We start from the raw sequence: 56,722 nt of genomic DNA on the forward strand, positions 1-56,722 counted from the left end.
GCTCGCGCCCGAGGGTGCCAGGCGCTAGACCGTCTCTTTCCTCCCCCGGCGCCGGAGGGGTTTAGAGCTTGCCTCTCCTGCCCGCCTCCGCTAAGGGCGCCCCTTCGTTCAGGTGGGGACGCGATTCCCACTCGCGCGAACCATTGAATATGAGACGACAGCCGGAGGGGCGCCGCACGGGGTGGTGTCAGCGATCGGCCAACATGGAAGAGAATACATGGCTCTTTACGAGCACGTGTTCCTTGCGCGCCAGGATCTGGCCCAGGCGCAAGTGGACGCTCTGGCGGAAGCCGCCACCAAGATCGTCGAGGACAATGAAGGCAAGGTCGTCAAGACCGAGACCTGGGGTCTTCGTTCGCTCGCCTATCGCATCGCCAAGAACCGCAAGGCGCATTACGTGATGCTCGAGATCGACGCGCCGGCCGGCGTGGTCGCCGAGCTGGAGCGCCAGACGCAGATCAACGAAGACGTGATCCGCTACATGACCGTCAAGGTCGACGAGCTGGAGCAGGGTCCCTCGGTGATGATGCGCAAGGGCGATCGTGAGCGCGGCCGTGGCCGTCGTGATCGTGACGAAGCCGGCGGCAACACCGGTTTCGGCGGCGAATAAGGGAGATATAGACCATGGCACGCCCGTTTTTCCGCCGCCGCAAGAGCTGCCCCTTCTCCGCGAAGGACGCTCCCCGGATCGATTACAAGGACGTCCGTCTGCTCCAGGGCTTCGTCTCTGAGCGCGGCAAGATCGTCCCGTCGCGCATCACTTCGGTGAGCGCCAAGAAGCAGCGCGAGCTGGCCCAGGCCATCAAGCGCGCCCGTCACCTGGGCCTGCTGCCCTACATCGTTAAGTAAGGGAGGCTCAACCCATGGAAGTCATTCTGCTTGAGCGCGTCGAGAAGCTCGGCGCTATCGGCGACGTGGTGAAGGTCAAGGACGGGTTCGCCCGCAACTACCTGCTCCCGAACAAGAAGGCGCTCCGCTCGAACGCCGCGAACCGCAAGGTCTTCGAGGCCAACCGCGCCCGCATCGAGGCCGAGAACGCCACGCGCCGCACGGACGCCGAGAAGGAAGCCGGCACGTTCAACGACGTGTCCGTCACCCTGATCCGCCAGGCGTCGAATACCGGGCAGCTCTACGGCTCGGTCGCGGTGCGCGACCTGGTCGAGGCGCTCGTCGCCGACGGCCACAAGATCACCAAGGCGCAGGTCGTGCTCGACAAGCCGATCAAGGCGATCGGCGTGTACGAAGTGCGCGTCGCGCTGCACCCCGAGGTGTCGGTGACCGTCAAGGTCAACGTCGCCCGCTCGCCGGAAGAGGCCGACATGCAGGCCCAGGGCGTCGACGTGATGGCCCAGATGTTCGAGGAAGGCCGCGACACCACCGGCTTCGTCGAAGATTATGATCCGAACGCCGAGCCGGGCGCAACTGCCGAGGTCCGCGAGGAAGCTCCGGCCGCCGACGAAGGCGAGACCGCCGAGGGCTGATCGCCCCCGTCACGGGAAAATGAAAGGGCCGCTCCGGAATGCCGGGGCGGCCCTTTTCTTATGCGATCCATTGAAAACTTCGGAATTCCGGATAACTCTCAAGTAAACCCTTAGCATAAACCAGAAATCGTGAATGAATTCACGGCCTCACGGACAAGAAACGCAGGCGCCAATCACCGCCGCCAACGGAATCAAGGCCAGTACCACGGGAAGAACCTTGTTCATCTTGATCCGAACCTTGCCTGTTGTTCACCGCATAGAACGAGCCGGGCCGGGCAAGGTTGCAGCCTGCGTTAATCTTTTGTTCGGGAGGCATTCACCCCGATACCGTCTATAGGGAGCGGGATGCCGCCTTTCCTCCCCCTTGCCCTCGCGATCGCCGCGCCGCCCCAGGCCGACTTGGAGGCCGCGATACGCACCGAGATCAATTTCGCCCGCACTCGGCCACGCGCCTATGCCGAACGTCTCCGCGTGTATCGCCAGCGCTTCAAGGGCAGGATCGTCCGCTATCCCGGCAATCCGGACGGGCTGCGCACCAACGAGGGCACACGGGCAGTGGACGAAGCGATCCATTTCCTCGAGCGTCAGGCTCCCCTGGAGCCGATCGAACCGTCCGCCCTGCTCGCCCGCGCCGCGCGCGACCATGTCCGCGAGCAGGGTCCCAGCGGGCGCACCGGGCATATCTCGGCCGATGGCGGCAATCCGCGCGTCCGCGTGCAGCGCCGGGGCGGCGGCGACTATGTCGCCGAAGTGATCACCTATGGTCCGCCCAGCGCCGTCGAGGTGGTCCGCCAGTTGATCGTCGACGACGGCGTGCCCGGTCGTGGGCACCGACGGACGCTGTTCGCGGCCGAGATGCGCCATGCCGGCATCGCCTGCGGGCCGCACAAGGCGTATCGCGTGATGTGCGTCGCCGATCTCGGCCGCCGGCCCGACGGCCGCCCCTAAGGTTAACTCCCGAATATCCGCTTGCCTTCTCAGGCGGTTAAGCGGATGCCACTATCCGTGATGCAACGGACGGGCGCGGGGCCCGGCCGGCTCCGGGGGGAGCCCGATCGTGATTGCCAAGAGCCGTTGGATCGCCGCGCTCGGCGCGGGCGCCCTGCTGCTGGCCGGCGGCGCCGCCGCCTCGGCCGGCGAGCGCGCCACCAATGCCTCGCGCCTCGAGCGTGACGTACTCGCCGAGATCAATCGCGCGCGCGCGAATCCCCGCGAATATGCCGACACGCTGCGGGAGTATCGCGACTTTTTCGACGGCCGCGTACTGTTCCTGCCGGGCGACCAGAACGGCGTGATCACCAACGAAGGGGTCGACGCGGTCGACGAGGCGATCGACTTCCTCGAACGCCAGGAACCGCTGCCGCCGCTCGGCCGGGCCGAGCTGCTGGCACTGGCGGCGCAGGATCATGCCGACGAACAAGGTGCCACCGGCGGCAACGGCCATGTCTCGCGCGATGGGCTGAGCCCCGGCGAGCGCGTGCGGCGGCATGGCGGCGACATCTATGTCGGCGAAGGCATCTGGTATGGCAGCGGCGATGCCGGCGCGGTCGTCCGCAGCCTGATCATCGATGACGGCGTGCGCGGCCGGGGGCATCGCGCGCTGCTGTTCCAGTCGGACTTCCGCTTCGCCGGCGTCGGCTGCGGCGCGCATCGCCGCTTCGGCAGCATCTGCGTAGTCGATTTCAGCGGCACCGCCGACGGCTCGCCGGTGGTGCCGGAATGGGCCCGGGCACGCGGCGGCCAGGTTTTTCGGATGCCGGCCACGACGAAGCGCTGAGGCGCATTGCCAGGCGCTCTCTTATCGGTGAGGATCATGCCCTAATGGCTTATCTGGTGCTGTTCCTCGCGGGGGCGCTGCTCTGCAACGCGATCCCTCACCTCGCCGCCGGTCTGCGCGGCGAGCCCTTCCCCACGCCTTTTTCCCGCCCGCGCGGCGTGGGGCTCTCGACGCCGCTGATGAACTTCTACTGGGGTTCGGCGAACCTGCTAATCGGGATCTCGGCACTGCTCAGCTATTCGCTGCGGACCTATGGCATATGGCCGGTGATCGCGGGATGGCTGGTGCTGGGAAGCTATTGCGCCTGGCATTTCGGAAAGGTGCGGCGATAGGCCGATGCATGCGCCGTGGTTCGGGCGCTGGGCAGGCTTTGGCTATATTGCCGCCTCGTGGCAGGGCTGGCTCGCTACCATTTCCTGCCTGGCAGCCGGAGGCGTCGTCGCGGGCGGCTTCCACATTCTCGCATTGTGGAAGATGGCACCGGCGCAGGATCCCTGACCGAGCGCAGTCCCCGGACGACAAGCCTATCTGAAGAAAATGATCGGCTCTTCGAGGAAAATCCGCTTCGACGGGCCGCCGGCCGAGAAGCGGACGACCGCTGGCGCAACGCTGCCGCCCGGGGCAGGCGACAATATCAGCTTGCCGCCGCGGATCGTCGCGCGCGCCCGGTAATCAAGACCGCCATATTGCCCGATGTAACGGCCATGCGTCATGACGATTATTCGCTGGCCTCCATGGCTGGCGCACTCCGCGCAAACGGGCCGCAGCTTGTAACGATACTCGTAAATGGCGAAGCTGCGCCCGCCGGCCCGGATATCCCCAACCTTACGGACGGAGATCTGGTCTCGCCGGCAATCGGTCGAGCCCGAAAATGCGCCGGCGATCAGCGCGGGAGCAAGCCCCTTCAGGCATTTCACGCCGGTTCGAGCATCCGCCGCCGGGTCATGGATCGACCAAAGGGACAGGATCATCGCGGCGAATGTGCTGAGCGTCATCTCACTTCCGCCCGAACAGCTTCTCGATATCGCCATGCGCCAGCTTCACCCAGGTCGGGCGGCCATGGTTGCACTGGCCGGAGTGCGGCGTGACTTCCATCTCGCGGAGCAGCGCGTTCATCTCGGCCACCGACAGCACGCGCCCTGCTCGCACCGAACCATGGCAGGCCATGGTCGCGGCGACATGGTCGAGCTTTTCCTTGAGGCTGAGCGCCTCGTCGAAGCTGGCGAGCTCGTCGGCGAGATCGGTGACGAGCGCGTGCACGTCGCCCTTGCCGAGCGCGGCCGGCACCGCGCGGACCAGCATGGCGCGGGGCCCGAAACGCTCGAGATCCAGGCCGAATTCGGAAAGCTCGGCGGCGCGGGCCTCCAGCCGGTCGCAGCCGGGCTCGTCCAGCTCCACGACTTCGGGGACGAGCAGCCCCTGCGACGCCACGCCGCCCTCGGACATGGCGCGGCGCATCCGCTCGAGCACGAGCCGCTCGTGCGCGGCATGCTGGTCGACCAGGACCAGGCCATCCTCGGCCTCGGCGACGATATAGGTCCTGGCGACCTGGCCACGCGCCACGCCGAGCGGGTGCTGGACGCTCTGCGGCACAGGCTCGACCGCCGGCTCGGCGCGCGCCAGCGGCGGTGGGGCCGAGAAGCTCGAGCGGCGATCCTGGACGCTCGCGTAACTATAGGCCGGTGCCGGGTTGTGCCGCGGCGCCGGCGCGAAGCCGGGCCCGGCATCCCATAGCTGCGGCGCAGGTGCCACCGGCACGCTCGCCTCGCTCGTCCACATCCCCAGGGCCGCCTCGCTCGGGCGCTGGGCGCTGCGATGCCCCGCCTCGTCGAGCGCGCGACGCAGGCCCGAGACGATCATCCCGCGCACCAGCGCGGGATCGCGGAAGCGAACCTCGGTCTTGGCCGGATGGACGTTCACATCGACCTGGTCGGGCGGCACGTCGAGGAACAGGGCGACCACCGGATGGCGGTCGCGCGCCAGCATCTCGGCATAGGCGCCGCGGAGCGCGCCGATGAGGAGGCGGTCCTTCACCGGGCGACCGTTGACGAACAGATATTGGTGATCGGCCACGCCGCGATTGAAGGTCGGCAGGCCGGCGACGCCGCCCAGCATGATCCCCTCGCGCTCGAAATCCACCGCGACGCTGTTCTCGGCCAGCGCGCGATCGGTGAGCCCGGCCACGCGCTCCGGCCCGGTCTCCCCGCCCTGCACCTGCAGCGCCCGGCGGCCGTCATGCTCGACCGAGAAGGCGATATCGGGCCGCGCCATGGCGAGGCGCTTCATCACGTCGAGGCTGGCGGCATATTCGGCACGCGGCGAGCGCAGGAACTTGCGGCGCGCCGGCACGCGGCCGAACAGCGCCTCGACTCGCACGCGCGTGCCCGGGGGGAGTGCGGCCGGGCCCTCGGAGACGAGCGCGCCATTGTCGACCACCCGGCTCCAGCCCTCGGCGCCGCGCACCCGGCTCTCCAGCGTCATCCGTGCCACGCTGGCGATCGAGGGCAAGGCCTCGCCGCGAAAGCCCAGAGTCGTGACCTGGTCGATCTCGTCGTCGGGGAGCTTGGACGTGGCGTGGCGCTCCAGCGCGAGCGCCATTTCGGGCGGAGACATGCCACAACCATCGTCAGTGACCTCGATCAGGTCGGTGCCGCCGCCCGCCAGTTTGACGGCGATCCGGGTGGCTCCGGCGTCGATTGCGTTTTCGACCAGTTCTTTCAGCGCGCTGGCGGGGCGTTCGACCACTTCTCCCGCTGCAATTCGGTTGACAAGGTGTTCGGGCAGACGGCGTATTGACATGGTCGTTGCTCTAGCCCAAGCGGCGGCATCCCGCGACCCCAACCGCATGGCAACCAGGCCGGATTCTCCAGTCCGTCCCGGAAAGGTCCCGGACTAGATATTTTGTGCGATTAGCCGGCGGCGGGCGCCCGCCCGGCAGGACGGAAACATAGATGGCATTTCCCCGCTTGTTCAATTTCATGTCCCACGACATGGCGATCGACCTCGGCACCGCGAACACGGTGGTGTACCTCCGCGGCCGCGGCGTTGTCCTCAACGAACCGTCGGTGGTGGCGGTCGAGACGCTCAACGGCGTCAAGCGCGTCAAGGCGGTCGGCGACGACGCCAAGCTGATGATGGGCAAGACCCCGGGCAGCATCGAGGCGATCCGCCCGCTGCGCGACGGCGTGATCGCCGACATCGACATCGCCGAGGAGATGATCAAGCACTTCATCCGCAAGGTGCACGGCCAGCGGCGCTTCATGCGCTGGCCGCAGATCGTGATCTGCGTCCCCTCGGGTTCCACTTCGGTCGAGCGCCGCGCGATCCGCGACGCCGCGTCGAACGCGGGTGCATCGCAGGTGTGGCTGATCGAGGAGCCGATGGCGGCCGCGATCGGCGCCGACATGCCGGTGACCGAGCCGATCGGCTCGATGGTGGTCGATATCGGTGGCGGCACCACCGAAGTCGCGGTGCTCTCGCTGCGCGGCCTCGCTTATTCCACCTCGGTTCGCGTCGGCGGCGACAAGATGGACGAATCCATCGTCAGCTATGTGCGTCGCAACCATAACCTGCTGATCGGCGAAGCCACCGCCGAGCGCATCAAGCAGGAAGTCGGCGTCGCCAAGCCGCCGGCGGACGGCATCGGCCAGACGATCCACATCAAGGGCCGCGACCTGGTCAACGGCGTTCCCAAGGAAATCCAGATCAACCAGGGCCAAATCGCCGAGGCGCTGTCGGAGCCGGTCGGCACGATCGTCGAGGGCGTGCGCATCGCGCTGGAGAACACCGCGCCGGAGCTGGCGGCGGACATCGTCGACCAGGGCATCGTGCTCACCGGCGGCGGCGCGCTGCTCCAGGGGATCGACGAAGTGCTGCGCGACGAGACCGGCCTGCCGGTCACGATCGCCGAGGATCCGCTGACCTGCGTGGCGCTCGGCACCGGGCGTGCGCTGGAAGATCCGGTGTTCCGCGGCGTCCTCATCTCGGTCTAATCGGAGCAAAGGGGTATGGCGCCGCCACGCAACCGGCGCCCGGGGTTTTCGCGGCGGGCGCAATACGGGCTCTTCCTCGGCTATGTTGGGCTGGTCGGCGGAATGCTGATCGCGGCGGGCCTCTTGCTGCTTTCGATATTCAATCCGCCGGCCTTTGGCGCGGTCCGTGGCTTCTTCTCCGAGATCACCACGCCTGTCGCCTCCGCCTTCACCTGGGTGCGCACCAGCGTCGCGGGCGTGCCCGAGGGCGTCTCCAGCTATGTGAACGTGCGCGGCGAGAATGCGCGGCTCAAGAAGCAGATCGCCGATAACGATTTGCTGGTCGAGCGCGCGCGCACGCTCAACCAGGAGAACCGGCACCTGCGCGAGATGCTCAAGCTGCACGACGTCTCCACCGATGCCGTGGTGGTGGCGCGGCTGGTGGCGAGCTCGATGGGCAGTACCCGGCGCTATGCCACGCTCAACGCGGGCGGCTGGCAGGGCGTGAAGGCGGGGCAGCCCGTGCGCCAACCCGACGGGCTGATCGGCCAGGTGGTGGAGACCAGCCCCAATACGGCGCGCGTGCTCCTGATCGTCGATCCGGAAAGCATCGTCCCGGTGCGCCGCACGCGCGACGGCCTGCCCGCGATCGCCACCGGGCGCGGCGACGGGCTGCTCGACGTGCGCTCGGCGAGCGTGGCGACGATGATCTTCCAGCCGGGCGACACGTTCGTCACCTCGGGCACGGGCGGCATCTTCTCGCCGAACATTCCCGTCGCGCGGGTGATCCGCACCTCGCGCGACATTGCCGTGGCCCAGCCCTCGGCCAATCCCGACGCGCTCGATTTCGCGCTCGTCCAGGCGACGTTCCTGCCCGATCCCACGCCGACGCCGTCCCCCCGCCCCTCGGCCAGCGCAAAGCCCAAGGCCGAGAAGAAATAGCGGTGACCGACTATATCCCCCTCGGTCGCAGCGAGAAGATGCCGCGCAGCATCTGGCTGGCGCCGCTCTCGGTGATGCTGGGATCGATGACGACCCTGTTGCCGGTGGTGGCCACCGTGCCGTTCCTGCCGCCCTTCGGGCTGCTGCTGCTGCTCGCCTGGCGGCTGATGCGGGCCGATGCCATGAAGGTGTGGATGCCCGTGCCGCTGGGTTTCTTCGACGACATGCTGAGCGGCCAGCCCCTGGGCAGCGCGATGCTGCTCTGGTCGGCGGCGGTGCTGATGGTGGACGTGCTCGATACGCGGCTGGTATGGCGCGACTTCTGGCAGGACTGGCTGATCGCCAGCGGCGCGATCGCCTTCGTGCTGATCGGCGGGCGGCTGGTGGCGGTCCCCTTCACGGCGCATGTCGACACGGCGCTGCTCATCCAGATTCTCGTCTCCGCGGCGCTGTTTCCCGTGGTTGCCCGGTTCTGCGCATGGCTCGATCGGGATAAGAAGCGACAATAATGGCCCGGATCACCGAAGCAGCGCAGGCTTACAGTTTCTCCCGCCGCGCGCTGGTGCTCGGCGGGATCCAGGGCGCGGCTGCGCTGGTGCTGGCCGGGCGGATGACCTGGCTCGCCGTGTTCGAGAACGAGCGCTACCGGCTGACCGCCGAGAGCAACCGGGTGCGCCTCACGCTCACTCCGCCGCGGCGGGGCTGGATCGTCGACCGCAGCGGCATCCCGATCGCCAACAACCGCACCGCGTTCCGCGTCGACATGATCCCCGACCGGATGGAGGACAAGGAAAAGACGCTGGGCATGCTCCAGCAGATCCTGAGCCTCTCCGAGGAGGAGATGTCGCGCATCCGCACCGACCTGAAGCGGGCGGCGGGTTTCCAGCCGGTGCAGGTCTCGGACAATCTCGACTGGGAGCGTTTCGCCGCGGTGAGCGTGCGCGTGCCGGAGATGCCCGGCGTGCAGCCGACCCGCGGCTTTTCGCGCAACTATCCGCTCGCAGCCGGTGTCGCGCATCTCGTCGGCTATGTCGGCACCGCTTCGGCTGAGCAGTACCAGAAGGAAAAGGACCCGCTGCTCGTCGCTCCAGGCTTCAAGCTGGGCAAGGACGGGCTGGAGAAGACGCTGGAGGATCGCCTGCGCGGCACGCCGGGCGCCAAGCGCGTCGAGGTCACGGCGCATGGCCGGCTGGTCAAGGAGCTCGCCACCCGGCCCGACCAGCCGGGCGAGACGGTGAAGCTCACCATCGACGCGCTGCTCCAGGAATATGTCGCGCGCCGGCTGGGCACCAATTCGGGCTCGGCCGTGGTGATCGACGTGAGCAATGGCGACATCCTCGCCATGGTCTCGATGCCCGCCTATGATCCCAACAGCTTCTCCGACGGCATCAGCCGCAACGAATGGAAGATGCTGAGCGAGGACGACCATGTGCCCTTGATGAACAAGGTGCTGCAGGGCCTCTATCCGCCGGGCTCCACGGTGAAGCCGATGAACGGGCTGGCGCTGTTGCATGCAGGCGTCGATCCCAATGCCCGGGTGGTCTGCTCGGGCGCGCTGCGCGTGGGCAACGGCGTGTTCCACTGCCACAAGCGCGGGGGGCATGGCGCGCTCGACCTCAAGCATGCGATCATGCAGAGCTGCGACATCTATTTCTACGAGATGGTGCGCCGCGTCGGCTATGACGCGGTGGCTCCGATGGCGCGCGCGCTCGGCCTTGGGCAGAAGTTCGACCTGCCCTTCACCACCCAGCGCTTCGGCACCGTGCCCGACAGCGCCTGGAAGCTGAAGCGCTACAAGCAGCAATGGACCGTCGCGGATTCGCTCAACGCCTCGATCGGCCAGGGCTATGTGCTCGCCAATCCGCTGCAGCTGGCGGTGATGGCGAGCCGGCTGGCTTCCGGGCGCCAGCTCATTCCGCGGCTGCTCGCGGACGCTCCGCACCAGGATGCCCCGCCCCTCGCCTCCACACCCGAGCAGCTGGCGATCATCCGCGACGCGATGTTCGGCGTGATCAATTCAGGCGGCACCGGCGGCGCCGCGCGGATCCAGGTTCCCGGCGTCACCCTGGCAGGCAAGACCGGCACCGCCCAGGTCCGCCGCATCACCATGGCGGAGCGCGCATCCGGGGTGCTCAAGAACGCCTCGCTGCCGTTCAAGCTGCGCGACCACGCGCTGCTCGTCTGCTTCGCCCCGGCGGACAATCCGAAATATGCCGCCGGCATCGTGCTCGAGCATAACGGCCACACTGTCCGCAATCTCGACACGCCGATGATCGGCCGCGACATCATGACCTTCCTGTTCGACCGGAAGCTCGCGATGGAATCGCTGCACCGCGAGGAGCCGACCTGGGGCGGCGACTATCGCGCCCGGATGGCCGAGCAGGCCCGGGCCTTCAAGGCAGCGCAGAGCGCGCCGCCGCCGGAAGCGCCCGAGGATGCGGCCGAGGCGGCGAGCACCGTCGCTTCCGAAGCCGCCAACGCCACGACCAGCAACACGATCGACAGCAGCGCGGCCGAACGCGGCAGCGTGGAGGCAGACTGATGGCCACGCTCCAATCCTCGGGCCTCGGCCCCTCCGGCATCGTTCCCGGGCCGCTGGCGCAATTGCCCTGGCGGATCATCGGGCTGGTGGTGGCGATCGGCATGTTCGGGCTGGTCGTGCTCTATTCGGCCGCGAGCGGCAGCATGACGCCCTGGGCGTTCAACCAGGGACTGCGCTTCTTCGTCTTCCTCGCCATGGCCATCGGCCTGTCGCGTGTGCCGGAGAGCTTCTGGGCGCTGGGCGCTTTCCCCATGTACATCGTCATCGTGGTGATGCTGGTCGGCGTGGAGTTGCTGGGCGCGGTGGCGGGCGGCAGCCAGCGATGGCTCGACCTGGGCTTTATCCGGCTGCAGCCTTCCGAGCTGATGAAGCCGGTGATCGTGATGGCGATGGCGCGTTTCTACGAGATATTGCCCGCGGGCGAGATCCGGAAGTTCGGGGCGATCTGGCCCGCCGGCGTGCTGATCGGCATTCCGGCCGGCTTGGTCATGCTCCAGCCCGATCTCGGCACCGCGCTGATGATCACGGCGGGCGGCGTGACGGTGATGTTCCTGGCCGGCATCCCGCTGCGCCTGTTCATCGGCGGCGCGCTGGCGTTGGCGGTGGCGGCGCCGCTGGCGGTGAACTTCGTCCTGCACGACTATCAGCGCAACCGCGTGCTGATCTTCCTCGATCCCGAGAGCGATCCGCTGGGCACCGGCTATCACATCAGCCAGTCCAAGGTGGCGATCGGATCGGGCGGCGTGTTCGGCAAGGGCTTCCTGCAGGGCACCCAGAGCCATCTCGACTATCTGCCCGAGGGCCATACCGATTTCGCGCTGGCGACGATGATGGAGGAATGGGGCCTGATGGGCGGCTTCTTCCTGATCGTCGGCTTCGGCATCCTGATCCGCTGGGGGATCGGCGTGAGCATGCGTGCGCAGAGCCGCTTCGCGCGGCTGACGGCGGCGGGCCTCTCCGCCACGATCTTCTTCTACTGTGCGATCAACATGGCGATGGTGATGGGCCTGGCGCCGGTGGTGGGCGTGCCGCTGCCGCTGATCAGCTTCGGCGGCACGGCCGTGATGACTTTCATGATCTGCTTCGGAATCCTGCTCTCGATCGACCGGCAGAGCCGCCGCGTGCAGCGCTGGTGATTTTTTTGTGATTGGGGGTTTACAAGCCGCGAAGCGCGCCGCTAAAGGCGCTCCTCCACTGCGGAGGCGCACCCACCAAGGGCGCTGAAACAACCCGGAATGGACGCATAGCTCAGTTGGTAGAGCAGCTGACTCTTAATCAGCGGGTCCTAGGTTCGAGCCCTAGTGCGTCCACCATATTTTCAAAGTCTTAGCATACCTCAAGCGCGGCGAAGCTCGCCAGCGCGGGCGCTCGGGCAACATCCTGGGCAACATGATTTGCTCTTCTGTGGCTCCCCACATTCCCCCAGATTTTTTGCTGGAGGAGCTGTGTTTGCCACCGCTTCCAAAGCGATTGATCGCGAAGCCGCCGAGGCCACGCCACACGACTCGTGCGACCAGCTGGAAGCCCGCCAAGTTCCGCCACTCGGGCACGAGCGTTACCGCGCGATCATATCCGAACAAGCTTCCAACGCTCTGAGTGCCCCGACCTCGTGAAGATGGTTCCGACTTCGATGGACTACGCCAACCCGCCTCGTTACGACGTTAGCGAGGGGGATCTGATGGCTGAAGACGCAGGACTGCTATTCGATAACCGGTTCATGGAGCGGCACGCAGGGTCGATTATCGTAGATCCCGCAGTTGCGATCGTGGAACTTGTTGCCAATGCTTGGGACGCTTGGGCAACCAAGGTGGATATTGTTTGGCCGGAACGCGGGAGCAGCGCGGCGTTCGCGATCGAAGACAATGGCAAGGGCATGACTGAGCCCCAGTTCCAGACCCGCTGGAAGACACTCGACTACAATCGCCTACATGACGAAGGAACTGAATCCGCGCCGCCTTCGGAACTATCTGACTTGCGCCCACGCGCCGCCTATGGCCGCAATGGCAAGGGCCGACATGCAGCATTTCGCTTCGGCGAAGCCTACCGTGTGCGGACCTGGCGCGATGGAATGTCAGCGACCTTCGAAGTTCGTCGTGGCGTAACCCAGCCATTCACTATCGAACGAATAACGGTCGAATCGGACATCGAAGGTCACGGAACCGAAATCAACGCCATCAATCCTCTGCCGATCATGATGACGGCCGAGGAGGCCCGCGAGGTGGTCGGCACCCGCTTCCTGGCCGACCCCAATTTCACCGTGACAGTGAATGGCACCAAGGTAACTTTCGAGGATATTCCCGAAGCGCAGCGCCGCGAGGTTGATGTCGAGGTACCCGGCTACGGGGTAGCGCATCTCATCGTCATCGACACACAGAAAGCCGACAAGACCACACGGCAGCATGGCATCGCCTGGCGGGTTAACAACCGTATCATTGGCTCGCCCGGATGGGTTGGGTTTGACCAAGAGCGGCTGGTCGATGGACGCAGTAGCGAGGCCAAGCGATTCATCTTCATCGTGCGCGCCGATTTCCTCGCCGATGATGTGCTGCCCGACTGGTCGGGTTTCTGGCCGAATCGCGATGCCTGGCCAGCGACGCGCACAGCGGTGCATGCGAAGATCCGCGAATATCTTGGCGCATTCAGCGCCGATAGGCGACGTGAGACCAAGGAAACTGTCCGGGAGAATCTTGGTCGGACCGTCGCGCAGCTCACGCCGGTTAGCCGCGATCGCTGGAACGAGTTTGTCGATCAGGTGGTGGATGCTTGCCCTTCGATGAATCTCGACACCGTACAACAGGTCGCAGGCGTGCTCGCCAATCTGGAACTCACCACGAGCAAATACGAGTTGATCGCCAAGCTACACGATATGCCGCCGGGCGATCTCGATGAATTGAACGCGCTGCTGGTCGATTGGACCGTCCGGACGGCTAAGCTTGCACTCGACGAGATCGCACAGCGGCTAAAGCTGATTGAAGAACTAGATCAAAAGCTGCGCGACGAGACGATGGAGGAAGTGGGCGACCTCCAGCCGTTGTTCGATCGCAGCCTGTGGGTTTTCGGCCCCGAGTTCGAAAGCCTTGAGTTTACGAGCAATCGCGGCATGACCGAGGTGATCCACAAGGTCTTTGGGCGAACCGATCAGGGAAGCCGCTTGCGCCCAGACTTTGTCATGCTGCCCGACGGCAGTGTCGGCTTTTATAGTCGAGATTCGCATGACCTTGGCCACGAAGTCGACGGCGTGTCGCGCCTCGTCATTGCCGAGATCAAGAAGCCGGGTGTGCTGATCGGCTCGAAGGAGAAGCAGCAGCCATGGCAATACGTGCGGGAGCTGATGAATAAGGGGCTCGTGACCGATGCCACTATCGTCACCTGCTATGTGCTCGGCTCCCGCATCGACCCCACGGAGACTGGTGACGAGACCAAGAACAATGGCCAAGTGACGATCCGTGCAATGACTTATTCAACTTTCGTGAAGCGCGCGGAGAAGCGACTGCTCGGGCTGCGCGACAAGCTACGCGATGCGCCATTCCTCAAGGAACAGGGCATCGATCCAGAAACCTATATGCAACCTCAACAACCACGGCAGGGCCATCTAGAGCTAGACGCCACGGTTCGTGCGGGTTGATTACCTCCAGGCCAGCAGACCTCACCGGCCCCGGCTTCAAAGACGCCGCGAGATCGCCCGGAACTCTCGACTGCGCTCACGCCGTTAGAGCTGTCTGCAATCAATGGTTCAGGCGTTAGGCCGCCTCTCCACCCGAACCGGTGACAGCAAAGGCAAAACGACCGACAGCTTGACAGCAGCCGGCCACTGCGCTCATTTTCAGGTCATGGGGAATGCGATCTCCCCATGAGGCGTCAGCCAAAGCATCGCGTCCTGTTTTTCGATGAAGGACGCATCATGCCTGCACTCAACAGCATATCCGCTGACAAATTGTCCCGCCTGATCGGCACTGCTGCCGCTCCGGCGCTCATCGACATTCGAGAAGATCGCGGAGCCGGCCTGGTGCCGGCCTCGCTGCCTCTGCCAGCCGACGACTTCGCGCGATGGTCTGCCGACTTCGCCGGCCGGCCGGTCGTGGTCATCGACCAGGACGGCGCGGGTGCGGCTCCCGGCCTCGCCGCATGGCTGCGCAGCGAGTCGGTGGAGGCCGAAGTGCTCGAAGGCGGGTTCGCCGCCTGGGCGGATGCCGGCCAGCCTCTCCTCTCAACGGCTCGCCTGCCCAGGCGCGATGCCGAGGGACGCACGGTCTGGGTGACCCGTGCCCGGCCCAAGGTCGACCGCATCGCCTGCCCATGGCTGATCCGCCGCTTCGTCGATCCGCGCGCCCGCTTCCTGTTCGTACCGCCGGCCGATGTGCTGGAGGCTGCCCGCCGGTTCGATGCCGCCCCCTTCGACGTGGCGCATGACGAGGTATTCTGGAGCCATCGCGGCGACCATTGCACCTTCGACCTCATGGTCGAGGCCTTCGGCCTGGGCGGCATGCCCGCGCTCGACTATCTGGCGATGATCGTGCGCGGCGCCGACACGGCGCATCCGGAGATCGTACCGGAAGCGGCAGGGCTGCTGGCCATCTCGCTGGGGCTCTCCCGCGTCCATGCCGACGATCTGGAGCAGTTAGAGGCTGGCATGGCGATCTACGACGCGCTCTACCGCTGGTGCCGCGACGCGCGATCCGAAACGCACGACTGGACCTCGCACAAGCCGCGACAGGTGCAGGCGTGAGCGCCGCGGTCCTCGCGGGGGCCGCGGCCCCCGCCCGCCCCGCTCCCGTGTCGCTTGGCGAAGCCTTCTGGGTATGGCTGCGGATCGCCGCGCTCTCTTTTGGCGGACCCGCCGGGCAGATCGCGGTGATGCACCGCATCCTGGTCGAGGAGAAACGCTGGATCGGCGAGCATCGCTTCCTGCACGCCCTCAACTATTGCATGCTGCTGCCCGGCCCCGAGGCGCAGCAGCTCGCCACCTATATCGGCTGGCTGCTCCACAAGACGAAAGGCGGCGTGATCGCCGGCACGCTGTTCGTGCTGCCCGGCATGCTTTCGATCATGGCGCTGAGCTGGGTCTATGTCCTGTACGGCAAGCTCGGCTTCGTCTCGGCGCTGTTCTTCGGCTTGAAGGCCGCGGTGCTGGCGGTGGTGCTCCAGGCGGTGGCGCGGATCGGTGGCCGGGCGCTGCGCAGCACCGCCTCGCGCCTGCTCGCGGCTGCCGCCTTCGTGCTGATCTTCTTCCTGGGCGTGCCCTTCCCGCTGATCATCCTCGCCGCCGGACTGATCGGCTGGTGGTCCGGGCGCAGCGGATCGAGCGCGTTCAAGGGCGGCGGGCATGGCGGGCGGAAGGGCGGTGCCGTGGTCGCCGATGCCGACACGCTGCTCGGCGAGGAACTGCCCGCCCACGCCCATGCCTCCTGGCGGCAAACCTCGCGCGCGGTACTGACCTGCCTGGCACTATGGCTGGTGCCGGTTGCCGCGCTGGTGCTGCTGCTCGGGCCGACCAACGTCTTCTCCAGCATCGCGATCTTCTTCTCGAAGATGGCGGTGGCGACGTTCGGCGGTGCCTATGCGGTGCTCGCCTATGTCGCGCAGCAGGCAGTCGAGGAATATCGCTGGCTCACGCCCGGCGAGATGCTCGACGGGCTCGGCATGGCCGAGACCACGCCGGGGCCGCTGATCATGGTGCTGCAGTTCGTCGGCTTTCTCGGCGCCTATCGCGAGCCGGGTATGCTCGCGCCGTTGTTGGCGGGAACCCTCGGCGGTCTGCTGGCAACCTGGGTGACGTTCGTGCCCTGCTTCCTGTGGATCTTCCTCGGTGCGCCGTACATCGAGCGTCTGCGCGGAAATGCGGCAATCTCAGGCGCGCTCTCGGCGATCACCGCGGCGGTGGTCGGCGTGGTGCTCAACCTCGCCATCTGGTTCGCGATCCACACGCTGTTCCGCCAGGCCCTGCCGGTCGATCTCGGACCGATCCGCTTCGCTGCCCCGGTGCCGGCCAGCCTCGATCCCTGGGCGCTGGGGCTTTCGGCGGGTGCGATCCTCGCAATCTTCGTGCTGCGCACCGGCGTGATCGTCACGCTGGCCACCACAGCATGCCTGGGCGTGGCGCTGCACTTCGCTGGATTTCTAGGCTGAGGAGCTGGACATGACGGAACTCAATCGACGTACCCTGGTGACGGGCAGCATCGGCGCGGGCATTGCGGCCAGCCTGCCAGGCTCCGCACTGGCGCAGGCGGCGCCGGCCTTCGCGCCGAAGCCGCTGCCGTTCGCCGCCGATGCGATCCCCGGCCTGTCCGCCCGGCTGCTGACCAGCCATCATGACAACAACTATGCCGGCGCCGTGAAGCGGCTGGGAGCGATCAGGGCCGAGTTCGCCAAGCTCGATCCGGCATCGGCTCCCGGCTTCATGCTGAACGGGCTCAAGCGCGAGGAACTGATCGCGTGGAACTCGATGATCCTGCACGAGATCTACTTCGCCAGCCTGGGCACACCCACCAGGCCCGGCGCGGCGCTGGCCGGAGCGATCGAGCGCGATTTCGGTAGCCATGCGAGATGGTCGGTCGAGTTCGCTGCAATGGGCAAGGCGCTGGGCGGCGGCTCCGGCTGGGTGCTGCTGGTCTGGAGCCCGCATGATGGCCGCCTGACCAACCAATGGGCGGCGGATCACATGATGACGCTGGCCGGCGGCACGCCGCTGCTCGCCCTCGACATGTACGAGCATGCTTATGCGATCGACTATGGCGCAAAGGCCGCCGATTATGTCGAGGCGTATATGCGCGCGCTGAACTGGACGGCTGCGGATCGCAGGTTTGAGGCGGCGCACGGTGCGGGCTGGTGAACCGCAGCGCCAGTCTCCCAGTAAAGCGCGCTTTCCTCAACGGCGTGGCGCCAGGATCAGGACTCGTGGATCACAGCCAGAAGATGACGGTGGCTGCGAGCGCGATGGCGGCGAAGAAGGCGGTTGGGCACCGATCATAGCGCGTGGCAACCCGGCACCAGTCCTTCGGGCGGCCCATAGTCCTTTGGCGCATCCCGCCAGCCCAGTCCGTTGCGATTGACGAAGATGATCCCGCTCAACACCCGCCGATCGTCCACTCGCGGCTTGCCATGACTCCTTGGAAAATATGGTTCGAGCCGCGCCATCTGCTCGTCCGTCAGCCAATACAGGTGGCTCACATCCGGTCTCCTCGCGAAGCCTGAATCAGATCGCGCCTCTCGCATCAATGGGCCCTGACCCTAGAGAGATGCTTGAATTTCCTGCGGAGCCAAGTCTTCTATCGTGTCCGCAACGTTCTTCATATTCAGGATGAAAGAAGAGGCGGCAAGGTTCCGGGCGGCTGGCACGGAATAGGCGCCGTTCCTGTTCGCAGCCCGGGGATGTCGGCTGACGCCCCATTCCCGGCTACCCTGACCGAAGCAGTGCAAGGCGGTTCCGCCCGCGGGCCCGTCAAGGCTGCCGCACGAACCATATATTGCGAGCCCCGTTCACCCATGCCGAGAATCCGTCGATTTTGCCGTCGGGCGCGCGCGCGAAGACGAAGCTGCTCGTGCCACGCAGGCGCGTCGTGAAACCATCGGCGAAGCGCGGCGTCAGTGGCCATTCCACTGCGAAGGGCTGGCGCATGACCAGGCGGTTGCCGTTCCGAACCACCGAAATGCGCCTGTCCAGCTCGGCACTGTAATAGGTTCCGACATAGGCATCGAGAGCGGCGGGGCCGGCTATGGCAGGTGCAACCGCCACGAAGCGCTGGCCGCGCCTGTCGTTGCCCAAGACTAGTTCGACAGGTTTCCCATTCTCCCGGACAAACTGCGCCACGCCTCCGTCCGCCCGCCGGAAACGCTCCTTGCCCATGGGGCTCAGCCGCTGTGTCGATCCTCGCTGGAGCGCGAGCTCCCCATCGACGACTGTTGTCGCCGCGAGCTCGCCAGTCACGGGATCGCGGAACAGCCCCTGGTATCGAGCAGGGTCCAGGCCGGCGGGGCCGATCGGCGAAGTCGTTGGCAGCGAGGCCGAAACCACGGGCCTTCTCTCGACATAACCGGCAGCGCGAAGTGCCTGCTCGGCAATGCCCTCGCCAAGCGCCACGGAATCGACATCGCCATTGTTGCACAGCAGCGCGACCGAGACATGCTTCTCGGGATAACGGCCCAGCCAGGCCTTGTAGCCGGCGGTCGAGCCGCTGTGGGCGATCAGGCGCAATCCGTGCGCACGGGTAATCTCAAGGCCCAGGCCATATTCGAGCGGCGTGCCGTTCCGCAATTTGCCCGGTGTCTGCAGGGCCGCCACCAGCGCCTCGCCGCCGGGCAGATCGGAAGGGCGGTCGAGGAACGCGTTCCAGCGCAGCAGGTCCGCGATGGTGGTGAGGAGCCCGCCATTTCCATAGACGTTGGTGAAGGGCATGTTGGCGATGAACCCCTCGCTACCCGAAGCATAGGCCATGGCGCGCCCCGGCACGACCGTGCGGAAGTCCTCCCGCCATCGGCTGTGGCGCATGCCCAGCGGCCGGAACAGGCGCTCCTCGGTGAAGCGTTGCAGGCTCATGCCGCTCGCGCGTTCGACGATGATCGCTGCGAGGGCGTAATTTGTATTGGTGTAGAGATATTCGGCGCCGGGCGCGAAGTTCAGGCCCTTCTGCCGCGAGGCCAGATCCAGGATCGTGCTCAAATCATGGACCTGGGTGCCCGGGCCGTTGCCGGTCAGCGCCAGCAGGCTCCATTGCTCGCGCAGCCCGCTGCTATGGGTAAGCAGGTGGCGGATCGTGATCGGCACGCCATAGTCCGGCATCTCCGGCAAATAGCGCCTGATATCATCGTCGAGCGTGAGTTTGCCGTCCTGAACCAGCAGCAGCATGGCGGCGGCGGTGAACTGCTTGGCGAGCGAGCCGGTCTCAAAGACCGTGTCCGCTGCGATCGGCACCGGGTGCTCGAGATCGGCCAGGCCATAGCCGCGAATCACAGGCGCCGCGCCGTCGATCGCCACGCCTGCTGCGCAGCCGGGCATCGTCGGCGCGATCGATGCGAATGCCGCGTCAAGATCGAGCATTGGCCGACCCTGGCGACCAGCGGCAGATGGGCGATTGCCGTCCTGTCCAGGCGCAGCCCATGCCGTACGCACCGGAGCGCAGGACAGGGCGACGATGGCGACGAGACACATTGGGCGCATTGGACTCTCCGACAAGTTACGCCTGCTCAAGCGCAGGCCGGGCGGTTGCCCAACAGCGGATCGGTGAGTGCCCCGTGCGAGCGGTGAATGTCCCCCGGCTACGGTGAACGACCGGCATGGCTGGTACCACGGAGACCGAAGCAGCTCACTCCGAGCTCAGGCCGCCGCCGCGGCGGGAGGCGCCTCCAAAGCCTCGCGCAGGGCAGGCAGGCGGGAGCGGCTGACCGGTAGCGGCGCTCCTTCGTTCAAGTGCAACCGCCAGCGGTCGCCGTCGCGTTCCAGCCGTTGCACCTGGGACAGGTTTGCGATCACCGACCGATGGATGCGCAGGAAGCTTGCCGGCAATTGGCTCGCAAGCCCGTCGAGGCGCGCCGCGTGCAGCAGGCTGCGGCCGCCAACCAGTCGCAGTTCGACATAGTCGTCGGCCCCCAGCACGGCGAGGATCTCCGCGATCGGCACCAATTCGACACCGCGCGCCGAGGCCACCGTCAGGCGGTCTGGTTGGCTGGCCGCACGCGTCAGGGCGGCTTCGCGGCTGCGATCGTCACGGCTCAGGCGCACGACCTCGGCCATCAGCAACGGCAGGACGAGTCCGGCAGCGAGCAGGAAGTAGGAAAGATCGGTGAACCATTCGGGAAGGCCAAGAGCCAGCGCAAGGAACAATATGAGATAGGCAAGGGTCGGCCGCGCGCCGGGAAGCCGCCGCCGCACCCCTGCAGCAGCCGGCAGGGCGGCAAGTGCGACCCCCAGGATGAGTGCCCATATCGTCTTCACGTCGAAGCCCGGCAGCAGGATGGTGGCACCGACCAGGCCAAGGGTGAGGCCGGTCATGATGCCGCGCGTTCCGGGCAGGAACCTGGTGGAGACGTAGCGCACCAGCAGGATCGCGAAGACCGCAGCCAGAGCCCAGATGGCGCTCATCCGCCAGGCGTGCAGAGGATAGGGATAGTCGAACAGCGTCCGCAGGCTCTCCACAATGGCCTGCAGCGTCGCGACGGCTGCCATGGCAGCCAGGATCAGGCTGGTCCCGGTACGGCGCATGGCGTGAATGACCCCGAAGCCGAATGCCGCGGCCAGCAATGTGCCGGCAGCAAGGAAGGTGACAGCCAGGGGCGCGATGCGCGGCGGATAGGGATAGGGCAAGACGGCAACGGCACTCATCGGCCGCGCGAAACGCAGGCCGCCGTGGAAGGACGACAGGCGCAGCACCAGCACGTTTTCACCGGGCCGCCAAACGGTCTCGCGAATGGGGAAGATCGCCTGGTAGCGCCCCGGCGTCTCTTCCCGTGCCGTGGCGCCGGGGCGGCCGTTCGCGCCAAGGCGCCGACCGTTCAGCCACGCTTCCGATGAAGCAGCACCCGCCACGTAGAGGACGCGCGGCTGGGCGTCCGCCGGGGCCCGGACGATGGACCGGATCCAGATTTCCCGCCCTTGCGGATCGATGCGATCGGCAATCGGGTGACAGTCGCTGAGCACCGGATCGGCCTGACCGACCACATCATGACAGGCTTGCCATGCGGCATCCTGAGCATGGGCCAGGGAGGTGAATCCCGTCAGGAGGAAGAGGAGGATCAGGATTCGCCACATGCGCTTCCTCTAGGCTGCAGTTCGCCGAGATGCACCGCCATTCGCCGATCCGCGGGTGCCGTTGGCCGAGCCGGCGTAGCCGGGCGTGCCTCGAACGGCTCAGCCGGTGTCATGACCAACACATCGCTCAATCGCCGTGCCCTGCTCGCCGCAGCCGTTCTTGCCTATCCCGCCCTGGCGATCGCCCGGGCCTCGGCGCAGGTGGCGACGCCGTCACAGGACGGCCCCTTCCGCTTCAAGGGTTGGCGCGGCGCGGAGACCGACGCGGAGCGCGGCTTCTTCGAGGTTCCGGAAGACCGCCGCGATCCGGGTTCGCGAAAAATCCGGCTGGGCTATGTCCGCTTTCCTTCAACGGCAGCCAGACCCGGCCCGCCGATCGTCTACTTGGCGGGTGGCCCCGGCGGAGCAGGGTCCGCAGCGGCGGCGGGGCCGCGCTTTCCGATCTTCCTGGCCCTGCGCGAAGTCGCTGATGTGATCGCCTTCGACCAGCGCGGCACGGGCATGTCCGCCGCCATCCCTGCCAGGCCTGATCCCGTGGCCCCCCTTCCCGTGTTCACACGGGAAGGGCTCACTGCCTATTTCCGCAACGACCTCCAGCGGGCCTGGGCTGACTGGACGAAAGCCGGGATCGCAATCCGCGGCTACAATACCGAACAGAATGCGGACGATATCGACGACCTGCGGAAGCATCTGGGCGCGGAGAAGGTCGACCTCTGGGGAATCAGCTATGGCTCGCACCTGGCGCTCAGCGTGCTCAAGCGGCATGGCGAACGCGTGAACCGCGTCGCCCTGGCCAGCCTTGAGGGGCAGGATCAGACGGTAAAGCGGCCAGCCCGGATCGACGCCTTTCTCGATCAGGTCGACGCCCTGATGGCCAGCGACCCGGCGGTCCGCGCGAAGATACCCAACCTGCCGGCCCTGATGCGCCGGGTGCATGCCAGGCTCGAGACGACACCCGCCCGGATGACCGCCAAGCTGGGAAATACGCCGGTCGAACTGCAGCTGGGCGGCTTCGGCATCCAGCTCATGTCGGGAGGACTGATCGCCAATCCGCGCACGCTGGTGATGATCCCGGGAATATATCAGGCGCTCGACGCGGGCAGAACGGATGTGCTCGCGCCGTTCCTGACCGAGTTCACGGGCCTTCTGGGCATCAGCGGCATGCCGGAGGCGATGGACCTGGCGTCGGGGATTTCCCCTGCCCGGCTGGCCATGGTGCAGCGCGAGGCCCGAACGGCCATATTGGGGGACGCGCTGAACTTCCCGATGCCGCACCTGCTGGGCGCCGTCCCGGCGGTTGACCTCGGCGAGGCCTTCCGGGCGCCGATCCGCATCGATCACCCTGCCTTGCTGCTGGCCGGATCGCTGGACGGCCGCACACCGCTGGCCGAACAGGAGGAAGTGGCGGCCCAATTCCGGCGCAAGTCCCGCGTGATCGTTGAGAATGCCGGCCACAATGTCTTCGAGGCCCATCCCGATGTGCAGGCCCTGCTAGTGCGGTTCTTCCGCGGCGAGGTTCTGGCCGACGCGAAACTGACCTTGCCGCCGCCAAAGTTTCAGCTGGGATGATCGACCGGAAACGCCCTGCGGCGAACGACTGCCGATACCGGGACCTCCGCCAAAGGCGGATCGGCGGTAACGTTTCCAATATCGGTCATTCCGGACGCCGCTCAGGCATTCAATTGAAGAAGACCCGCTGCTTTGAAATGCGATGAAACCGGCTGAACGCCCCGGCTCGATTACTCTTGATCAGCGGCTCCGAGGTTCGAGCCCGGTGCGTCCACCATTTCTTCAGTGACTTGGCGTCCATCGCGAGCGGCGGTCATTCTCCAGACCGATGTCGAAGGCGGCGGCCGGCATGCGATACTGCCAGCCCGCTCAGGCTGGCAGCATCAGGCACGCGCGCCCGACCGGTGCCGCTCGCCCGGCCCAACCGCCCGGCCCCTCCCAGGCGCTCCCGATCACATGTCGCGAACCGCATCATCCGACACGCGCCGTACCAGATGGCAGCCGTCCGGCTGCTGCTCGAACGCCCAGCGCTGCCCGGTGAAGCGCGCGATCACATCGGCCGCGGTCCGCGCGTGCTGGCTCGGCTTGACCGTCGTGAAGCTTCCTCCCCCCGCAATCGCGAAAGGCAGCAATAGCTGATCGGCCAGATACGGCCCGGCGAACGCCCGCGATTCCAGGAACCCGGCCATGCGATGCGCCGCGGTCTTGGCAAGCGCCTCCGCCGATACGCCCAGCCGGCCGAAGCCGGTGACGATCTCCGTCGCATGCTCGAAGACCGCCTCGAGCAGCAGCGCATTGCCCGGGCCCTGCGTCTCCGGAAGCTCGTGAACCGCGAAGGACTGTTCGGGCCAGTCCGGCAGCAGCTTGCGCGCCGTGGCGAGCTCGCGCTCCGCGATGCCGTGCGGCAACGCCGCGAACAATGCCGTACCGGACACCGACAGCAGCGTCCCGCGATCGAGGCAATGGATCGGAACCAGCGCGCCCGGCATGAGATCGACCTCGATCCGGCCGCCGCCGCGCGGATAGAAACCGTGGCGCACCAGCCGCATCTCGATCCCCGCGCCCATCCGCCGCACCACGGGCGCGAACGCCTGCGCCACGAAGTCGAACGGCGGCGCCAGCATATTGTGGGTGCCCCCCTCGAGGACGAGCCGCGAGGGGCCGCCGGCGAGGAGCAGCGGCACCAGCACCGTCTGCAGGACCAGCCCCGTGCTGCCCGCGGTACCCACCGCGAAATGATATTCGCCCGGCGTGACGCGGCCCGGCGTGAAGCTGAAGTCGGAGGCACCGACCGCCACGCCCTCGCACGTCGCGCCACCGATCGCGCACGCCGCCTCGATCGCAGTGACGTGCTGGCGCATCAACCCGGGCTTCTCGCGCTTGCCGCGCGCATTGATGATGCGGAAGGGCCGTCCGGTGACGAGCGACAGCGCGCAGGAATTGCGCACGATCTGGCCGCCGCCTTCGCCTTCCGATCCGTCGATGATGATCATGTATTCACCAGTTCGAGAAAGAGTTGATTGGCGCGATCGACGAAGCGGTCGCGCAGCTTGCGCGCCGGCAGTTCGCCCGCCCGATCGAGCTCGTCGCGGATCAGCGCGTCGATCTCGGGCAGGCGGGTGCCGTTGGCACGCTCGTTGGTGCGCGCCTTGGCGGTGACCAGCGCCTCGATCTGCTCGACCAGTATGGCCGGCAGATCGCCGGCGGCGACCAGCGCCTGCAGGTTCATCGGCGGCCGCGCATCCGGGTTCAGCCGGATCGCGCGGATCGCCAGCGCGGGACGCAGGGCGTAGAAATACCTCTTCACCGGCACGTCCCCCTCCCCGTCCAGCCAGCGGTCCGCCGCCAGCTTGCCCGAGCGCGCATAATGATAGGCGATCGCCCGCGGATCGAGCAGATCGTCGGCCAGCTCGGCCAGCCGGGCGATGAAGGGATCGTCGGTCCGGTAGCGGATCGGCGAGAGCATCCACTCGCTCACCACGGCGTTCGACTTGAGCAGCAGGCCGAGCGCCTTGCGCACGTCCCAGCCGTTCAGGTCGATCTCGTCCTCGATCACCGTCTCGATCACGTCGCGCCCGGGCGCCAGCGACAGATACCAGTCGCGCGGGCGCACATAGAGGAAGCGCACATCGTAATCGCTGTCGGGCGAGGGAAAGCCCCAGGCGCGCGAACCCGATTCGATCGCGAGCAGCAGGCGCACGCCGTTGTTCGCCTCGATCGCGTCGAGCCGGGTCTCGATCTCGCGCCGAACGGCGGGAGGGATGGCTGCATGGGAATGGTTGGTCACAGACATTGTTCGGTCCAGCTATTTGTTTCCTTCCCGCGTCCAGCGGGGACTGGCGCGTAACTGCGCCTCCAATGCCGCATGTTTGGCGAAGCGACGCCGAGCCTCGGCGAGGCTCAGATTGCCGTTCGGGCCGCCACGCATGACATCGGCATCGGCATCTCCCTGGCCGTCGTCCTCCCAGCCACAAATCTGGCAGATCTCGAAGCCACCAGGATCGGTCAGGGCAGGTGAGCGACAACAAGGGCATGGCGCCAGGGTCATGAGCACAGCTCCACGAAAAGGGATGGTGGTGCGCGATCAACGCGGGCGACGAGAGCTTTGCCCGCGGCTGCTTGCGCAGCCGGTGAAACGGGACGGCATGCCCCCGGCATGCCGCTTGATCCCGTTTCACCCCTTCACGCACACCACCTGCTTGAGCGTATGGACGATCTCGACCAGGTCGGCCTGCGCCGCCATCACGGCCTCGATCGGCTTGTACGCCTTCGGCGTTTCATCGATCACGCCTTCGTCCTTGCGGCACTCAACGCCCGCGGTGTCGCGGATATGCTCGTCGAGCGTCACCAGCTTCTTGGCCGCGGTACGGGACATGATGCGGCCCGCGCCGTGGCTGCAGCTGTCGAACGATTCCGCATTGCCCAGGCCGCGCACGATGAACGACTTGGCGCCCATCGAGCCGGGGATGATCCCCAGCACGCCCTTGGCCGCGCGGACCGCGCCCTTGCGGGTGACCAGCACATTCTCACCGAAGTGATTCTCGCGCTGGACGTAATTGCGGTGGCAATTGACTGCCTCCATCTCCGCATCGAACGGCTTGGCGATCTGCCCGCGCAACGCGCGGACGACGTTCGCCATCATCATCCGCCGGTTCAGCGCCGCGAAGTCCTGCGCCCAGCCGACCGCCTCGACATAATCGTCGAAATGATCGGTCCCTTCCGGGAAATAGGCCAGGTCCTGATCGGGCAGGTTGATGTGCCACTTGCGCATGTCCTGCTTGGCCAGTTCGATGAAGAACGTGCCGATCGCGTTGCCCACGCCGCGCGATCCCGAATGGAGCATCACCCATACGCGCTGCTCCTGGTCCAGGCACAGCTCGATGAAGTGGTTGCCCGTGCCCAGCGTCCCCAGATGCACCAGGTGATTGGTGTTCTTGAGCCGCGGATACTTCTCGGTGATCCGCTCGAAGCGCTGCGCCAGCGTGGCCCAGGCCTCGACGATCGCCGCGGGCGGATCGCCCCAGCTGCCCTGGTCGCGCTTGCCGCGGCCGACCGAACGGCCATGCGGCACCGCCTGCTCGATCGCGCTGCGTATGCCCTCCAGATTGTCGGGCAGATCGCTCGCCACCAGCGAGGTGCGTGCCGCCATCATGCCGCAGCCGATGTCGACGCCCACCGCGGCGGGGATCACCGCGCCCTTGGTCGGGATCACCGAACCCACAGTCGCGCCGATGCCGACATGGACGTCGGGCATCACCGCCACATGCTTGAACACGAACGGCATCTGCGCCGCCCGCGCCAGCTGCGCGCGCGCGCCGTCCTCCACGGGCACGCCGCGGGTCCACATCTTGATCGGCACGCCGCCCTCGACGTGCTGGAAATCGTACAAAGTCTCGGTCATGGCGACCTCCTGCAAATGCGATCATGGTGCCGGCGACGAACAGTGGCGAGACATTTCCCTGAGCTATCCGGTTGCCCGGAGGCGGAGTCGGACCGCCGACCTCCCGCATCGCTGCGGGCGCTCTGACCATGTAGTCCCACCGGCATTCGCCAGCGAAAATCGGTCACGGCGACGAGATTTGGGAAAGACTGCCCCGAAGGGCCGGTGCTCTAACCGCTGAGCTACTGCCCCGAAGGACAAGCGGGATTCGAACCCGCGACACCCTGTGTAGTCCTTGCCCGGCATTCGCCGTGATGTTTCGGGTCGTGGCGACGAGAGGCGGTGAGACGCGGCCCTTAAGCTACGTGTCGGCGGCGGGATTCGAACCCGCATCTCTTCAGTCCCTCATGGGCACTGAAGCGCTTTACTCGTCGGGCCTTGCTCTGGTGACATGTAGTCCCACCAGCATTCGCCACGACCCTGTTCTCTCAAACCTCCGTCTGCTTGACGATGCCCACCCAGTCGCGCGTGTCGCCCGAGACGAAGCGCGCGATGGTATCGAACACCGCGTCGGAGAAGCCCCCGACATTGAGAATGTCCGCCCGCCCCTGCGGCGCCTGGCTGGAGCCATAGGGCTGGATGTCGATGCAGACGAGCTTGGCGGCCGGGTTGCGGCGCTTCAGCTCGTTCCACGCGCGCAGCGTCGCGGTCGCCCCGCCCCGGCCGGAATCGACCCAGGACTGGTTGTCCGAGACGATCACCACCAGGTCGACATGCTCCCGCATCGCGTTGAGTGCCGCGAGCGGTGCCGAGACATTGGTCCCGCCGCCCCCGATCGCTGCCAGCTTGGCGGCATTCACGGCGACACGGGCACGCGGATCGAGCTGCACCTGCACGACACGCTCCTCGAACGGCACCACCCGGGTGTCGCGATTGGTCCGCAGCATCGCCGCCGCGACCAGCGCCGCGACATCGATGCAGCGCACCGCCGACGCGGCGCCCTTGCGATAGCCCGTAGCCGGCGAGGACATCGACCCCGACACATCGGGGCAGACGACCACCCGGCCCGGCACCTTCGGCACGCGGCCGAGCGACTGCTCGAGCGCGTCCTCCAGCGCCGCCTGGACCTTGAGCGGCACGGCATTGCGGGCCTGGTCCAGCGCCACCATCAGCTGGTACGGCATCGGCCGGACCTTCGCGATCGCATCCGCATCCGCCAGCCTTGCGGCAACTGCCTCGGTGACTCCCGCCACGTCGAACGCGCCGTTGCGCGCCAGCGTGTTCAGATTCATCCGCAGCGCCTGCCACCCGATCCGGGTCGACAGCACCGCCCAGTCTTCCGCGGTCAGCGGAAAGGCGGTCAGCCATTCGAACGGCACCGGCGGCAGCGGAAGCGACCGATCGGCCTTCCACGCCTCGAACGCCGCGATCTCGGCGGGCAGCGCGGCAACGTCGTGGGGACGCCCGATCAGCCAGCCATAGAAAGCGCGCCGCGCCGCATCGGCGGGCTTGGGGTGCACCATGCGCACCACGTCCGCCAGGCTCGGATCCCTGCCCGTCGCCGCCGCCATCAGCTGCGGCATCGACGCCTGCTCCAGCCAGCGCTGGACCAGCCGCTTCGGCCGCGAGCCGAGCGACGTGCGCCCCACCTGCCCCGAGCGCAGGATCTGCACGAAGTTGCGCAGCATCCGCCCATTGTCGATCACCCGGTCGAACACCGGGATCGCGAGATCGGGATCGGCCACCGTCAGATACGCCGCCAGCAGCGCCGGCATGTCCTTCATCGCGCCGGACCGGCGGGCATAGACCGCAGCCTGCGCCACGAACCAGGGGTCGCAGGCCCGGGCCGCCGCCAGCACGTCCGCCAGCTGCGTCTCGGCCGCGCCGTAGAAGCCGTCGGCCAGCGTGCCGGTCGCGGCGAGCTGGGCGAGCTTGTGCTCGGGCCCATAGGCATAGGCCGGCGCGGCCTCGCGGTTCACCGTGTCCGCCACGGGCATCAGCCTTGCGATCGCCGAAGCGAACAGTCCCTTGTTGGCCATCGTCCAACTCCTCAACATGGTCAGGGCGGCAGGACTCGAACCTGCGACCTCCCGCTCCCAAGGCGGGCGCTCTGCGCAGCCTGAGCTACGCCCTGTGAAATTTCCCGGGGGCGGCCAGCCCATTCCGGCCGCCCCGCGTTGCCGCTGCCGGGCTGGGAGGTTCGACAACTCCCTGTCCGGCACCGACTATATTGCAGCGGGCGTGCCAATTTTGCCGAGGAGCAAAGAGAATACTCATAATATGTTGATATTAAACATATTTATTTCTGGAATCGCCGAAGCGAAGATTCCGGCGCAGATACATGCATCACGATTATCCTATCGCAATGGATCGAACTTTATCCTATTGGATAATCATGAAACCCGTTACCGTGATCGGATTCCTCGGCTCCACGCTCGATGCGAGCAAGTTCGGCCCGTCGCGCTGGAACAAATGGCGCCCCTCGGTCGCGCTCGCCATGCACGAGGACCTGCGCGTCGATCGTTTCATCCTGCTGCACGGCTCGCTGCACCGCCGGCTGGCCGAATATGTCGCGGAAGACATCGCGTCGGTCTCCCCCGAGACCCGCGTCGAGATGCGCCTGCTCGATTTCGGCGATCCGTGGGATTTCGAGCAGGTGTACGGCAAGTTGCTCGACTTCGCCCGGGCCGAGCCTCTCGATCCCGATGCCGAGGACTATCTGATCCACATCACCACCGGCACCCATGTCGCGCAGATCTGCCTCTTCCTGCTGACGGAGGCGCGCTACCTGCCCGGCCGCCTCATCCAGACCCAGCCGCGACGCGGCACGTCGGGAGACGCGGCGGGGCAGTGGAACGTGATCGACCTCGACCTGTCGCGCTATGACAGCATCGCCACGCGCTTCGCCGCCGCCGCCGAGGAAGGCACGTCGTTCCTCAAGTCCGGCATCGAGACCCGCAACGCCGCCTTCAACCAGATGATCGACGAGATCGAGCGCGTGGCACTGCGCTCCAAGGCGCCGATCCTGCTGATGGGCCCCACCGGGGCGGGCAAGAGCCAGCTCGCGCGGCGCATCTACGAGCTGAAGCGGCTCAAGCACCAGATCGCCGGCACCTTCGTGGAAGTGAATTGCGCGACACTGAAGGGCGACGGGGCGATGTCGGCCTTGTTCGGCCACCGCAAGGGCGCCTTCACCGGGGCGGTCGCCGATCGGCCCGGGCTGCTGCGCGCCGCCGACAAGGGCATGCTGTTCCTCGACGAGATCGGCGAGCTCGGGCTGGACGAGCAGGCGATGATCCTGCGCGCGATCGAGGACAAGCGCTTCCTGCCCGTCGGCTCGGACAAGGAAGCGGCATCGGAGTTCCAGCTGATCGCCGGCACCAATCGCAGCCTGGGCGAGGCCGTGGCCACGGGCGGGTTTCGCGACGATCTCTATGCGCGCCTGAACCTGTGGACCTTCCAATTGCCCGGCCTGGCCGAGCGGCGCGAGGATATCGAGCCCAATCTCGACTATGAGCTGGATCGCTTCGCCGAGCGCGAGGGCAACCGCGCCAGCTTCAACAAGGAGGCGCGACAGCGCTATGTCGCGTTCGCGACCGGCCCGGATGCCCATTGGCCCGGCAATTTCCGCGACCTCGCGGCCAGCGTCACCCGGATGGCGACGCTCAGTCCCAAGGGCCGGATCGACATGGAGTGCGTCGAAGCGGAGATTCAGCGCCTGAAGCGGCTCTGGGCCGGCCAGCGCGACGAAGGCGCGGACCTGCTGGCGGAAATTCTCGCGCCCGACATTCTGGCCGGCATCGACCTCTTCGATCGGGTGCAGCTTGCCGAAGCTGTCCGGATCTGCCGGAAGAGCCGGTCCCTCTCCGAAGCCGGGCGCACGCTCTTCGCGGCATCGCGCGCGCGCAGGACATCGGCGAACGATGCCGATCGGCTGCGCAAATATCTCGCGCGCTTCGGGCTGGACTGGGCGAGCGCTTCGTCCGGGTGACCAGGAGCGCGCCGCTCAAGCCGCGCGGCTGACCCTCGACCGCAGCGTGGCATAGGCCTGGAACAGCTCGGCGAAATGCATGTCCATCGTTCGCGGCGCCTCGTCCAGCGCGCGGGGCACGATGGCGGAGCGATCCGCGACGAAGCCGAGAATGGCGTCGCGGAGCGACTGGACGTCCCCCGCGCGGTATCGCCGGCTCGGCGCGCGATCGGCATGGTCGGCCGCGCCTCCGCGATCGGGCACGATCACCGGCAGCCCGCTCGCCCGCGCCTCGGCCGCGGCCATGCAGAAGGTCTCTGCCTCGCAACCATGGACCAGCGCATCGGCGCTCGCCATCAGGCGCGCGAGCGCCGCCCGATCGGCGACCGGCCCTGGAATCCGGATATGGGGGGAGCCCCCCGCACGCGCCACCAGCCGGCCCCGCAACCGCCCCTCGCCCACCAGCAGCAGCGCGATCGGGTGCAGCGTACCCGCGGAAAGCGCCGCGTCGATCACCATGCCCCAGCGCTTCTCCGCCGCGTGGCGGCCGACTCCCAGCAACAGAGTCGCGGAAGGATCGAGGTCGCATTCGGCGAGCAGCGCGGCACGATATTGGGCATCCCGATGCCAGGGCGCGAAGATCCCGGGCTCGACGCCCATCGGGATGGTGACCACGCCGGGCATCCCGCCCGCGCTCAGCCGCGCCGCGAATTCCCCGCTGGCGCTGACCACCAGGTCATAGGCCTCGCCCAGCCGGCGGAGGTGCCGCCAGAAGAAGTCGAACCCGCGATCGATCGTCTCGATGCTCGCGACCGGTCCGAACCAGCGATAGGCATAGGCGGACAGCGGATCGGCGTGCATGACCAGCGCGCGCGGCGCCGCGCCGTCCCAGCGCGCCACCATCGACGCGCTGCTCCATGGCGACGAGGCCTCGACGAAATCGGGACGCCAGCGATCCAGCGCGCGGTGCAGGGTCTTCTCGTTGTCGAAATAGCGATAGCGACGATCGAGCGGAAATGGCGGGGACGCCAGCGTCTCCAATACCGCGCCGGCGCCGCGCCGGATCACGGCATCGTGCTTGCCGGGGGCCAGCACGATGACCTCATGGTCCAGCGCCGCCGCGGCTGCGAGCTTCCGATCGACATAAGACCGCACGCCTCCGCCCAGGGGCGTGTAGAAGGCGCTGACATCGACGATCCTCATCTCGCACCGGCTCCGTCACCGACGCGATCAGAGCCTGATTGCCGCAGAACAGGCATGAATTCCGCTCGTTTCTCCATTACTGGAGCAAGGACGCCGCCGGTTACGCTGCACCGCAGTAGACCGTGAAATTTTTTGTCTTCCATCCCCGCTTGCCCGGCAGGAGGACATCGGGCAAATGCCGCGATCGGAAGGAGTCGACCGATCCATTCTCCTGCTTCCGGGCTCACGCAGCTTTACGAGGAACTGCGCGGCGAACTGCTGCGCTTCCTCGTCGCGCGTACCGGCAATCCGGTCGAGGCCGAGGATCTGCTCCAGGAGCTGTGGCTGCGCACGCGCGACACCCTGCCCGGCCCGATCGCGAACGGCCGGGCCTATCTCTACCGCGCCGCCCAGAATCTCGTGCTCGACCGCATCCGCGAGGCGCGCCGCCGCGAGACGCGCGACAAGGACTGGAGCGATAGCCAGGCCGAGACGATCGGCGGCGACCGCGTCGATCCGCAGCCCCGGGTGCTCGATGCCCTGATCGCCCGGGAGGACAGCGCGGCGCTGCACGCGGCGATCGCGAACCTGCCGGAGGGCGCGGGCCGCGCGTTTCGCCTCCACAAGCTCGAAGGGCTGCCCCATGCCGAAGTGGCGGCGCGGCTGGGTATCAGCCGCAGCGGCGTCGAAAAGCACATCGCCGTCGCGATGGCGCATCTGCGCCGCGCGCTGGAGAACTGAGGTGCCACCGTAATGGTGGCGTCTTATGCGACAACAGGGAGGCATCGGCTCGAACCGGTGCCGGGAATCGGGCGATGAACGAGGATATCCACGAGGCGGCAGCGCGCTGGCATTGCGCGCAACAGCATGACGACATGAAGTGGCGGGGCTTCACGACCTGGCTGGAGGCTGATCCGCGCCACCGCCTCGCCTATGACGAGATCGCGCTGCTCGACGCGCGGATCGATGCGACGCTTCCGATCCCCTCCGCCGGCATGGGAGCGCCGGAGATGCCCATGCGCCGCTTCCCGCGCTGGGCAATCGGCTCGGGCATCGCCGTCGCGGCCGCGGTCACCCTTGCCGTCGGCATCGGCATCCAGGACGTGCAGCCAGAGGCGCCGGTCGCGCGGGCATTCGCCAGCGCGCCCAAGGCGACGCGCACCGTGCGGCTCGCCCATGACGTCACCGCCACCCTCGGCGCCGGCTCGCGACTCTCGGAGCCCGAAGCGGGCGGGCCGATGCGGTTGAGCGGCAGTGCCTTCTTCAACATCCGCCATGATCCCACGCGCAGCGTCGTCGTCGAGGTGGACGGCTATCGCATCCGCGACGTGGGCACCCGCTTCGCGATCAACTCCGCCGATGGCGTGCTGAGTCTCTCCGTCGAGGAGGGCAAGGTCGCGCTCCAATTGCCCGGGCAGACCTCGGAAACGCTGGTCTCGGCGGGGCAGGAGGCGATCGCCCAGGCCGGCAGGGTAACGCTGCGCCCGGCACGCATGACGGGCATCGCTTCGTGGCGGAGCGGACGTTTCGTCTATGATCAGACGCCGCTCGCACTGGTCGCCGCCGATATCGCCCGCTACACGGGGCAGCCCGTTTCGGTATCCGGCTCCGCTGCCCAGCGCTCCTTCTCGGGCGTGCTCGCGCCCGGCGACCGACAGGCAATGGTTTCCACCCTCACCCAATTGACGGGGCTGCATGCGGACAGCGATGGTCAGACGGTTCGGCTGGTCGATCGTACTGGCAGCTAGCGTCCTGGTGCCGCCGCCCGCCCAGGCGCGGGACGAACGTTTCGCAATCTCCCTGCCCGCCGGCAACCTTGCCGATATCCTCGAGGCGCTTTCGGCCCAGACCGGCGTGTCGTTCGTCTATGACGTCCGCCTGCCCGCCGGACCCACGCGCGCGACGCGCGGGCGCATGTCCGCGCGCGAGGCGCTCGACCGCATATTGCAGGGCACGCCGGTCCACGCGGTGCGGATCGGCCCCAGGGCCTTCCGGATCGCCGTCCGCCCCCGCCCCCCGCGCCGCGCCGCGCCGCCGGCCCCGTTGGAGCCCATGGGCGCCGCCACGCTCGATGAGGAGATCGTGGTCACCGCGCGAAAGCTGCCCGAGGCGCTGTCCTCGATCGCCGGGGCGATAGCAGTCTATGTACCACGCGATCCCACGCGGCGGGACCGCGCGACCCGCGCCAGCGACGTCGCCCGCACCATCGAGGGGCTGAACGTGGCCAATGGCGGGCTCGGCCGCGAAAGGCCCTTCATCCGTGGCCTCGCGGACAGCCCCTTCAACGGCTTCAGCCAGTCCACGGTGAGCGTTCAGATCGACGAGGGCCGGGTCACCTATGACGCGGCCGAGCCCGGCCTCTATCTCACCGACATCGCTCGGGTCGAAGTCCTGAAGGGCCCGCAGGGGCCGCTCTACGGCACCGGCGCGCTCGGCGGCGTCTATCGCATCGTGACCAACCGGCCGGTGATCGGCTCCACATCGGCTGCGGCAACCATCGGTACGCAGAAGGTAGGATCGGGCGGCGTGGGCGCAAGCGCCGAGGCGATGCTCAACCTGCCGCTCGTCAGCGACCGCGCGGCGCTGCGCCTGGTGGGCTATGCGCGCAGCGACGCCGGCTGGGTCGACGACGCCAACGGCCCGTCGGACGTGAATCGCACTCGCATCGCCGGCGGACGCGCCGCGCTCCGGGTCGCGCCGGCGACCGGATGGACCGCCGACCTGATCGGCGCCTATCAGCTCAGCCGGACGGCCGACAGCCAATATGTCGATCGCGACTATGAGGACCTGACGCGCAATATCTCGCAGCGAGAGCCACGCCAGGGGGCCTTCGGGCTGGCGCAGGGAATCATCGCCGGTCCGATCGGCGCATTGCGGCTCACCGCGGTCACCAGCCATGCCTGGCAGGACCAGCATGACGTGTTCGATGCCAGCACCGCGGCCGTGCAGCTGGGCGTGCCCGGCGCGCTGCGCTATCGCGACGGCCGCACCTATCGCGTCCTGGACCAGGAAGTACGGCTGGCCTCGGCGCCCGGCAGCGCCTTCACCTGGACGGCGGGCGTCTCCTATATCTCGGCGGTGACGCGCGCGACGGGCACGGTGGAAACGGCGACCAGCACTGTACCCGATTACTTCGTCCTGCATCGCCGCGTTACCGAGACGTCGCTGTTCGCCGACGGCGCCTATCCGCTCACCGGGCGCTTGAAGCTGGCGATCGGCATGCGCCTGTTCCGCGCCACGACCGAGGACGAGCGCCAGGAAGAACTCGACGCGCGCAGGGTGAACCACGCGGTGATCGGCTTCACCCCCAGCGCCTCGCTTTCCTATCAGCTCGCGGACGATCGCCTTCTCTATGTCCGGCTCGGCACCGCATACCGCCCGGGCGGCATCGATCCCAGCAACAGCCGGACCGGCCGCTATGTCGGGGATTCCGTCCGCAGCATCGAAGCCGGCGGACGGGCGAGCTTCGACGGCGGCCGGCTGGACCTTGCCTTTGCCGGTTTTCATGTCGGCTGGCACAATATCCAGTCGGACTATCTCGAGACCGCGGGCCTGGTCGCCACGCACAATGCCGGCGACGCGGTGATATTCGGAGTGGAGGGAAGCGCGACCTGGCGGCCGGGCGGCGGCTGGCAATTGCGCGGCGGCTTCACCATCCAGCGCCCGCGGCTGATCAATGCGGCGGACGGTACGCGCCTGCCCAGGGATCGCCGCCTGCCCGTCGTCCCCGACCTTGCCGGCGACTTCACCATAGCGCGCGCCCTCCGCCTGTTCGGGCATGAGGTCACGCCCTATGCCGCGCTCAACTATGTCGGTGCTTCGCGGCTGAGCTTCGACGACGGCCTGGATCGCGGCATGGGCGACTATGCGCTGGCCCGCATCGGCGTGACGACGATGATCGGCCCCTTCACCCTGGCGCTCGACCTCGACAATGCGCTCGACGCGCGCGCGGACAGCTTCGCCTATGGCAACCCGTTCTCGATCCGCAGCGAACGCCAGTACACGCCGCTTCGACCACGCACTTTCTCGCTTTCCCTCTCGCGCAGCTTCTGACGAAAAAAATCACGGCATGGCTGCGGCATTGGCCAGCGGCGGCGTCTTGCCCATGTGACCCGACCCGGAACAGCATCGCCCCGCAGGCTCCTGGCCTCGATCCACGACGTGTCGCCGCGGCACGAGCCGGCGATCGATCGGCTCTTCGGCGAGCTCGCATCGGCGGGCGTGCAGCGCCCGGCCCTGCTCGTGGTGCCGGACTTCTGGCGCGAAGCGGAGATCCGGCCGGGCTCCCCCTTCGCCGCTCGCCTGCGCGGCTGGGCCGAAGACGGGGTGGAGATGTTCCTCCATGGCTATAGCCATCGGGACGAGGCCGAGCATGCCTCCTGGCAGGATCGCGTGAAGGCCAGCCGGATGACGGCGGGCGAAGGGGAGTTCCTCGGCCTCGACGCCGCGGAGGCCGAGCGCCGCATCCGGGCCGGCCGGTCGCTGATCGAGGATATCACCGGCCGCCCCATCGCCGGCTTCATCGCCCCGGCCTGGCTCTATGGCGATGGCGCACACAGCGCCATGAAGGCGCTCGGCATCCCGCTCGCCGAAGACCATATGCGCGTCTGGGCGCCGGACACCGGGCGCATATTCCTCAAGTCCCCCGTGATCACCTGGGCGACGCGGACTCGCGCGCGCATGCTGTCGTCGCTCGCCGTCGCGAGCGTCGCCCGGACGATCCCGCTGCCCCGAGTCGTGCGCATCGGCGTGCATCCGGGCGACGTGACCGTGCCCGCGACGCTCTCGAGCATCCGCCGGACCGTCGCGAAGATCGCACGGACCCATGTCCCCAGCCAGTATCGCGACTTGGTCGGAGACCATGCGTGCGTGTCCTGACCTTTCTGCACAGCTTCGAACCGGGCGGTGTGGAGCGGGTCGCACTGCGGCTCGTCCGGCACTGGCGCGCGATGGGCGTGGAGGCACCGCTCTTCCTGGGCCGTGAGGAAGGCGCGCTGCGCGCCGAACTGGCCGATGCCCTGGCCTATACCGCTCCGTCCCAGCCACCGATCGGCACTGCCTGGTGGGAGACGCCCTGGATGATCGCGCGGCTGCCCGCGGAGATCCGCCGGACCCGCCCCGACGTGCTGTTCGTCTCCGGGAGCACCTACACCATCGTCGCCGCCGCAATGAAACTGCGCTTCGGCAAGCGCTGCCCGGCGATCGTCGTCAAGATCAGCAACGACCTGGTCCGCCGCGACCTGCCGCCGACGGCGCGCTTCCTCTGGCGGTTCTGGCTGGGCGTGCAGGCGCGTTTCGCTTGGACCTGGGTGATCATGGACGAAGCGATCGCCAAGGACCTGCCCACCGGCATGCGGACATCGTTCCGGGTGGTGCACGACCCCGCGATCGAGGAAGCCCGGATCCGCGCGCCGGATCCGCGCCGCGCGGACGTGCCCCGCCGTTTCGTGGCGGTCGGCCGCCTGGCTCCGCAAAAGGACTATCCGTTGATGCTGCGCGCCTTTGCGCGCGGCGCGCGCGAAGGCGAGACGCTGACGATCTATGGGGACGGCCCCGACCGTCCGGCGCTGGAGGCGCTCGCCGCCGCGCTCGACATCACGGAACGCGTCGATTTCGTCGGCCATGTATCCGACGCCGCGTCGCGGCTGTCGGGCTTCGACACCCTGCTGCTCTCTTCCCGCTACGAAGGAGTCCCCGCTGTCCTGATCGAGGCGCTCGCCACCGGGCTCTCGGTGATCTCGACCGACAGCGGCGCCGGCGTGCGCAGCGTGCTCGGCGACGGCCGTTATGGGATGATCGTGGCCCGCGACGAAGCCGCGCTTGCGGCGGCGATCGCGAACGCGGATGCGGCGTCGGCACCGGCGCCGCATGCCAGCCGGCAGGAGCATGTCCGCCGCTTCACGATCGAACAATCCGCCGGAATCTATCTCGACACCTTCGTCGCCGCGGCACGCGGCGAGGCGCACACGACCTCCGCACCATCCCAAATCGACGAGTTCGCATGGCCAGTTCCGCCAGCCCGATGAACGCGCGCGCCGATCAGGCGGCGCTGCTGTTTCCTCCCACACAGCCGATCCGCGAGTGGTTGCTGACGCTTGCAGGGCTGGGCCTTTCCACGGCCATCCTGCTCGCCGTCCTGGTGCAGCTCGGCGGCATCGATACCTCGCGCTTCGCCTCGGCGCCGGCCAACCCGTGGTTCTGGCTGTGCTTCGCGCTCTTCTATGCGCTGGGGCCCGCGATGGAGTGGCTGATCCTCCGCCGGCTATGGAAGCTGCGCGCGGATGCCCTGCCGGCCCTGTTCCGCAAGCAGGTCGCGAACGAGATCGTCTTCGGCTATTCGGGCGACGCGCAATTCTATCTCTGGGCGCGGCAGCATCAGCCGCTCAAGGGCTCCGCCTTCGGCACGCTGCGCGACGTCGCCGTCCTTTCCGCGCTGGCCGGCAATCTCGCCACGCTGGCGATGATGGCGATCAATGCCCCGCTGCTCTACGCGGTTGCCGGCGGCACGCTGCTCAACAGCTTCGCCGCATCCGTGGCCGTCATCATTCTCTCTTCGCTCGGGATATTGGTGATGCGGCGCTTCGTCTCGCTGCTCACGCTTTCACGGCGCGATCTGATCGTCACGTTCGGCCTGCACAGCCTTCGGATCGTGCTGGGCCTGATATTCACGGCCTTGCTCTGGAAGCTGCTGCTCCCCGGCCTTTCGCCGATGATCCTCATCGCGGTGGCGACGCTGCGCATGATGGTCCATCGCCTGCCGCTGGTGCCGGCCCGCGACGCGCTGCTGGCGCCGCTGGTCCTCGCGCTGCTCGGGCCGGGATCCGGCCTCGCGGCCGCCACCATGCTGGTCGCGGCGCTGACGCTGGTCACTCATCTCGCCGTGGGGGCGATCACGTCGATCGCGACGTTCCTGCCCGCTGCCCGGACTTCGGCCTGAAGCCCGTTCGATCGCCCGGCCGGAGCAATGCTCCGCGCCCGTGACAACCTTCGCATCTCGTATAGTTCCGGCGGAAATCCGCGAAGCTGCCGCCCGCTAGACCGCGCCCACGGATTCCATGTGGAGGGTTGCGGATGCTTCTCGAACTCGCGCTCCAGGCGCCGGCCGGTGGGCGGAGATGCCTTGCGCGATTCCGCCATTTCCGGCGGCGCGGCGGCATGCTGCGGATCACCCTGCACGGCTTCGCGTCGTGCCCGGCCCTGCTGGCCCTCTCCGCCTGTGGTGGCCCCGGCGCTCCCCAGGGTGCCATCAAGCCGGCGAAGGTCGACCCTGTAGCGCATGAATCCGAGCTCATGCGGATAACGCTCACGCCCGAGGCGGAGCGCCGGCTGGGCATTGCCGTTGCAGCCGCCTCCCCCGACCAGGCGCAGGACCGGGTGACGACGCACGGCGAGGTGGTCGTTCCCCCCGCTGCGAGCGGAGGCGTCCCGATAACCGCCACGACCGATCTGATGACGCTCGCCGCCAATCAGGCGCGCGCCGATGGCGATATCGCCCGCGCCGCGGCACAGGCGCGCGTGGCGCAGGTCAATGCGCAACGTGCCGAAGCCCTGGTCCGGGAAGAGGCCGGAAGCATCAAGGCGCGCGACGATGCACTCGCCGCCGCCGCGGTCGCCCGGGCCGACCTGGGGGCCGCCCGCGCCCAGCGCCACCTGCTCGGCGCGCCGGTCGCCTCGCTCGGGCGCCAGAACATCCTGTGGGTGCGCGTGCCGGTGCTCGCGGCCGACCTGACCCGCGTCGATCGCGGCGCGCCCGCCATGATCCGGCCGCTGGGTGGAATGGCCGGAACCCTGTCGGGGCGTCCGGTGGCCGCGCCGCCCTCTTCCAACGTCACCGCAGGCAGCATCGATCTCTATTACGCGATCCCGAACACCCGCGCGCTCGGCGTCGGCCAGCGCGTCGCCGTCGAGCTGCCCGCGGCGGGCGATGCCGTGCCCGGCCTCAGCATCGCCGCATCCGCGATCCTGCACGATGCCTATGGCGGCGAATGGGTCTATGTTCGAACCGCCCCGCGCACCTTCGAGCGCCGGCGCGTCCAGCTTGCCGGAATCCGCGGCGGCAGGGCCATGCTCGCCATGGGCCTCAAGCCCGGCGACCAGGCCGTGACCGCCGGTGCCGCCGAGCTGTTCGGCACCGAATTCGGCGCGAAGTGAGGGCCCGGCCATGCTGAACTGGCTCATCACCGCCGCGCTCCGGCAGCGCGTGCTCGTCATCGCGCTGGCGCTCGTCCTGGTCTTTTTCGGCATCCGCGCCGGCCGGGACGTGCCGCTCGACGTGTTCCCCGAATTCGCGCCGCCCATGGTCGAAGTGCAGACCGAGGCCCCGGGGCTGTCGACCGAGGAGGTCGAGGCGCTCGTCACCACCCCGCTCGAGTTCGCGGTGAACGGCACGCCGGGCCTGGGGACGCTGCGCTCGAAATCGGTGCTCGGCCTGTCCTCGGTGCAACTGATCTTCCAGGAGGGCACCGACATCGTCCGCGCCCGCCAGCTCGTGCAGGAACGTATCGCGGTCGCCGCCCCGCGCCTTCCCGCGAACGTCCGCCCCCCGGTGATGCTGCCGCCGCTTTCGGCCACGAGCCGCGCGATGAAGATCGGCATCACGTCCTCCCGGCTCAGCCAGATCCAGCTTTCGGAACTGGTGCGCTGGACGATCCGGCCCAAGCTGATGGGTGTTCCGGGCGTCGCCAATGTCGCGGTCTGGGGGCAGCGGGACCGCCAGCTTCAGGTGCTGGTCGATTCGAACCGCCTGCAGCAGATGGGCGTGACGATGGCCGAAGTGCAGAAGGCCGCGGGCGATGCCGCGGTGACGCTCGGCGGCGGGTTCGTCGACACGCCCAATCAGCGCCTTGCCGTGCGCCACCTCTCGCCAATCGCCAATGCCGAGGATCTCGGCAACACGGTGGTCCGGCTCGCCGGCACCGCCCCGGTCCGGCTGCGTGACATCGCGACCGTGATCGAGGGCCATGCCGCGCCGATCGGCAGCGCGATCGTCAACGACGGCTCCGGCATCCTGCTGATCGTCGAGAAGCAGCAAGGCGGCAACACGCTTGCGGTGACGCGGGGCGTCGAGGCGGCGCTGAAGGAGCTGCGGCCCGGGCTCAAGGACGTCGAGATCGACTCGACGATCTTCCGCCCGGCCACCTTCATCGAGCGCTCGATCGGAAACCTCACCGAAGCGCTGTGGATCGGCTGCATCCTCGTCGCGGCGGTGCTTGTGCTATTCACGCGCGACTGGCGCTCGGCGGCCATCAGCCTGACCGCGATCCCCCTCTCGCTGCTCGGCGCCGCGCTCGTCCTCGCCAAATCGGGGATGAGCATCAATACCATGGTAATCGCCGGCCTGGTGATCGCGCTGGGCGAGATCGTCGACGACGCGATCATCGATGTCGAGAATATCGGACGAAGGCTGCGCCTCAATCGCGAGGCCGGATCGCCCCGCTCGCCGTTCGCGGTGGTACTCGCCGCCTCGCTCGAGGTGCGGACCGCGGTGGTGTTCGCCAGCCTGATCGTCATGCTGGTGTTCCTGCCGATCTTCTTCCTCGACGGCGTGTCGGGAACCTTCTTCCGCCCGCTGGCCACCGCCTATGTCCTCGCGATCGGCTGCTCGCTGCTGGTCGCGCTCACCGTCACCCCGGCGCTCTGCCTGATGCTGCTGCCAAACGGCACCCAGGTCCACAAGGAGACACGCCTGGTCGCTCGCCTGAAGTCCGCCTATCGCCGCTTCCTGCCTGTCATCATCGCGCGGCCAGGCGGAGCCATCGGCGTCGTCGCGGGCGGGCTGCTGCTCGCGGGGATCGGCTATGCCGGCCTCAAGGACCAGTTCCTCCCCAATTTCCGCGAGACCGACTTCCTGATGCACTTCGTCGAGAAGCCCGGCACTTCGGTGGAAGCGATGGAGCGGATCACCGTCCGCGCCTCGAAGGAACTGCGCGCGATCCCCGGCGTGCGCAATTTCGGCGCGCATATCGGCCGCGCCGAGGCCGGCGACGAAGTCTATGGCCCCAATTTCACCGAGCTGTGGATCAGCCTGGACGAGAAGGCCGATTATGACGGCTCGGTCCGCAAGATCCAGGAAGTGATCGACGGCTATCCCGGCCTGTATCGCGACGTGCTCACCTATCTGCGCGAACGCATCAAGGAAGTGCTGAGCGGCGCCGGCGCCAGCATCGTCGTCCGCGTCTACGGACCCGACATCGCGACGCTCCGCCAGACCGCCGACCGGCTCAAGCAGGAGTTGGAGGGCATTCCGGGCACCAGCGAGCTGAAGGTGGAGATGCAGACCGCGATCCCGCAGATCCAGGTGCGGCCGCGCCCCGCCGACCTGGCCACCTATGGCCTGACCACCGGCGATGTCCGGCGCACCGCCGCGACCCTGATCCAGGGCAGCAAGGCGGGCGAGCTCTACGAAGGCAATCGCTCGACCGACGTAGTGGTATGGGGCGTTCCCACGGCGCGGGCGGACGTGCAATCGATCCGCGATGCGCTGATTCAGCTGCCCGGCGGCACCGCGGTGCGGCTGTCGCAGGTCGCCGACGTGATGGTCATGCCCGCGGCGAACGAGATCAAGCGCGAGAACGGCTCGCGCCGCATCGACGTTACCATGAACGTGTCGGGATCGGACCTGGGCGCGGTCGCCCGGGCAGTGCAGGCGAAAGTGAACGGCTTCGCCTTCGGCACCGGCTATCATCCCGAAGTGATCGGCGAGTTCGAAGCGCTGCAGAAATCGCGGCGGCAGCTGGCGACGTTGGGGGCGCTCTGCCTGCTCGGCATCCTCTTGCTCGTCTGGCTCGAATTTCGCTCGCTGCGAGTGACGGCGCTGGTGGGCATCAGCCTGCCCTTTGCCCTGGTGGGCGGCGTGGTCGCGGTGCTGCTGTCGGGCGGCGTCCTCTCGCTCGGCTCGCTGGTCGGGTTCGTCACGGTGCTCGGAATCTCCGCGCGCAACGGCATCATGCTGGTCAGCCATTATCGCCATCTCCAGCATGAGGAAGGCGAGGCCTGGGGTCCCGAACTGCTGCTGCGCGGCGCGGAGGAGCGGCTGGTGCCGATCCTGATGACCGCTACCTGCGCGGCGCTGGCGCTGCTGCCGCTGGTCGTGCGCGGAGACGCCCCGGGGCACGAGATCGAGCATCCGATGGCGCTCGTCATCCTGGGCGGCCTGGTCAGCTCGACCGCGCTCAACCTGCTGCTGATGCCTTCGCTCTACGGCCGCTTCGGCCGCGAGGACCGCAAGCCTCGCGAGGAACAGGGCATGGCGGCCGAAGGAAAGGTCGTACCGGCATGAACATCCGTTTCCCGCAGGTCGCCCTGGCCGGCGCGCTCGCACTGACGGCGGGCTGCGCGGTCGGGCCCCGGCACGTCGCTCCCGCCGCGCCGCCTTCCGCGCAGGGGCCGTTCCTCGGCGCTTCGGAGGCGGGAATCGCTGCGGCCCCGGTGCCCGACGACTGGTGGCGGCTGTTCGACGATCCGGCGCTCGACGCGCATGTCGGGCGCGCGCTGGCTGCCAATGCCGATATCCGCGTGGCGCTCGCCAATCTCGAAGCGGCCCGTGCCGCGACACGCGGCGCCCAGGCAGCCCAGCTTCCGAACGCCATGCTCGAAAGCGGCGCGGGCCCGAGCCCGGCGCAACGGCAACCGAGCACCAGCGCCGTTCCGAAATCCAGCTACGACCTGGCTGCGACCATTGCCTATGAAGTCGATCTGTTCGGCCGGCTGCGCGCAACCACCCAAGCCGCCCGCGCCGACCTTGAGGCAAGCGAGGCCGCACGCGACACGGTGCGCGTCGCCGTCGCCGCCGATACCGCAGCGGCCTATGCGGCCGCCTGTGGCGCCGCCGCCGGCAAGCGGGTCGCCGAGGCGCAGCTCACGGCGCAGCAGCGGAGCTACGACCTGATCGCCCGTCAGCTTGACGCGGGCGAAGTCTCCCCCCTCGAGCTCGCCCAGTCCAGGACCCTGCTCGACCGCGCCCGCGCCGCGTTGCCGGCATTCGACGCGGACCGAGCACGCGCGCTGTTCCAGCTCGCCACGCTCCAGGGCCTGCCCCCAAGGGAGGCGCTCCGCCTTGCGCTGCCTTGCATGGCTGCGCCGATCGCGCGCCACGCCCTGCCGGTGGGCGACGGCAACGCCCTGCTGGTTCGGCGCCCGGACATTCGCGAGGCCGAGCGCAAGCTCGCCGCCGCGACCGCGCGGATCGGCGTCGCCACCGCCGATCTCTATCCGCGTTTCCAGCTTGGCGGGTCAGCCGGCCTGCTCGGCGGCGATTTCACCGGCTTCCTGACCCCGCTGATCAGCTGGGCCTTTCCCAACCAGAGCGCCGCGCGCGCCAGGATCGCCGCGGCCCGGGGAATCCAGGCGGCGGCCCTGGCCGGCTGGGACGTCGCGGTGCTGCGCGCCCTGCGGGAGGTCGAGACCGCGCTTGCGGACTATCAGGCGGAGAAGCTGCGCAACGCCGAGTTGCGCGGCGCGCTCGCGGCATCCGAGAAGGTCGTGGCTCGCGCCGGAGCGCGCTTCCGCCTGGGCGCCGACAGCTATCTGCAGGTCGTCGATGCCGAGCGCACGCGCAACGATACCGGGGCGCTGCTGGTCGCGTCGGACCTCAGGATCGCGCTCACCCAGGTCGCCCTGTTCCGGGCGCTGGGCGGCGGCTGGGGTTCACAGCCGGGCGCGGCATCCACTAGGGGGGAAGCGCTTCCCGTCGGCAGCAGATAGAGTCGCACGTCGCCATGAAGATCCTGATCGCCGAAGACGACCGCGAAACCGCCGATTACCTCGCCAAGGGACTGGCGGAATCCGGGATGAACGTCACTGTCGTCGCAAACGGCCCGGATGCGCTGTTCCATGCGACGCAGCAGCAGTTCGACGCGATCATACTCGACCGGATGCTCCCGGGGATCGACGGCCTGGCGATCCTCAGGATGATCCGGGCCGGCGGGATCGCGACGCCGGTCCTGCTCCTTACCGCAATGGCCAAGATCGCGGAGCGGGTCGAGGGGCTGGAGAGCGGCGCCGACGACTATCTCGTCAAGCCCTTCGCCTTTTCGGAGCTGCGCGCCCGGCTCAACGTGCTGATCCGCCGCCCCGCGGCCTCCGCCGCACCTGCCGAAACCATGCTGCGGGTCCGCGATCTCGAGCTCGATCTGCGGCGGCGGCGCGTGACGCGCGGCGGAATTCCGATCGATCTCCAGCCGCGCGAAGTGCTGATGCTCGAGGAGCTGATGCGCAATTCCGACCGGATCATGACGAAGACGATGCTGCTTGAACGGGTCTGGGAGTTCGATTTCGATCCCCGCACCAACATCGTCGAGACCCATATCAGCCGGTTGCGCGCGAAGCTCAACGCCGGGTTCGACACCGACGCGATCCTGACCGTGCGGGGCGCCGGCTACACGATCCGCACCGAATGAAGCTGCATTTGCCCCGCTCCACCTTCGGGCTCGCCGCGCTCGCCAGCCTCACGCTCTGCATCGCCACCATCCTGCTTGGCGGGATCGTCTATTTCGTGTCGCACGAGGCGCTGGAGCAACAGCTCGACCACCGCATCGCCGCCGAGACCAGCAGCCTGAAGACCGTCGCCGAACAGGACGGGATCCATGCGCTCCGGACCGCCATCGCACGGCGCGAGGACGGCCACAACACGAACGGGCTGGGCTATATGCTCTTCACCGGTTCCGGCACCAAGATCGCGGGCAAGTTCGACGCGGCGCTGCCGCGTCCCGGCTGGCACGAGCTGCTGCCCTTCCATGACGCCCGCGAGCGCGCGAACATTGCCCAGGCCCTCGCGACGCCGCTGCGCGACGGCTATGTGCTGGTGGTGGCGGCGGACCGCACGCCGATCGACGAGATCGACCGCTCGATCCTCATGATCTTCTCCGCGGCGTTCGGCGCGATGCTGCTGATCGGCGCCACCTGCGCCTGGGGCCTCGGTTTCGTGGTCCGACGCCGCCTCGGGCGCATCCATGCGACGGCGGAGGCGATCATCGACGGCGATCTGAGCCGCCGCGTCGACCGCGACGAGGTTCCGAACGAATTCGACAGGCTGGCCGAAACGCTCAACCGCATGCTCGATCGCATCGGCGCGCTGCTCGAGAATCTGCAACAGGTCACCACCGACATCGCGCATGACCTGCGGACGCCGCTCGCGCGCCAGCAGCAGATCCTCGAAGCCGCGCTCGACGCCGATCTCGACGCGGACGCATGCCGTGACGCCATCCGCCGCGCCGCGGATTCCAGCGAGGAGATACTGAACATCTTCACGGCCATGCTGCGGATTTCCGAAGTAGAGACCTATCAGGTTCGCGAGGGGTTCCGGCCGGTCGACCTGTCGGAAGTGGCCGAGCGGGTTGCCGACGCCTTTCGCGCGAGCGCAGAGGCGACCGGGCACGAAATCGCACTGGATATCGAGGGAGAGGCAATCGTCGAGGGCGACCGGCACCTGCTCGCGCAGATGTGCGCGAACCTGGTCGAGAACGCGCTCCGGCACACGCCTGCCGGCACGCGGATCGCGATTGGCGTGCAGCGACGGGCGGATGCCGTGCGCCTCGTCGTCGCCGACACCGGGCCGGGCGTTCCGCCCGCGGAGCGCGCGCGCGTCCTCCAGCGCTTCGTCCGGCTGGAGCACAGCCGCTCGACCCCGGGGCACGGCCTCGGGCTGAGCCTGGCGGCAGCCATTGCCCGCGCGCATTTCGCGACGATGGAATTGTCCGACGCGGCCCCCGGCCTGCGGATCGTCATCCGCTTCGGCGGCTGAGCCGGCCCGATCGGGAGAAGGCGGCGGCCCTGCGCGGCGCCGCCGCCTCTCGCCTCAGGCGAAGATCGCCTCGAGATCGGAAGGCGCGATGCCCTCCTTGAGCTGACGCAGCTCGACATAGATGCTCGCCTGCACCGCCACCATGACCATGCTGGCGAGCGCGCTTGTCGCAGCACCGACCAAAGCGGTCAGGAAGGCATTGCCGATCGCCTCCATCGCCGCGGTGAGGAAGCTCACCGGGATGCTGAGCACCCAGAGCAGGACGAGGACGATGAGCATCGTCAGAAAGATGCGCCAGCGCGCGCCGCTGGTCAGCGCCGCGCTGCGGCTGAACGCATCGAGGATCCCGATCTTCTCCTGGACATAGGCCGGCGTGACCACCGCCCATACCAGCCACAGGATGACCCCGGTACGATCAGCAGCATGAAGCCGATAATCACGCCGACGCCGGCGAGCAGGCCGATCGCGATCATCGGCAGGATCATGCTGATCCCGACGGCGAGCAGCTGGCCGAACTGCGGCGTCTCGCCCGACAGGTGCATCACCGTCGCGCGGGTGAGCCCGGCCTGGAGGATCGCCCCGGTGACGATCGAGACCAGCCAGGTGAGGCCCATCATGCCCCAATAAGGCCCATCATGCCCCAATAGGAGCCGCTGTAGAACATGCTGGAGCTCGCCGAGGCGCCCTGCAGGGTGAAATTGCTCGCCTGCCAATATCCCAGCACGAACTGGGGCGTCCCCGCCAGTACCAGCGCAAGCCCGCAGAATAGCAGGAAATTAGACCCGATGGTTTCGAATGCGCGCGAAATGACCGCGCCGATTTCGTAGCGCGCTCCGCCAATATCCGCTTCAGCCATGATTCCCCTCTTTCATAGAAGTGCAATCGACGCTGAAGAAAGACTGAACAAAAAACGGTCGCAAAGTCCAGTCTTACCGGGGTTTCCCGCGGCAGGCTGTTCCGGTAGCAAAGGGCGCGTGGGGGATTCGACGTGACCGTACAGGGATCGACTGCGCAGTCCGTCGCCAGGGCGCACGAGGCCCTGCGCGCGCGTTCCGACATCCAGTTCGAGATGAGCGCCGCCAAGCCGCCCGAGATTCCGCCATGGATGCGCTGGCTGGCCAGGCAGCTCGGAGAAGTCGCGCCCTATATGGGCTGGATTCTCCTGGCCTGCGTGGTCATCGGCGCGGCCATCATCCTCTATCTCGTCATCAGCTCGCTGATCCGTGCCCGCCCCTCGGGCGATGCCGAGGCGGCGGCGACCCAGGACGTCGCCGCCTGGCGCCCCACCGAGAAGGCCGCGCGCGCGCTGCTCGCCGATGCGGAGGCGCTGGCCGCCCAGGGGCGCTACGAGGAGGCGGTTCATCTGCTGCTGTGGCGCAGCCTGGAGGACATTCAGCGCCATCGCCCGCGCCTGCTCCGCCCCGCGCTCACCAGCCGCGAGATCGCCGGATCCGACTGGATGCCCGGCGTCGTCCGCCGGGCTTTCGCCGCCATGGCCGCGCCGGTGGAGCGCAGCCTGTTCGGCGGCCGCAGCCTGGCCCGGACGGACTGGGAGGAAGCCCGCGCCGCCTATGGCGAGTTCGCGCTGCCGGGGGCATGGCGATGAGCGACGAATCCGCGGCCACGCCCTTCACGCTGCGCACCGTGCTGGTCCTCGCGCTGCTCGGCGTGGTCGGCTTCGTCGCCTTTCTGCTGCTCACCGCCTATGCCGACGATCTGCAACCCGCGCAGCGCCCGGGCAACCATGCGCTCGCCACTTCGGCGGTGGGCTTTGCCGGAGCGGCGGATCTGGTGCGGCGGGTGCACGGCGCGGTGAAGATGGTGCGCCGCGACGGCGACCTCGACACCGGCGACATATTGGTGGTGACGCTGGAACCGACGACCAGCCCCGATATGATCAAGCGGATCATCGATCGCCGGGCCTCGCAGCCGACGATCCTGGTATTGTCCAAATGGCTGACCATGCCGCGCCCGGACAAGCCGGCCTGGGTAAGTTCGTTCGGCAGCCTTCCGCCAGGCGCGGCCTCGCGACAGATCGCCCAGGTCACCGAAGCCCGGGTGCAGGAGAATGCCCAGGGCCTGCGGACCATCTCCGGCGACGGGCTCGAGCCCGTGATCGACGACGGGCAGGGCGGCGCCCTGGTCGCCACGCTGAAGAACCAGCCGACGCTGATCGTCGCCGATCCCGATCTGCTCGACAATCAGGGCCTCAAGACGCTTGCGGGCGCCGAGCGGGCGATGGAATTGCTCGACTGGTTCGACGACGGCGAGCGCGGCATCGCCTTCGACCTCACTCTCCACGGCTTCGGGAGCAATCCCAACCTGCTCAAGCTGGCGTTCGAGCCGCCCTTCCTGCCGCTCACCTTGTGCCTGCTGATCGCGGCGCTGCTCGCCGGCTGGCACGCGATGCTGCGCTTCGGCCCCGCCCTGCCCGAGGCCCGCGGCGTCGCCTTCGGCAAGCGCGCGATCGCGGAGAATGGCGCGGCGCTGCTGCGCCTGGCCGGGCGGCGGCATCGCACCGGCGATCGCTATGCCGCGCTGATCCGCGAGGCGGCGGCGAACGCCACCGGCGCACCGGCCAATCTGCAGCCGGACGCCCTCGACAGCTATCTCGACCGGCTCGACAAGAATGGCGAGCCCTTCACCGCCCTCGCTTCCCGCGCGGGCCATGCCCAGGACACGCGCGCGCTGCTCGATGCCGCCCGCGCCCTCTACCAATGGAAAAGGACCGTCACGCGTGAACATTGAGGAAGTGAAGGCGCTGGGCGACGCGATCCGCGCCGAAGTGGGCAAGGCCGTGGTGGGGCTGGACGAAGCGGTGGAGCTGATGCTCGTCGCGCTGTTCGCCTCGGGGCATATTCTGCTCGAAGGCCCGCCGGGGACGGCGAAGACCTTCCTCGCCCAGTGCTTCGCGCGCGCGGCCGGGCTCGACTATGGCCGCATCCAGTTCACGCCCGACCTGCTGCCGGGCGACATATTGGGCTCCAACCTGTTCAACTTCCAGACGAGCCAGTTCACCCTGACGCACGGGCCGATCTTCACCGAGCTGCTGCTCGCCGACGAGATCAACCGCACCCCGCCCAAGACGCAGGCGGCACTGCTGGAGGCGATGCAGGAGCGCACCGTCACGATCGACGGGATCGACCACAAGCTCTCCGACCGGTTCATGGTCGTCGCGACGCAGAACCCGATCGAGAGCCAGGGCGTCTATCCGCTGCCTGAGGCGCAGCTCGACCGTTTCCTGTTCAAGTTCGAGGTCGGCTATCCGAGCCTGGAACAGGAGCGCGCGATCGTGGCCCAGCAGGGCAGCCGCTTCGGCATGCCCCGGCCCGAGCAATGGGGTGTGGCGCGGGTCGCCGATCACGCCACGATCAGCGCGGCCGCCGACGCGGTCGCCGGCGCCCGGCTGGCCGAGGAAGTGGTGGACTATGTCGTCCGCCTCGTCCGCGCGACCCGCGCCACCGGCGACCTGCAGATCGGCGCGAGCCCCCGCGCGGCGGCCACGCTCGCCGCGGCGGCGCGCGCGCATGCCGCACTGGACGGGCGCGACTTCGTGCTGCCCGACGATGTGAAGAAGCTCGCCCCGGCGGCGCTGCGCCACCGCGTGATCCTCTCGCCCGCCGCCGAGATCGACGGCCGCACCGCCGATGCGGTGGTCGCGGGCCTGATCGAGCAGGTCGAGGCGCCGCGTTGATCCGACCCAGCATCCGCTGCGTGCTGCTGGCGGCCGCGGGAGCGCCGCTGGCGCTGCTCGTCGGCGTGCTCGCGCCACAGCTCTGGTTCGCCGGGCTGGTGTGGGTGCCGATGATCCTCGCCTTCGCCGCGATCGACGGGCTGCTCGCGCCGCGCGCGCCGGTGCTGAAGACGTCCTGCCCGGGCACGATCGAGATCGGCGCGCCGCTGATCGTCGAGATCATGGTGGCGGACAGGCCCATCGACGGGCTGGAGCTGGCAGTGGCGACCGGCCCCAGGCTGGCGCCGCGCGCCAGGGGGCGCCTCCGGCTGGCACGCGGCGAAAACCATGCCGCGATCGCCTTCCTCCCCGTGCGAAGGGGCACCGAGAAGGTGGAGGCGCTGTGGAGCCGCTGGACCGGCCCGTTCGGCCTGGTCTGGCGCCAGCGGGTGGAGAAGCTCGATCGCCTGGTGGTGATCACGCCCGATATCCGGCCGGTGCGCAATTCGGCGCATCTGCTGCTGCGCGACGCGCAGATGGGCGAGATGGCGCGAGTCGATCGCGGCGAGGGCAGCGAGTTCGAAGCGCTGACCGAATGGCGCTCGGGCATGGAGCGCCGCACGATCGACTGGAACCACAGCGCCCGCCACCTCCAGCTGCTCGCCCGCGAGAACCGGATCGAACGCAACAACCAGATCGTCTTCGCGATCGATACCGGCCGAGTGATGTGCGAGCCGATCGACGGCCTGCCGCGCGTCGACCGAGCGATCACCGCGGCGCTGCTCGGCGCCTATGCCGCATTGAAGCTCGGGGACCGGGTGGCGCTGTTCGGCTTCGATTCGCAGCCGCGGGTCGCCTCCGGCGCGGTCTCGGGCACCCGCGCCTTTCCGCTGATGCAGCGGCTGGCCGGCCAGCTCGACTACAGCACGGCCGAGACCAACTACACGCTCGGACTCGCCACGCTGGCGGGTGACCTCACCCGGCGATCGCTGGTGGTGATCTTCACCGAGTTCACCGATCCCACCGGTGCCGAGCTGATGCTGCGCGCCGCCGTGAACCTGCTGCGCGGGCACCTGGTGCTGTTCGTGATCCTCGCCGATGACGAGCTGGAGGCGCTGGCCGCGGCCGAGCCCCTGGCGATCGACGATGTATCGCGCGCGGTGATCGCCGCTTCGATGCTGCGCGAGCGGCGGATCGTCCAGGCGCGGCTCCGCCATGCCGGCATCCATGTGCTGGAAGCGCGGCACGATCAGGTGGGCCCGGCGCTTGTCCGTCAATATCTCGATTTCAAGCGGAGGAACCTGTTGTGAGCGGCGGCGCATTGTCCCAGTTCGCCAGCGCCCGCTTCCGCGAGGCGCGCACGGTGGACTGGCTGGAGCTGGAGCAGCGCATCCGTCAGATCGAACGCGGCCGTGCCGGATCGCTTTCGGACGAGGACCTGCTCGAGCTGCCGGTGCTCTATCGGGCCGCGCTTTCCTCGCTCTCGGTCGCGCGCGAGACTTCGCTCGACGCCGATCTGGTCGCCTATCTCGAGGCGCTGTGCGCGCGCTCCTATTTCGTGCTCTACGGGGTCCAGCCTCCCCTGCGCCGGCGCATCGCGGCATTTTTCGGGGCAAGCTGGCCGCTGGCGCTGCGCAGCCTGGCGCGCGAGACGCTGATCGCGGTGCTGATGATGCTGCTCGGCGGCATCGCGGCCTATTGCCTCGTCGCCAGCGACCCCAGCTGGTATCATTCGATCGTGCCCGAGGGACTGGCGGGCGGACGAGGGCCGCAATCGAGCCCGGCGGAGCTGCGCCAGGGCCTTTATGACGGCGGGGGCGACGGCGGCAACATGCTCGGCGCCTTCGCCACCTATCTGTTCACTCACAATGCCCAGATCGCGCTGATGTGCTTCGCGCTGGGCTTCGCCTTCGGGGTGCCGACGCTGCTGCTGCTCGTCTATAATGGCTGCATCATCGGGGCTTTCCTCGCAGTGTTCGTCTCCAAGGGACTCGGCCTGCCGCTGCTGGCCTGGCTGACGATCCACGGCACCACCGAGCTGTTCGCCATCGCCATTGCCGGTGCGGCCGGGCTGCGCATCGGCATGGCCCTGGCCTTTCCGGGCCAGCACGCGCGCACCACCGCCACTGCCAGAGCAGGGCGCACCGCCGCCTTTGCCATGATCGGCGTGGTGCTGATGCTCGCGGTGGCCGGGCTGCTCGAGGGCGTGGGGCGGCAGATGATCACCTCCGACCTGGTCCGCGTGGCGATCGGCGGCGCCGCGCTGCTCGGCTGGCTGCTCTATTTCTACGTCCTGCCGGTACGCAACGGAGACTCGGATGGCTGAGGCGCACACCGCAACGGGCGGGGGCCGGGTACGGGACGGCAATCGCCGCACCTTCGTCACGCCCGAAGGCGTGGACCTGAAGCTCGACATCGCCACCATCGGCGAGCGGGCCGGCGCCTTCATGCTCGACCTGGCCGTGATCATACTCACGCTGGTGGTGCTCACCGTCGGCCTGCTGCTGGTGCTGGTGGGCACCGGAAAGGCGCTGGCGCAGATCCTGGCGATGATCTGGCTGCTCGGCTTCTTCACGCTGCGCAACGGCTATTTCGCGATCTTCGAGCTGGGTCCGCGCGCGGCAACGCCGGGCAAGCGGCTGATGCGGCTGCGCGTGGTGGCCCGGGATGGATCGCGCCTGCGCGGGCATCAGGTGGTGGCGCGCAACGCGATGCGCGAGCTGGAGCTGTTCCTGCCCCTTTCCTTCCTGGCCTATCAGAGCTCGGCGGGCATGGCGACCTTCGCCACCGGTCTGTTCGGGCTGCTCTGGACCGGCATCTTCCTGCTCTTCCCCTTCTTCAACCGCGACCGGCTGCGCGTCGGCGACCTGATCGCCGGCACCTGGGTGGTCCGATTGCCGCGCCGCAGCCTGAACCACAGCGTCGCATCGCGCGCCGAGCCCGAACAGGCCCGTTATGGCTTCACCGACGCCCAGCTGAACGTCTATGGCGAGTTCGAGCTGCAGAAACTCGAGGAAGTGCTGCGGCGGAACGACGAATATTCGATGATGGTCGTCGCGCGGACGATCCGCGAGCGGCTCGGCATGGCTGGCGGCGAGGGCGACGAGCACGCCTTCCTCGAAGCCTATTACACCGCGCTCTGCCAGCGATTGGAACGCAACATGCTGTTCGGCAAGCGCAAGAAGGACAAATATCAGCGCTAGGTGGCGAACAACTGCCCCAAATCCCGGAATGCCTTGAATTCCAGCGCGTTGCCGGCCGGATCGAAGAAGAACATCGTCGCCTGCTCGCCGGGCTTGCCCGGGAAGCGGACGTGCGGCTCGATCGCGAATTCGGTGCCTGCGGCGCGCAGCCGCCCGGCCAGCGCCTCCCATTCCTCCCAGCCGAGCACCAGCCCGAAATGCGGCACGGGCACCGCGTCGCCGTCGACGGCGTTGCGCGCCTTCACGCCCGCGCCCGCCGCCTTGTGGACCACGAGCTGGTGGCCGCGGAAATCGAAGTCGATCCAGTGGCCCGGATCTTCCCGCCCCTGCGGACAGCCGAGCGTGCCGCCATAGAAGGCGCGCGCCGCCTCGATATCGTCGACGGGAATGGCGAGATGGAAGAGCGGCGCGGTCATGCGCGCCAGCATAGGAAAGCCCGCGCGATTGCGGAAGACCGGCAAGGGAATGGAAACCGGTTTCCATGCCCGGTGCGCGGCCCTATACCGAGTGCCATGATCCCGGCCCTGTTCCGCATCGCCCCCGACGACAGCACCGCCACGGCGCTGCGCGACATGGCTGCCGGCGAGGAAGCGCTGGGCGTCACGCTCGCCGGGCCGGTGGCGAAGGGGCACAAGGTCGCGGTGAAACCGATCGCGGCGGGCGAGCCGGTGCTCAAATTCGGTTTCCCGATCGGCCTGGCCACCCGCGCGATCGCGCCGGGCGAGCATGTCCACACCCATAATGTCGCGACCGCGCTCGGCGGCGGCGGCGACTATGCCTTCACGCCGGCCGCGCGCGCGCCGGCCCGGATCGAGGGCCCGGCCTTTCTGGGCTATCGTCGCGCCGATGGCCGGGTGGGCACCCGCAACGAGATCTGGGTGATCCCCACCGTCGGCTGCGTCGCGCGCACCGCGCAGAAGATCGCCGAGCGCGCCGCGGCGCTGCACCCCGGCAAGATCGACGGCATCCATGCCTTCCCCCATCCGTTCGGCTGCTCGCAGCTGGGCGACGACCTGCAGGGCACCCGCGCCATCCTCGCGGCGCTGGCCAGCCACCCCAATGCCGGCGGCGTGCTGATCGTCGGGCTCGGCTGCGAGAACAACCAGATCAGGGGCATGCTGGAGGAGATCGACCATCCCAATCTGCGCACCCTGGGCGCGCAGATGGCGGATGACGAAGTGGAGGAAGGCCTGGCGCTGGTCGCCGAGCTGGTCGAGGGTGCCTGCGCCGAGCGCACACCCGCACCGTTCTCCGAGCTGGTGCTCGGCGTGAAATGCGGCGGTTCGGACGGTTTTTCCGGGCTCACCGCCAATCCGCTGGTCGGGCGCATGGCGGATGCGGTGACCGCCGCCGGCGGCACGGCGATCCTCACCGAGATTCCCGAGATCTTCGGCGCCGAGCAGCTGCTGATGGCGCGCGCCCGCGACGAGGCGGTGTTCGCGGCGATCGTCACCCTGGTCAACGACTTCAAGGCCTATTTCACCCGCCACGGCGAACCGGTCTCGGAGAACCCCTCTCCCGGCAACATCGCCGGCGGCATCACCACGCTGGAGGAGAAGTCGCTCGGCGCGGTGCAGAAGGCCGGGCATGCCATCGTCACCGACGTGATTGCCTATGGCGGGCGGGTGCGCCGCCACGGGCTGACGCTGCTCGAGGCGCCCGGCAACGATGCGGTGTCCTCCACCGCGCTGGCGGCGGCGGGCGCGACGGCGATCCTGTTCACCACGGGGCGCGGCACGCCGCTCGGCTTTCCGGTGCCGACGATCAAGATCGCCTCCAACCACGACCTCGCCACGCGCAAGCCGGGCTGGATCGACTTCGATGCCGGCCGGGTGCTGGAGGACGGGATGGAAAGCGCCGCCGACGCGCTGCTCGAGGCGATCGCCGCGATCGCATCGGGCAGGGAAACCGCCGCCGAGCGCAACGGCGAGCGCGAGATCGCGATCTGGAAGCGCGGCGTCACGCTCTGACGCGCCGCGATCTTCTCAAGGATTGAAACATCTCCGTTTCGAAACGGGCGAGTCATGACTGTGCTGCCCGCCGCTTTCTGTTAACCATATCGCGCGCGACTCAGGGGGAATAGCGTGGCGATCATTCTGGCTTCGATCGGCAGTCTTGCAGCGGGCGCGGCGCATGCCGCGGCTGCCCGGCCGATCAGCGCCGAGGCAATCTACTGGCCCGCCTGGATCCTGGTGGGCGGCGTGCTGATCGCGCTGCTGGCCGTGATCGGCGTGCTCACGTCGCTCAAGGCCGCGCTGCTCGCCAAGCCGAGGAAGCGGGACGAGGAATTCACCCGCATGCTCTGCAAGCAGGTGTGGAAGCACACGGCCGTGGTGACCGACATCTTCGCCCAGCGCCTGCGCCAGCCCCAGCGCGACGTGGTGACGCTGCGGGTGCTCCTGCGCCTGCTGCGCGAGGACATTGCCGGGCCGGTCAACTTCGTCGAGCAGATGCGCCCGCACGCGCCCGCGACCTGGCCGGACTATGAGCTGTTCGCCGCCTTCAACAATTGGGGCGGCCAGATCCGCGCGATGGAATCGCAGCTGGCAGACCTGCAGCAGATGCTGAGCTATCCGGCGGTGAAGGAACCGGTCGACGCCCACCGCGACGCGATGCTGGTTCATTTCTACGCCACCGAGCAGGTGGCGATGGGCCAGACGGTGTCGACGCTCGGCAATCATGCGATCGCGGTGTGCGACGCGGCGCGGAAGCTGCTCAAGAAGGAGCCGTCCGGCGGCTTCAGGTTCGGCGGCGGCGATCATGATCCGGACGCGCAGGAGCCTGGCTGCCCGGCCTGTGGCGGGGGCCAGCACAGCGTCTATGCCGGTGCCAATGCCCGCGACCTGCTGCCCCTGCCCGATCCGCCCGAAAAGCCGAAGAAGAAGGAAGAGCCCAAGCCCGTCCCCGCGCAGATCTGCTGTTGCGTGACGCCGCGGCCCTGCCATTGCGCCCCGGTGCCCTGTACCTGCGCCTGCAGCTGCAAGGCGGCGGATGCGCCGGCACCGGCCCATCACTGATCGTTTCGGCGGCGACGGAACATTGCTGCACCGCGATAAACCGGAGGTGCCCGGCATTGAAGCGTTAACGCTCCTCCCCTAGGGTCGCGCACAG

The 56,722-nt window shown here is 68.0% G+C and carries 52 protein-coding genes, 3 tRNA genes and 1 pseudogene (1 of these 56 only partly in view); 39 read left to right on the forward strand and 17 right to left on the reverse strand.

The features are described 5' to 3' along the window. The 8 genes from ACIQCS_RS13720 to ACIQCS_RS13755 form a co-directional block, all read left to right on the forward strand. Positions 1–28 carry the final stretch of an alpha/beta fold hydrolase gene (locus ACIQCS_RS13720; RefSeq protein WP_345851654.1) on the forward strand. It extends 1,016 nt beyond the left edge of the window, so the window shows 28 of its 1,044 coding nt (coding positions 1,017–1,044); the start codon falls outside the window, past its left edge; the stop codon is at positions 26–28. 189 nt (positions 29–217) lie between these two features. Further along, positions 218–610 (forward strand): 30S ribosomal protein S6, encoded by a 393-nt coding sequence (gene rpsF, locus ACIQCS_RS13725; protein ID WP_345851653.1) that lies wholly within the window; start codon positions 218–220, stop codon positions 608–610. Between the two features lie 14 nt (positions 611–624). After that, positions 625–849 carry a 30S ribosomal protein S18 gene (gene rpsR, locus ACIQCS_RS13730; protein WP_010543816.1) on the forward strand — a complete coding sequence of 75 codons (225 nt, stop codon included), beginning with the start codon at positions 625–627 and terminating at the stop codon, positions 847–849. A 14-nt stretch (positions 850–863) separates the two neighbouring features. After that, positions 864–1,481, forward strand: coding sequence for a 50S ribosomal protein L9 (rplI, locus tag ACIQCS_RS13735; RefSeq protein ID WP_345851634.1), 618 nt, complete (start codon positions 864–866; stop codon positions 1,479–1,481). Positions 1,482–1,826: 345 nt separating this feature from the next. Continuing rightward, on the forward strand, positions 1,827–2,429 hold the full coding sequence (locus ACIQCS_RS13740) for a CAP domain-containing protein (protein WP_345851633.1): 603 nt from the start codon (positions 1,827–1,829) through the stop codon (positions 2,427–2,429). 109 nt (positions 2,430–2,538) lie between these two features. After that, positions 2,539–3,258 carry a CAP domain-containing protein gene (locus tag ACIQCS_RS13745; protein ID WP_345851631.1) on the forward strand — a complete coding sequence of 240 codons (720 nt, stop codon included), beginning with the start codon at positions 2,539–2,541 and terminating at the stop codon, positions 3,256–3,258. Positions 3,259–3,302: 44 nt separating this feature from the next. Next, a complete protein-coding gene (locus ACIQCS_RS13750; RefSeq protein WP_086130047.1) occupies positions 3,303–3,590 on the forward strand; it encodes a hypothetical protein in 288 nt (95 codons plus the stop codon). Between the two features lie 4 nt (positions 3,591–3,594). Continuing rightward, positions 3,595–3,756 carry a hypothetical protein gene (locus ACIQCS_RS13755; RefSeq protein WP_345851628.1) on the forward strand — a complete coding sequence of 54 codons (162 nt, stop codon included), beginning with the start codon at positions 3,595–3,597 and terminating at the stop codon, positions 3,754–3,756. A gap of 26 nt (positions 3,757–3,782) precedes the next feature. Here ACIQCS_RS13755 and ACIQCS_RS13760 read toward each other — a convergent pair whose 3' ends face one another. Beyond that, positions 3,783–4,253, reverse strand: a complete 471-nt coding sequence (locus tag ACIQCS_RS13760) for a hypothetical protein (protein ID WP_401531139.1) — start codon at positions 4,251–4,253, stop codon at positions 3,783–3,785. A 1-nt stretch (position 4,254) separates the two neighbouring features. Further along, the gene (mutL, locus tag ACIQCS_RS13765; RefSeq protein ID WP_345851626.1) at positions 4,255–6,057 is read right to left on the reverse strand and encodes a DNA mismatch repair endonuclease MutL; all 1,803 of its coding nucleotides are present in this window, start codon (positions 6,055–6,057) and stop codon (positions 4,255–4,257) included. A gap of 152 nt (positions 6,058–6,209) precedes the next feature. On the opposite strand from mutL, the gene ACIQCS_RS13770 reads away from it, so the two are divergent. The 10 genes from ACIQCS_RS13770 to ACIQCS_RS13815 all read left to right on the forward strand — a co-directional run bounded on the left by ACIQCS_RS13770 (position 6,210) and on the right by ACIQCS_RS13815 (position 17,542). Beyond that, positions 6,210–7,250 carry a rod shape-determining protein gene (locus ACIQCS_RS13770; RefSeq protein ID WP_086129461.1) on the forward strand — a complete coding sequence of 347 codons (1,041 nt, stop codon included), beginning with the start codon at positions 6,210–6,212 and terminating at the stop codon, positions 7,248–7,250. Positions 7,251–7,373: 123 nt separating this feature from the next. After that, complete coding sequence (gene mreC / locus ACIQCS_RS13775) at positions 7,374–8,171, forward strand: rod shape-determining protein MreC (RefSeq protein ID WP_401531142.1); 798 nt, start codon at positions 7,374–7,376, stop codon at positions 8,169–8,171. A gap of 2 nt (positions 8,172–8,173) precedes the next feature. Further along, a complete protein-coding gene (gene mreD / locus ACIQCS_RS13780; protein WP_345851622.1) occupies positions 8,174–8,680 on the forward strand; it encodes a rod shape-determining protein MreD in 507 nt (168 codons plus the stop codon). After that, the gene (gene mrdA, locus ACIQCS_RS13785; protein ID WP_345851621.1) at positions 8,680–10,713 is read left to right on the forward strand and encodes a penicillin-binding protein 2; all 2,034 of its coding nucleotides are present in this window, start codon (positions 8,680–8,682) and stop codon (positions 10,711–10,713) included. The genes mreD and mrdA overlap by 1 nt, the downstream gene beginning before the upstream one ends. Beyond that, positions 10,713–11,849, forward strand: a complete 1,137-nt coding sequence (gene rodA / locus ACIQCS_RS13790; protein ID WP_280279150.1) for a rod shape-determining protein RodA — start codon at positions 10,713–10,715, stop codon at positions 11,847–11,849. The genes mrdA and rodA overlap by 1 nt, the downstream gene beginning before the upstream one ends. 101 nt (positions 11,850–11,950) lie before the next feature. Next, a tRNA-Lys gene (locus tag ACIQCS_RS13795) sits at positions 11,951–12,026 on the forward strand. 365 nt (positions 12,027–12,391) lie between these two features. After that, entirely contained in the window at positions 12,392–14,338 is a 1,947-nt protein-coding gene (locus tag ACIQCS_RS13800; RefSeq protein ID WP_345851619.1) for an ATP-binding protein, read from the forward strand. A 276-nt stretch (positions 14,339–14,614) separates the two neighbouring features. Then, positions 14,615–15,439: a sulfurtransferase/chromate resistance protein gene (locus ACIQCS_RS13805; RefSeq protein ID WP_345851617.1), complete on the forward strand. Its 825-nt coding sequence runs from the start codon at positions 14,615–14,617 to the stop codon at positions 15,437–15,439. After that, entirely contained in the window at positions 15,436–16,839 is a 1,404-nt protein-coding gene (gene chrA, locus ACIQCS_RS13810) for a chromate efflux transporter (RefSeq protein WP_345851615.1), read from the forward strand. The genes ACIQCS_RS13805 and chrA overlap by 4 nt, the downstream gene beginning before the upstream one ends. A 10-nt stretch (positions 16,840–16,849) precedes the next feature. Next, the gene (locus ACIQCS_RS13815) at positions 16,850–17,542 is read left to right on the forward strand and encodes a Fe-Mn family superoxide dismutase (RefSeq protein ID WP_345851613.1); all 693 of its coding nucleotides are present in this window, start codon (positions 16,850–16,852) and stop codon (positions 17,540–17,542) included. Between the two features lie 158 nt (positions 17,543–17,700). Here ACIQCS_RS13815 and ACIQCS_RS13820 read toward each other — a convergent pair. From ACIQCS_RS13820 to ACIQCS_RS13830, 3 genes and pseudogenes are all read right to left on the reverse strand, one after another. Continuing rightward, positions 17,701–17,880 (reverse strand): annotated as a pseudogene (locus tag ACIQCS_RS13820) (transposase); the annotation flags it as partial. A 271-nt stretch (positions 17,881–18,151) separates the two neighbouring features. Continuing rightward, the gene (locus ACIQCS_RS13825) at positions 18,152–19,747 is read right to left on the reverse strand and encodes a serine hydrolase domain-containing protein (protein ID WP_401531146.1); all 1,596 of its coding nucleotides are present in this window, start codon (positions 19,745–19,747) and stop codon (positions 18,152–18,154) included. Positions 19,748–20,023: 276 nt separating this feature from the next. Further along, positions 20,024–21,454: a LytTR family DNA-binding domain-containing protein gene (locus tag ACIQCS_RS13830; RefSeq protein WP_345851608.1), complete on the reverse strand. Its 1,431-nt coding sequence runs from the start codon at positions 21,452–21,454 to the stop codon at positions 20,024–20,026. Between the two features lie 111 nt (positions 21,455–21,565). On the opposite strand from ACIQCS_RS13830, the gene ACIQCS_RS13835 reads away from it, so the two are divergent. After that, positions 21,566–23,023 (forward strand): alpha/beta hydrolase, encoded by a 1,458-nt coding sequence (locus tag ACIQCS_RS13835; protein WP_345851606.1) that lies wholly within the window; start codon positions 21,566–21,568, stop codon positions 23,021–23,023. 392 nt (positions 23,024–23,415) lie between these two features. On the opposite strand, the gene rtcA is transcribed toward ACIQCS_RS13835, so the two are convergent. The 7 genes from rtcA to ACIQCS_RS13870 form a co-directional block, all read right to left on the reverse strand. After that, positions 23,416–24,456 carry an RNA 3'-terminal phosphate cyclase gene (rtcA, locus tag ACIQCS_RS13840; RefSeq protein ID WP_345851604.1) on the reverse strand — a complete coding sequence of 347 codons (1,041 nt, stop codon included), beginning with the start codon at positions 24,454–24,456 and terminating at the stop codon, positions 23,416–23,418. After that, the gene (locus ACIQCS_RS13845; protein WP_345851602.1) at positions 24,453–25,250 is read right to left on the reverse strand and encodes a nucleotidyltransferase domain-containing protein; all 798 of its coding nucleotides are present in this window, start codon (positions 25,248–25,250) and stop codon (positions 24,453–24,455) included. Before ACIQCS_RS13845 ends, rtcA begins: the two co-directional genes overlap by 4 nt. 18 nt (positions 25,251–25,268) lie before the next feature. Continuing rightward, complete coding sequence (locus ACIQCS_RS13850) at positions 25,269–25,511, reverse strand: CPCC family cysteine-rich protein (protein WP_401531149.1); 243 nt, start codon at positions 25,509–25,511, stop codon at positions 25,269–25,271. 126 nt (positions 25,512–25,637) lie between these two features. After that, entirely contained in the window at positions 25,638–26,864 is a 1,227-nt protein-coding gene (locus ACIQCS_RS13855) for an RtcB family protein (protein WP_401531151.1), read from the reverse strand. Positions 26,865–27,209: 345 nt separating this feature from the next. Continuing rightward, positions 27,210–27,322, reverse strand: a tRNA-OTHER gene (locus tag ACIQCS_RS13860). Positions 27,323–27,331: 9 nt separating this feature from the next. Further along, positions 27,332–28,882, reverse strand: a complete 1,551-nt coding sequence (locus ACIQCS_RS13865; protein WP_345851597.1) for an RNA-binding protein — start codon at positions 28,880–28,882, stop codon at positions 27,332–27,334. A gap of 17 nt (positions 28,883–28,899) precedes the next feature. Then, positions 28,900–28,977 (reverse strand) — tRNA-Pro (locus ACIQCS_RS13870). 261 nt (positions 28,978–29,238) lie between these two features. Between ACIQCS_RS13870 and rtcR the strand changes: the two genes are divergently transcribed. Beyond that, the gene (gene rtcR, locus ACIQCS_RS13875) at positions 29,239–30,834 is read left to right on the forward strand and encodes an RNA repair transcriptional activator RtcR (protein WP_345851594.1); all 1,596 of its coding nucleotides are present in this window, start codon (positions 29,239–29,241) and stop codon (positions 30,832–30,834) included. A 15-nt stretch (positions 30,835–30,849) separates the two neighbouring features. Here the strand turns inward: rtcR and ACIQCS_RS13880 are convergent, their stop codons facing one another. Beyond that, complete coding sequence (locus tag ACIQCS_RS13880) at positions 30,850–32,016, reverse strand: glycosyltransferase (RefSeq protein WP_345851592.1); 1,167 nt, start codon at positions 32,014–32,016, stop codon at positions 30,850–30,852. A 132-nt stretch (positions 32,017–32,148) separates the two neighbouring features. Between ACIQCS_RS13880 and ACIQCS_RS13885 the strand changes: the two genes are divergently transcribed. The 11 genes from ACIQCS_RS13885 to ACIQCS_RS13935 all read left to right on the forward strand — a co-directional run bounded on the left by ACIQCS_RS13885 (position 32,149) and on the right by ACIQCS_RS13935 (position 46,735). Beyond that, a complete protein-coding gene (locus ACIQCS_RS13885; RefSeq protein WP_345851591.1) occupies positions 32,149–32,736 on the forward strand; it encodes an RNA polymerase sigma factor in 588 nt (195 codons plus the stop codon). A gap of 74 nt (positions 32,737–32,810) precedes the next feature. Next, positions 32,811–33,743, forward strand: a complete 933-nt coding sequence (locus ACIQCS_RS13890) for a FecR domain-containing protein (RefSeq protein ID WP_345851589.1) — start codon at positions 32,811–32,813, stop codon at positions 33,741–33,743. Then, on the forward strand, positions 33,703–36,048 hold the full coding sequence (locus tag ACIQCS_RS13895; protein WP_345851588.1) for a TonB-dependent receptor: 2,346 nt from the start codon (positions 33,703–33,705) through the stop codon (positions 36,046–36,048). The genes ACIQCS_RS13890 and ACIQCS_RS13895 overlap by 41 nt, the downstream gene beginning before the upstream one ends. Positions 36,049–36,102: 54 nt before the next feature. After that, positions 36,103–36,873, forward strand: coding sequence for a polysaccharide deacetylase family protein (locus tag ACIQCS_RS13900; protein ID WP_345851586.1), 771 nt, complete (start codon positions 36,103–36,105; stop codon positions 36,871–36,873). Continuing rightward, positions 36,861–38,021 carry a glycosyltransferase gene (locus ACIQCS_RS13905; RefSeq protein ID WP_345851585.1) on the forward strand — a complete coding sequence of 387 codons (1,161 nt, stop codon included), beginning with the start codon at positions 36,861–36,863 and terminating at the stop codon, positions 38,019–38,021. The genes ACIQCS_RS13900 and ACIQCS_RS13905 overlap by 13 nt, the downstream gene beginning before the upstream one ends. Next, positions 37,997–38,932: a hypothetical protein gene (locus ACIQCS_RS13910; RefSeq protein ID WP_345851584.1), complete on the forward strand. Its 936-nt coding sequence runs from the start codon at positions 37,997–37,999 to the stop codon at positions 38,930–38,932. The genes ACIQCS_RS13905 and ACIQCS_RS13910 overlap by 25 nt, the downstream gene beginning before the upstream one ends. 134 nt (positions 38,933–39,066) lie before the next feature. After that, a complete protein-coding gene (locus tag ACIQCS_RS13915) occupies positions 39,067–40,146 on the forward strand; it encodes an efflux RND transporter periplasmic adaptor subunit (RefSeq protein ID WP_345851583.1) in 1,080 nt (359 codons plus the stop codon). 10 nt (positions 40,147–40,156) lie between these two features. Next, positions 40,157–43,273, forward strand: a complete 3,117-nt coding sequence (locus tag ACIQCS_RS13920; protein WP_345851582.1) for an efflux RND transporter permease subunit — start codon at positions 40,157–40,159, stop codon at positions 43,271–43,273. After that, on the forward strand, positions 43,270–44,697 hold the full coding sequence (locus tag ACIQCS_RS13925; RefSeq protein WP_345851581.1) for an efflux transporter outer membrane subunit: 1,428 nt from the start codon (positions 43,270–43,272) through the stop codon (positions 44,695–44,697). The genes ACIQCS_RS13920 and ACIQCS_RS13925 overlap by 4 nt, the downstream gene beginning before the upstream one ends. 14 nt (positions 44,698–44,711) lie before the next feature. Then, entirely contained in the window at positions 44,712–45,392 is a 681-nt protein-coding gene (locus tag ACIQCS_RS13930) for a response regulator transcription factor (RefSeq protein ID WP_345851580.1), read from the forward strand. Continuing rightward, positions 45,389–46,735 (forward strand): ATP-binding protein, encoded by a 1,347-nt coding sequence (locus tag ACIQCS_RS13935; RefSeq protein WP_345851579.1) that lies wholly within the window; start codon positions 45,389–45,391, stop codon positions 46,733–46,735. The genes ACIQCS_RS13930 and ACIQCS_RS13935 overlap by 4 nt, the downstream gene beginning before the upstream one ends. A 54-nt stretch (positions 46,736–46,789) precedes the next feature. Here ACIQCS_RS13935 and ACIQCS_RS13940 read toward each other — a convergent pair whose 3' ends face one another. From ACIQCS_RS13940 to ACIQCS_RS13950, 3 genes are read right to left on the reverse strand one after another with little or no spacing between them, the layout of a single operon-like run. Continuing rightward, positions 46,790–47,116, reverse strand: coding sequence for a hypothetical protein (locus ACIQCS_RS13940; RefSeq protein WP_345851578.1), 327 nt, complete (start codon positions 47,114–47,116; stop codon positions 46,790–46,792). After that, positions 47,047–47,352, reverse strand: a complete 306-nt coding sequence (locus ACIQCS_RS13945; RefSeq protein WP_345851577.1) for a hypothetical protein — start codon at positions 47,350–47,352, stop codon at positions 47,047–47,049. The genes ACIQCS_RS13940 and ACIQCS_RS13945 overlap by 70 nt, the downstream gene beginning before the upstream one ends. Then, on the reverse strand, positions 47,349–47,591 hold the full coding sequence (locus tag ACIQCS_RS13950; protein WP_345851576.1) for a hypothetical protein: 243 nt from the start codon (positions 47,589–47,591) through the stop codon (positions 47,349–47,351). Before ACIQCS_RS13950 ends, ACIQCS_RS13945 begins: the two co-directional genes overlap by 4 nt. A gap of 132 nt (positions 47,592–47,723) precedes the next feature. Here ACIQCS_RS13950 and ACIQCS_RS13955 point away from each other — a divergent pair, with 132 nt between their 5' ends. From ACIQCS_RS13955 to ACIQCS_RS13980, 6 genes are read left to right on the forward strand one after another with little or no spacing between them, the layout of a single operon-like run. Beyond that, positions 47,724–48,341 carry a hypothetical protein gene (locus tag ACIQCS_RS13955; protein WP_345851575.1) on the forward strand — a complete coding sequence of 206 codons (618 nt, stop codon included), beginning with the start codon at positions 47,724–47,726 and terminating at the stop codon, positions 48,339–48,341. Then, positions 48,338–49,483, forward strand: coding sequence for a hypothetical protein (locus ACIQCS_RS13960; protein WP_345851574.1), 1,146 nt, complete (start codon positions 48,338–48,340; stop codon positions 49,481–49,483). Before ACIQCS_RS13955 ends, ACIQCS_RS13960 begins: the two co-directional genes overlap by 4 nt. Next, positions 49,473–50,429: a MoxR family ATPase gene (locus tag ACIQCS_RS13965; RefSeq protein ID WP_294051601.1), complete on the forward strand. Its 957-nt coding sequence runs from the start codon at positions 49,473–49,475 to the stop codon at positions 50,427–50,429. Before ACIQCS_RS13960 ends, ACIQCS_RS13965 begins: the two co-directional genes overlap by 11 nt. Next, positions 50,426–51,718, forward strand: a complete 1,293-nt coding sequence (locus ACIQCS_RS13970) for a DUF58 domain-containing protein (RefSeq protein WP_345851573.1) — start codon at positions 50,426–50,428, stop codon at positions 51,716–51,718. The genes ACIQCS_RS13965 and ACIQCS_RS13970 overlap by 4 nt, the downstream gene beginning before the upstream one ends. Continuing rightward, positions 51,715–52,734, forward strand: coding sequence for a stage II sporulation protein M (locus ACIQCS_RS13975; protein ID WP_345851572.1), 1,020 nt, complete (start codon positions 51,715–51,717; stop codon positions 52,732–52,734). Before ACIQCS_RS13970 ends, ACIQCS_RS13975 begins: the two co-directional genes overlap by 4 nt. Next, on the forward strand, positions 52,727–53,611 hold the full coding sequence (locus tag ACIQCS_RS13980; RefSeq protein ID WP_345851571.1) for an RDD family protein: 885 nt from the start codon (positions 52,727–52,729) through the stop codon (positions 53,609–53,611). The genes ACIQCS_RS13975 and ACIQCS_RS13980 overlap by 8 nt, the downstream gene beginning before the upstream one ends. Here the strand turns inward: ACIQCS_RS13980 and ACIQCS_RS13985 are convergent. Further along, the gene (locus ACIQCS_RS13985; RefSeq protein WP_345851569.1) at positions 53,608–54,027 is read right to left on the reverse strand and encodes a VOC family protein; all 420 of its coding nucleotides are present in this window, start codon (positions 54,025–54,027) and stop codon (positions 53,608–53,610) included. The two genes, ACIQCS_RS13980 and ACIQCS_RS13985, sit on opposite strands and share 4 nt — an antisense overlap. Before the next feature lie 96 nt (positions 54,028–54,123). On the opposite strand from ACIQCS_RS13985, the gene ACIQCS_RS13990 reads away from it, so the two are divergent. Both ACIQCS_RS13990 and ACIQCS_RS13995 read left to right on the forward strand, forming a co-directional pair. Continuing rightward, entirely contained in the window at positions 54,124–55,581 is a 1,458-nt protein-coding gene (locus ACIQCS_RS13990) for an altronate dehydratase family protein (RefSeq protein WP_345851567.1), read from the forward strand. A 114-nt stretch (positions 55,582–55,695) separates the two neighbouring features. Beyond that, on the forward strand, positions 55,696–56,628 hold the full coding sequence (locus tag ACIQCS_RS13995; protein WP_345851566.1) for a hypothetical protein: 933 nt from the start codon (positions 55,696–55,698) through the stop codon (positions 56,626–56,628). Positions 56,629–56,722: the final 94 nt, after the last annotated feature.

Origin of the sequence: Sphingomonas sp. NPDC092440, from assembly GCF_044754985.1 — a bacterium.
GTDB lineage: Bacteria > Pseudomonadota > Alphaproteobacteria > Sphingomonadales > Sphingomonadaceae > Sphingomonas.

Bases quoted from the DNA above. Each gene is read 5' to 3' on its own strand.
- rpsF (WP_345851653.1), top strand. From the start codon at position 218: ATGGCTCTTTACGAGCACGTGTTCCTTGCGCGCCAGGATCTGGCCCAG.
- rpsR (WP_010543816.1), top strand. From the start codon at position 625: ATGGCACGCCCGTTTTTCCGCCGCCGCAAGAGCTGCCCCTTCTCCGCG.
- rplI (WP_345851634.1), top strand. From the start codon at position 864: ATGGAAGTCATTCTGCTTGAGCGCGTCGAGAAGCTCGGCGCTATCGGC.
- ACIQCS_RS13740 (WP_345851633.1), top strand. From the start codon at position 1,827: ATGCCGCCTTTCCTCCCCCTTGCCCTCGCGATCGCCGCGCCGCCCCAG.
- ACIQCS_RS13750 (WP_086130047.1), top strand. From the start codon at position 3,303: ATGGCTTATCTGGTGCTGTTCCTCGCGGGGGCGCTGCTCTGCAACGCG.
- ACIQCS_RS13755 (WP_345851628.1), top strand. From the start codon at position 3,595: ATGCATGCGCCGTGGTTCGGGCGCTGGGCAGGCTTTGGCTATATTGCC.
- ACIQCS_RS13760 (WP_401531139.1), bottom strand. From the start codon at position 4,253: ATGACGCTCAGCACATTCGCCGCGATGATCCTGTCCCTTTGGTCGATC.
- mutL (WP_345851626.1), bottom strand. From the start codon at position 6,057: ATGTCAATACGCCGTCTGCCCGAACACCTTGTCAACCGAATTGCAGCG.
- ACIQCS_RS13770 (WP_086129461.1), top strand. From the start codon at position 6,210: ATGGCATTTCCCCGCTTGTTCAATTTCATGTCCCACGACATGGCGATC.
- mrdA (WP_345851621.1), top strand. From the start codon at position 8,680: ATGGCCCGGATCACCGAAGCAGCGCAGGCTTACAGTTTCTCCCGCCGC.
- rodA (WP_280279150.1), top strand. From the start codon at position 10,713: ATGGCCACGCTCCAATCCTCGGGCCTCGGCCCCTCCGGCATCGTTCCC.
- ACIQCS_RS13800 (WP_345851619.1), top strand. From the start codon at position 12,392: ATGGCTGAAGACGCAGGACTGCTATTCGATAACCGGTTCATGGAGCGG.
- ACIQCS_RS13805 (WP_345851617.1), top strand. From the start codon at position 14,615: ATGCCTGCACTCAACAGCATATCCGCTGACAAATTGTCCCGCCTGATC.
- ACIQCS_RS13815 (WP_345851613.1), top strand. From the start codon at position 16,850: ATGACGGAACTCAATCGACGTACCCTGGTGACGGGCAGCATCGGCGCG.
- ACIQCS_RS13825 (WP_401531146.1), bottom strand. From the start codon at position 19,747: ATGCTCGATCTTGACGCGGCATTCGCATCGATCGCGCCGACGATGCCC.
- ACIQCS_RS13830 (WP_345851608.1), bottom strand. From the start codon at position 21,454: ATGTGGCGAATCCTGATCCTCCTCTTCCTCCTGACGGGATTCACCTCC.
- ACIQCS_RS13835 (WP_345851606.1), top strand. From the start codon at position 21,566: ATGACCAACACATCGCTCAATCGCCGTGCCCTGCTCGCCGCAGCCGTT.
- rtcA (WP_345851604.1), bottom strand. From the start codon at position 24,456: ATGATCATCATCGACGGATCGGAAGGCGAAGGCGGCGGCCAGATCGTG.
- ACIQCS_RS13850 (WP_401531149.1), bottom strand. From the start codon at position 25,511: ATGACCCTGGCGCCATGCCCTTGTTGTCGCTCACCTGCCCTGACCGAT.
- ACIQCS_RS13855 (WP_401531151.1), bottom strand. From the start codon at position 26,864: ATGACCGAGACTTTGTACGATTTCCAGCACGTCGAGGGCGGCGTGCCG.
- ACIQCS_RS13865 (WP_345851597.1), bottom strand. From the start codon at position 28,882: ATGGCCAACAAGGGACTGTTCGCTTCGGCGATCGCAAGGCTGATGCCC.
- rtcR (WP_345851594.1), top strand. From the start codon at position 29,239: ATGAAACCCGTTACCGTGATCGGATTCCTCGGCTCCACGCTCGATGCG.
- ACIQCS_RS13880 (WP_345851592.1), bottom strand. From the start codon at position 32,016: ATGAGGATCGTCGATGTCAGCGCCTTCTACACGCCCCTGGGCGGAGGC.
- ACIQCS_RS13890 (WP_345851589.1), top strand. From the start codon at position 32,811: ATGAACGAGGATATCCACGAGGCGGCAGCGCGCTGGCATTGCGCGCAA.
- ACIQCS_RS13895 (WP_345851588.1), top strand. From the start codon at position 33,703: ATGGTCAGACGGTTCGGCTGGTCGATCGTACTGGCAGCTAGCGTCCTG.
- ACIQCS_RS13910 (WP_345851584.1), top strand. From the start codon at position 37,997: ATGGCCAGTTCCGCCAGCCCGATGAACGCGCGCGCCGATCAGGCGGCG.
- ACIQCS_RS13915 (WP_345851583.1), top strand. From the start codon at position 39,067: ATGCTTCTCGAACTCGCGCTCCAGGCGCCGGCCGGTGGGCGGAGATGC.
- ACIQCS_RS13920 (WP_345851582.1), top strand. From the start codon at position 40,157: ATGCTGAACTGGCTCATCACCGCCGCGCTCCGGCAGCGCGTGCTCGTC.
- ACIQCS_RS13925 (WP_345851581.1), top strand. From the start codon at position 43,270: ATGAACATCCGTTTCCCGCAGGTCGCCCTGGCCGGCGCGCTCGCACTG.
- ACIQCS_RS13930 (WP_345851580.1), top strand. From the start codon at position 44,712: ATGAAGATCCTGATCGCCGAAGACGACCGCGAAACCGCCGATTACCTC.
- ACIQCS_RS13935 (WP_345851579.1), top strand. From the start codon at position 45,389: ATGAAGCTGCATTTGCCCCGCTCCACCTTCGGGCTCGCCGCGCTCGCC.
- ACIQCS_RS13945 (WP_345851577.1), bottom strand. From the start codon at position 47,352: ATGATGGGCCTCACCTGGCTGGTCTCGATCGTCACCGGGGCGATCCTC.
- ACIQCS_RS13950 (WP_345851576.1), bottom strand. From the start codon at position 47,591: ATGGCTGAAGCGGATATTGGCGGAGCGCGCTACGAAATCGGCGCGGTC.
- ACIQCS_RS13960 (WP_345851574.1), top strand. From the start codon at position 48,338: ATGAGCGACGAATCCGCGGCCACGCCCTTCACGCTGCGCACCGTGCTG.
- ACIQCS_RS13980 (WP_345851571.1), top strand. From the start codon at position 52,727: ATGGCTGAGGCGCACACCGCAACGGGCGGGGGCCGGGTACGGGACGGC.
- ACIQCS_RS13985 (WP_345851569.1), bottom strand. From the start codon at position 54,027: ATGACCGCGCCGCTCTTCCATCTCGCCATTCCCGTCGACGATATCGAG.
- ACIQCS_RS13990 (WP_345851567.1), top strand. From the start codon at position 54,124: ATGATCCCGGCCCTGTTCCGCATCGCCCCCGACGACAGCACCGCCACG.